This is a genomic window from Microcoleus sp. M2_D5 (assembly GCF_036701935.1).
Classification (GTDB): Bacteria; Cyanobacteriota; Cyanobacteriia; order Cyanobacteriales; family Microcoleaceae; genus Microcoleus.
In genome coordinates this window covers 83942-141612 of record NZ_JAUBRP010000007.1, presented here as the reverse complement: position 1 = coordinate 141612, position 57671 = coordinate 83942, and the positions used below count along the sequence as shown (strand labels likewise).

45 protein-coding genes and 1 tRNA gene are annotated in these 57671 nt (G+C 45.0%); 20 read left to right on the top strand and 26 right to left on the bottom strand.

Going from position 1 to position 57671, the window contains the following annotated elements; all coding sequences use genetic code 11:
• Positions 1 to 93: 93 nt before the first annotated feature.
• The 7 genes from QUA50_RS05405 to QUA50_RS05375 all read left to right on the top strand — a co-directional run bounded on the left by QUA50_RS05405 (position 94) and on the right by QUA50_RS05375 (position 9080).
• Positions 94 to 1125, top strand: coding sequence for a sulfate/molybdate ABC transporter ATP-binding protein (locus QUA50_RS05405; RefSeq protein ID WP_333259747.1), 1032 nt, complete (start codon positions 94 to 96; stop codon positions 1123 to 1125).
• A gap of 215 nt (positions 1126 to 1340) precedes the next feature.
• Positions 1341 to 3287, top strand: a complete 1947-nt coding sequence (locus tag QUA50_RS05400; protein ID WP_333259744.1) for an ATP-binding protein — start codon at positions 1341 to 1343, stop codon at positions 3285 to 3287.
• 157 nt (positions 3288 to 3444) lie between these two features.
• On the top strand, positions 3445 to 4176 hold the full coding sequence (cysE, locus tag QUA50_RS05395) for a serine O-acetyltransferase (RefSeq protein ID WP_333259742.1): 732 nt from the start codon (positions 3445 to 3447) through the stop codon (positions 4174 to 4176).
• A gap of 84 nt (positions 4177 to 4260) precedes the next feature.
• Positions 4261 to 4845, top strand: a complete 585-nt coding sequence (locus QUA50_RS05390; RefSeq protein ID WP_333259739.1) for a Crp/Fnr family transcriptional regulator — start codon at positions 4261 to 4263, stop codon at positions 4843 to 4845.
• Positions 4846 to 5132: 287 nt separating this feature from the next.
• Positions 5133 to 6089, top strand: a complete 957-nt coding sequence (locus QUA50_RS05385; RefSeq protein ID WP_333259736.1) for a sulfurtransferase — start codon at positions 5133 to 5135, stop codon at positions 6087 to 6089.
• 182 nt (positions 6090 to 6271) lie between these two features.
• The gene (locus QUA50_RS05380) at positions 6272 to 7576 is read left to right on the top strand and encodes a YeeE/YedE family protein (protein ID WP_333298527.1); all 1305 of its coding nucleotides are present in this window, start codon (positions 6272 to 6274) and stop codon (positions 7574 to 7576) included.
• Positions 7577 to 7958: 382 nt separating this feature from the next.
• On the top strand, positions 7959 to 9080 hold the full coding sequence (locus tag QUA50_RS05375; protein WP_333259728.1) for a sulfate ABC transporter substrate-binding protein: 1122 nt from the start codon (positions 7959 to 7961) through the stop codon (positions 9078 to 9080).
• A gap of 320 nt (positions 9081 to 9400) precedes the next feature.
• On the opposite strand, the gene QUA50_RS05370 is transcribed toward QUA50_RS05375, so the two are convergent.
• Positions 9401 to 9634, bottom strand: coding sequence for a hypothetical protein (locus QUA50_RS05370; protein ID WP_333259725.1), 234 nt, complete (start codon positions 9632 to 9634; stop codon positions 9401 to 9403).
• A gap of 110 nt (positions 9635 to 9744) precedes the next feature.
• On the opposite strand from QUA50_RS05370, the gene QUA50_RS05365 reads away from it, so the two are divergent.
• A complete protein-coding gene (locus tag QUA50_RS05365) occupies positions 9745 to 10182 on the top strand; it encodes an Rrf2 family transcriptional regulator (RefSeq protein ID WP_333259722.1) in 438 nt (145 codons plus the stop codon).
• 18 nt (positions 10183 to 10200) lie between these two features.
• Positions 10201 to 11181: a cysteine synthase A gene (gene cysK / locus QUA50_RS05360; RefSeq protein WP_333259719.1), complete on the top strand. Its 981-nt coding sequence runs from the start codon at positions 10201 to 10203 to the stop codon at positions 11179 to 11181.
• 74 nt (positions 11182 to 11255) lie between these two features.
• Here the strand turns inward: cysK and QUA50_RS05355 are convergent, their stop codons facing one another.
• Together QUA50_RS05355 and QUA50_RS05350 are read right to left on the bottom strand one after the other, a co-directional pair.
• Positions 11256 to 12050 (bottom strand): sulfite exporter TauE/SafE family protein, encoded by a 795-nt coding sequence (locus tag QUA50_RS05355; protein WP_333259717.1) that lies wholly within the window; start codon positions 12048 to 12050, stop codon positions 11256 to 11258.
• A 302-nt stretch (positions 12051 to 12352) separates the two neighbouring features.
• A complete protein-coding gene (locus tag QUA50_RS05350; protein WP_333259715.1) occupies positions 12353 to 12856 on the bottom strand; it encodes a hypothetical protein in 504 nt (167 codons plus the stop codon).
• 54 nt (positions 12857 to 12910) lie between these two features.
• On the opposite strand from QUA50_RS05350, the gene QUA50_RS05345 reads away from it, so the two are divergent.
• A complete protein-coding gene (locus QUA50_RS05345) occupies positions 12911 to 13084 on the top strand; it encodes a hypothetical protein (protein ID WP_333298525.1) in 174 nt (57 codons plus the stop codon).
• Between the two features lie 135 nt (positions 13085 to 13219).
• Here the strand turns inward: QUA50_RS05345 and QUA50_RS05340 are convergent, their stop codons facing one another.
• The 6 genes from QUA50_RS05340 to QUA50_RS05315 all read right to left on the bottom strand — a co-directional run bounded on the left by QUA50_RS05340 (position 13220) and on the right by QUA50_RS05315 (position 18581).
• Positions 13220 to 13666, bottom strand: coding sequence for a DUF202 domain-containing protein (locus QUA50_RS05340; protein ID WP_333259712.1), 447 nt, complete (start codon positions 13664 to 13666; stop codon positions 13220 to 13222).
• A 15-nt stretch (positions 13667 to 13681) separates the two neighbouring features.
• The gene (locus QUA50_RS05335) at positions 13682 to 14104 is read right to left on the bottom strand and encodes a DUF202 domain-containing protein (protein ID WP_333259710.1); all 423 of its coding nucleotides are present in this window, start codon (positions 14102 to 14104) and stop codon (positions 13682 to 13684) included.
• A gap of 147 nt (positions 14105 to 14251) precedes the next feature.
• Complete coding sequence (locus tag QUA50_RS05330; protein WP_333259707.1) at positions 14252 to 14917, bottom strand: hypothetical protein; 666 nt, start codon at positions 14915 to 14917, stop codon at positions 14252 to 14254.
• A 496-nt stretch (positions 14918 to 15413) separates the two neighbouring features.
• Positions 15414 to 16115: a cadmium resistance transporter gene (locus QUA50_RS05325; RefSeq protein WP_333259704.1), complete on the bottom strand. Its 702-nt coding sequence runs from the start codon at positions 16113 to 16115 to the stop codon at positions 15414 to 15416.
• A gap of 20 nt (positions 16116 to 16135) precedes the next feature.
• The gene (locus tag QUA50_RS05320; RefSeq protein WP_333259701.1) at positions 16136 to 16840 is read right to left on the bottom strand and encodes a cadmium resistance transporter; all 705 of its coding nucleotides are present in this window, start codon (positions 16838 to 16840) and stop codon (positions 16136 to 16138) included.
• Between the two features lie 235 nt (positions 16841 to 17075).
• A complete protein-coding gene (locus QUA50_RS05315; RefSeq protein WP_333298524.1) occupies positions 17076 to 18581 on the bottom strand; it encodes an APC family permease in 1506 nt (501 codons plus the stop codon).
• A gap of 379 nt (positions 18582 to 18960) precedes the next feature.
• Between QUA50_RS05315 and QUA50_RS05310 the strand changes: the two genes are divergently transcribed.
• Complete coding sequence (locus tag QUA50_RS05310; RefSeq protein WP_333298522.1) at positions 18961 to 19884, top strand: LysR family transcriptional regulator; 924 nt, start codon at positions 18961 to 18963, stop codon at positions 19882 to 19884.
• Positions 19885 to 20242: 358 nt separating this feature from the next.
• Here QUA50_RS05310 and QUA50_RS05305 read toward each other — a convergent pair whose 3' ends face one another.
• Together QUA50_RS05305 and QUA50_RS05300 are read right to left on the bottom strand one after the other, a co-directional pair.
• Positions 20243 to 21088: a prohibitin family protein gene (locus QUA50_RS05305; RefSeq protein WP_445243142.1), complete on the bottom strand. Its 846-nt coding sequence runs from the start codon at positions 21086 to 21088 to the stop codon at positions 20243 to 20245.
• 53 nt (positions 21089 to 21141) lie between these two features.
• A complete protein-coding gene (locus QUA50_RS05300; protein ID WP_333259690.1) occupies positions 21142 to 22344 on the bottom strand; it encodes an EAL domain-containing response regulator in 1203 nt (400 codons plus the stop codon).
• A 414-nt stretch (positions 22345 to 22758) separates the two neighbouring features.
• Between QUA50_RS05300 and QUA50_RS05295 the strand changes: the two genes are divergently transcribed.
• A complete protein-coding gene (locus QUA50_RS05295) occupies positions 22759 to 23274 on the top strand; it encodes a heme-binding protein (protein ID WP_333259687.1) in 516 nt (171 codons plus the stop codon).
• On the opposite strand, the gene QUA50_RS05290 is transcribed toward QUA50_RS05295, so the two are convergent.
• From QUA50_RS05290 to QUA50_RS05280, 3 genes are all read right to left on the bottom strand, one after another.
• Positions 23240 to 23677, bottom strand: a complete 438-nt coding sequence (locus tag QUA50_RS05290; protein ID WP_333259685.1) for a secondary thiamine-phosphate synthase enzyme YjbQ — start codon at positions 23675 to 23677, stop codon at positions 23240 to 23242. The genes QUA50_RS05295 and QUA50_RS05290 overlap by 35 nt on opposite strands.
• 364 nt (positions 23678 to 24041) lie before the next feature.
• The gene (locus QUA50_RS05285) at positions 24042 to 25142 is read right to left on the bottom strand and encodes a glycosyl transferase (RefSeq protein ID WP_333259682.1); all 1101 of its coding nucleotides are present in this window, start codon (positions 25140 to 25142) and stop codon (positions 24042 to 24044) included.
• Between the two features lie 319 nt (positions 25143 to 25461).
• Entirely contained in the window at positions 25462 to 26475 is a 1014-nt protein-coding gene (locus tag QUA50_RS05280; RefSeq protein WP_333259680.1) for a hypothetical protein, read from the bottom strand.
• Positions 26476 to 26597: 122 nt separating this feature from the next.
• On the opposite strand from QUA50_RS05280, the gene QUA50_RS05275 reads away from it, so the two are divergent.
• Positions 26598 to 27164, top strand: coding sequence for a hypothetical protein (locus QUA50_RS05275; protein ID WP_333259677.1), 567 nt, complete (start codon positions 26598 to 26600; stop codon positions 27162 to 27164).
• Between the two features lie 4 nt (positions 27165 to 27168).
• Here QUA50_RS05275 and QUA50_RS05270 read toward each other — a convergent pair whose 3' ends face one another.
• Positions 27169 to 32505: an AAA family ATPase gene (locus QUA50_RS05270; protein ID WP_333259674.1), complete on the bottom strand. Its 5337-nt coding sequence runs from the start codon at positions 32503 to 32505 to the stop codon at positions 27169 to 27171.
• Between the two features lie 672 nt (positions 32506 to 33177).
• Here QUA50_RS05270 and QUA50_RS05265 point away from each other — a divergent pair.
• Entirely contained in the window at positions 33178 to 35646 is a 2469-nt protein-coding gene (locus QUA50_RS05265; protein WP_333259671.1) for an ATP-dependent Clp protease ATP-binding subunit, read from the top strand.
• A 537-nt stretch (positions 35647 to 36183) separates the two neighbouring features.
• On the opposite strand, the gene QUA50_RS05260 is transcribed toward QUA50_RS05265, so the two are convergent.
• The 8 genes from QUA50_RS05260 to gshA all read right to left on the bottom strand — a co-directional run bounded on the left by QUA50_RS05260 (position 36184) and on the right by gshA (position 47830).
• The gene (locus QUA50_RS05260; protein ID WP_333259852.1) at positions 36184 to 36744 is read right to left on the bottom strand and encodes a Uma2 family endonuclease; all 561 of its coding nucleotides are present in this window, start codon (positions 36742 to 36744) and stop codon (positions 36184 to 36186) included.
• A gap of 122 nt (positions 36745 to 36866) precedes the next feature.
• Positions 36867 to 40916, bottom strand: coding sequence for a hypothetical protein (locus QUA50_RS05255; protein ID WP_333259668.1), 4050 nt, complete (start codon positions 40914 to 40916; stop codon positions 36867 to 36869).
• Positions 40917 to 41108: 192 nt separating this feature from the next.
• Positions 41109 to 41666 carry a redoxin domain-containing protein gene (locus QUA50_RS05250; RefSeq protein ID WP_333259665.1) on the bottom strand — a complete coding sequence of 186 codons (558 nt, stop codon included), beginning with the start codon at positions 41664 to 41666 and terminating at the stop codon, positions 41109 to 41111.
• Positions 41667 to 41978: 312 nt separating this feature from the next.
• On the bottom strand, positions 41979 to 42578 hold the full coding sequence (locus QUA50_RS05245) for a peroxiredoxin (protein ID WP_015178160.1): 600 nt from the start codon (positions 42576 to 42578) through the stop codon (positions 41979 to 41981).
• 126 nt (positions 42579 to 42704) lie between these two features.
• Positions 42705 to 42777, bottom strand: a tRNA-Met gene (locus tag QUA50_RS05240).
• Between the two features lie 138 nt (positions 42778 to 42915).
• Complete coding sequence (locus tag QUA50_RS05235; RefSeq protein ID WP_333259661.1) at positions 42916 to 45390, bottom strand: peptidoglycan DD-metalloendopeptidase family protein; 2475 nt, start codon at positions 45388 to 45390, stop codon at positions 42916 to 42918.
• A gap of 586 nt (positions 45391 to 45976) precedes the next feature.
• Positions 45977 to 46438 carry a tRNA (cytidine(34)-2'-O)-methyltransferase gene (locus QUA50_RS05230; protein ID WP_333259658.1) on the bottom strand — a complete coding sequence of 154 codons (462 nt, stop codon included), beginning with the start codon at positions 46436 to 46438 and terminating at the stop codon, positions 45977 to 45979.
• 240 nt (positions 46439 to 46678) lie between these two features.
• Positions 46679 to 47830: a glutamate--cysteine ligase gene (gene gshA / locus QUA50_RS05225; RefSeq protein ID WP_333259656.1), complete on the bottom strand. Its 1152-nt coding sequence runs from the start codon at positions 47828 to 47830 to the stop codon at positions 46679 to 46681.
• 444 nt (positions 47831 to 48274) lie between these two features.
• Between gshA and QUA50_RS05220 the strand changes: the two genes are divergently transcribed.
• Positions 48275 to 49318 (top strand): AI-2E family transporter, encoded by a 1044-nt coding sequence (locus QUA50_RS05220; RefSeq protein ID WP_333259653.1) that lies wholly within the window; start codon positions 48275 to 48277, stop codon positions 49316 to 49318.
• Positions 49319 to 49472: 154 nt separating this feature from the next.
• Here the strand turns inward: QUA50_RS05220 and QUA50_RS05215 are convergent, their stop codons facing one another.
• Entirely contained in the window at positions 49473 to 50288 is an 816-nt protein-coding gene (locus QUA50_RS05215) for a cobyrinic acid a,c-diamide synthase (RefSeq protein WP_333259651.1), read from the bottom strand.
• Positions 50289 to 50607: 319 nt separating this feature from the next.
• Between QUA50_RS05215 and QUA50_RS05210 the strand changes: the two genes are divergently transcribed.
• Together QUA50_RS05210 and QUA50_RS05205 are read left to right on the top strand one after the other, a co-directional pair.
• Positions 50608 to 50922, top strand: a complete 315-nt coding sequence (locus QUA50_RS05210; RefSeq protein WP_333259648.1) for a Mo-dependent nitrogenase C-terminal domain-containing protein — start codon at positions 50608 to 50610, stop codon at positions 50920 to 50922.
• A 234-nt stretch (positions 50923 to 51156) separates the two neighbouring features.
• A complete protein-coding gene (locus QUA50_RS05205) occupies positions 51157 to 52020 on the top strand; it encodes an Npun_R2479 family HD domain-containing metalloprotein (RefSeq protein WP_333259646.1) in 864 nt (287 codons plus the stop codon).
• Positions 52021 to 52229: 209 nt separating this feature from the next.
• Here the strand turns inward: QUA50_RS05205 and QUA50_RS05200 are convergent, their stop codons facing one another.
• Entirely contained in the window at positions 52230 to 53234 is a 1005-nt protein-coding gene (locus QUA50_RS05200) for an MvdC/MvdD family ATP grasp protein (protein WP_333259643.1), read from the bottom strand.
• 104 nt (positions 53235 to 53338) lie between these two features.
• Positions 53339 to 53527: a hypothetical protein gene (locus QUA50_RS05195; protein ID WP_333259640.1), complete on the bottom strand. Its 189-nt coding sequence runs from the start codon at positions 53525 to 53527 to the stop codon at positions 53339 to 53341.
• Between the two features lie 197 nt (positions 53528 to 53724).
• Between QUA50_RS05195 and QUA50_RS05190 the strand changes: the two genes are divergently transcribed.
• The 3 genes from QUA50_RS05190 to QUA50_RS05180 all read left to right on the top strand — a co-directional run bounded on the left by QUA50_RS05190 (position 53725) and on the right by QUA50_RS05180 (position 57598).
• On the top strand, positions 53725 to 53964 hold the full coding sequence (locus QUA50_RS05190) for a hypothetical protein (protein ID WP_333259637.1): 240 nt from the start codon (positions 53725 to 53727) through the stop codon (positions 53962 to 53964).
• Positions 53965 to 54526: 562 nt separating this feature from the next.
• On the top strand, positions 54527 to 55384 hold the full coding sequence (locus tag QUA50_RS05185) for an Rpn family recombination-promoting nuclease/putative transposase (protein ID WP_333209444.1): 858 nt from the start codon (positions 54527 to 54529) through the stop codon (positions 55382 to 55384).
• A 288-nt stretch (positions 55385 to 55672) separates the two neighbouring features.
• On the top strand, positions 55673 to 57598 hold the full coding sequence (locus QUA50_RS05180) for an alpha-amylase family glycosyl hydrolase (RefSeq protein WP_333259634.1): 1926 nt from the start codon (positions 55673 to 55675) through the stop codon (positions 57596 to 57598).
• Positions 57599 to 57671 lie beyond the last annotated feature (73 nt).

Here is a 57671-nt window from a genome sequence, read left to right as displayed (position 1 = left end):
TCTTGCAAAATATTAATTTCAAGATATACTACTGTAAATCGGTCAAATATGTGGAGTTAATACCATCAACTCCTAAAATAGGTACAAAAAGTCATGAGCATTACAATTGAGAACGTATCGAAACACTTCGGCTCCTTCCACGCCATTGACAACGTGAGTTTGAAAATAAAAAACGGCTCTCTAGTCGCGCTTTTAGGGCCTTCCGGTTCGGGGAAATCGACTCTGCTGAGGATGATTGCCGGACTCGAACCGCCGGACACGGGTCATATTTACTTGATCGGCGAGGATGCTACTCAGCAGTCGGTGCAGGAGAGGCATATCGGTTTTGTGTTTCAGCACTACGCTTTATTCAAACACATGAGTATTCGGAAAAATATTGCTTTTGCGATGGAAATTCGCAAAGTTCCTCAAGACTCTATTCGCAGGCGGGTTGAGGAACTTTTGGATTTAGTGCAGTTGACAGGTTTGGGCGATCGCTATCCTTCGCAACTTTCCGGCGGCCAGCGGCAGCGGGTTGCTTTGGCGAGAGCTCTTGCAGTTCAACCAAAAGTGCTGCTGCTAGACGAACCTTTTGGAGCATTAGATGCTAAAGTCCGCAAAGAATTGCGATCGTGGCTGCACAACCTTCACAAAGAAGTTAACATCACCACAGTTTTTGTGACTCACGACCAAGAAGAAGCTATGGAAGTAGCCGATGAAATTGTGGTGATGAACAAAGGTAGAGTCGAACAAGTTGGCACTCCTGCTGAAATTTACGACAAACCCGCAACAGCTTTTGTGATGAGTTTTATTGGGCCTGTCAATGTGCTGCCGAATGCTGCGGGTTTGTTCGCCAGCAACGCCACAACAGCTCACAAGAACGGAGCCGCTCATTCTGAAGTAGTGTTTTTGCGCCCCCACGACGTGGAAATAAAAACTAAGCCGGAGTCTGGTTTTGCATTAGCAAAAGTCAGTCGCATCATTCATTTAGGGCGGGAAATTCAAACCGAGTTACTGTTAGAATCAGAGCAGGTAGTAACAGCTTACGTGAGTCGCGAGCGCTTCGATTCTCTACAGTTAACGCGAGATCAGCAGGTTTACGTCAAGCCCAAACACGCGATGACTTTCCCTGCTTATTCAATTTAAATCAGCGGCTGCATCTTACTCAAAATACTATCGGGGAGCTTGTACAAAACACTGCTCCCACATCGTTACCAGGCTCGTGCCTGGTAATGCTGTCTCGTGGCTCTAAATCGGAGGCCGATCCTCCAGAAATTCATTCCCAGGCTCTGCCTGGGAAGGGGAAAAAGCTTCCTCCTGAAATTTTGAGTGGGAACGATAAAAAAAGGTCAGCGAAGAATATGAATGCTAACAAATTGTTCAATTTAGCAACTAGCAGTTTACTTGCTTATCGCCGTTACATCCAGGCAGGATTAACACTTTGTGCAGGATTGGGACTGTCTGCGATCGCCTCTTCAGTCGCGTACAATTGGGAATACAAATCCATGCAAGCCGAACTGCAAGAGCGACTGGACAAAATAGCTACAGAGATTCAGAGAGATGTAAGCGGCAATTTAGAAATAATTCGGGCTGCCGGAGCATTTTACAGCGTATTTGACGGGGTAAAAAAACCAGAAATTAATACATTTGTTGGTACTGCCCTGTACCGCCATCCGAGCCTGAAGGCGATCGCTTGGCTGCCCGGTGTTTCTGAGCCGCCGCAATTCCTGACTGATGAAATAGATTTAGGTTTAGATTTGACTGCCAATCGGCTTGCGTTAGAAAAAGCCGTAAAAAGACAAGAAATTATCGCGACTGACCGCCAAAAATGGTCTTCACAAAATCAACCAAGCGTCTTTGTATTTATGCCAATTTTTAGTCAAATTTCTGCTGGTGATACCGCAGCATTGCCCGAAAATCTTTCTGCTAAGAAACCAGAAAACTTGAAAGGTTTTACTCTCGGAGTTTTGCTGGTAGATGCTATTGTTAAATCTGCTTTACAGGAAACTAAACTCAACTTTGTTAACGTGTATCTTCAAGATGCTATGGCTCCTGAAGCAGAAAAATTTCTCGCTTTTTACGAAGCGAAGACTAAAAGGATAATTACCGACGAAAACATAAAAAATAAACTAGAAATTGGGGAAAGAGCTTACTGCCCGGACGGCAGCAGTTGCACCCGCATTCTCAATATTGAAAATCGCAGGTGGTTGCTGCAGTTGAGGTTAACACCAGAGTACATTAATCCTCTAAGATTTTGGCGTTCTTTGACAGTTTTAATTTTTGGTACAATCTTAACTTTAGCGGCGACACTTTATCTAATGAGCTTGTGGAATTATACCGCTCGAATTGAAAAAATAGCAGCAGAACGCAGGGCTAAATCAAAACAGCTAGAGCAAACTTTGCAAGAGTTGCAGCAAACTCAATCTCAACTGATTCAGCAGGAAAAAATGTCTAGTTTGGGTTTATTAGTTGCTGGTGTAGCCCACGAAGTTAACAATCCTATTAGTTTTATTTACGGCAATATTCAACACGCCAGCGCATATAGTAGCGATTTGTTGGAATTGGTAAAACTCTACCAAAAACACTATTTACACCCTCCATCGGAAATTTTCGAGTATTTAGAAAATATTGACTTTGACTTTCTCAGCAAAGATTTGCCGCAACTGCTGTCTTCGATGAAAATAGGAGCCGAGCGCATTGTTCAAATTGTCAAATCTTTGCGAAATTTCTCTCGTTTAGACGAAAGCGAAATGAAACCTGTCAACATCCATGAAGGCATTGACAGCACTCTGCTAATTCTGCAAAGCCGCCTGAAAGCTACAGCCGATCGCCCAGCGATCGAAATTGTTAAAAACTACAGCCATTTACCTTTAGTAGAGTGCTATGCCGGACAATTAAATCAGGTGTTTATGAATATTCTGGCTAATGCGATCGACGCGCTTGAGAGTTACAACCTCGATCGCGGGCCCCAAGCAGCGAAAGCCAATCCGATCGCGATCGCCATAACCACAGAATATTCGACGATCCCCGATAAAATAATTGTGCGGATATCCGACAACGGCCCCGGCATGGCAGAAAATGTCAAAAAACGGCTGTTTGACCCCTTCTTTACGACGAAACCAGTAGGAAAAGGGACAGGATTGGGACTGTCAATCAGCTATAAAATTGTCGTAGAAAAGCACAAGGGTACGCTGCGCTGCGATTCGACACCGGGATTGGGGACGGAATTCTCGATCGAGATTCCGCTGCGGCAAGAAGTCAGACAAGCTGTACCGTTTGTTTCGCGGAAAATATCGGAGGCAGCTTAGAAGGGGCTGGGAAAGGAAAAATTTTTTTCTCATTAACTACTGTAATTAGGTCGGATTACAGTATTATATGTAATAATGCCACAATCAAGACTGCTTTAGGCAGCTTAAACCGTCGGCACGGCCGATACTGTATAACCAAAACACGGCGAGACTAAATATGTTCACTGACTTGCAAATTATTTACGAACGCGACCAGGCGGCGCGCAACTGGCTGGAAGTATTATTTTGCTATCCCGGACTGCAAGCACTTTTTTTGCACCGGACAGCAAACTGGCTTTATTCGGCTGGCCTGCCGTTTGTACCGCGCTTGATTTCTCAACTGAGTCGCTTTTTAACAGGTATTGAGATTCACCCAGGTGCGAAAATTGGTAGGGGCGTGTTTATCGACCACGGCATGGGGGTGGTAATTGGCGAAACTGCGATCGTTGGAGATTACGCTGTAATTTATCAAGGAGCGACCCTTGGCGGCACCGGTAAAGAAATAGGAAAACGGCATCCGACGCTGGGAGAAAATGTAGTGGTGGGAGCTGGTGCTAAGGTTTTAGGCAATATTCAAATTGGCAATAATGTTCGGATTGGTGCGGGTTCGGTGGTGCTGCGGGATGTCCCTAGCGATTGCACAGTTGTGGGAATTCCCGGCCGCATCATCTCTCGAAAAAAGCAGTTAGAAGATGCTCAAAATTCTCAAGGCATACCGGATTTGGAAGCTCAAGCAATTCGAGCTTTGTTCGATAGAATTAAGCATTTAGAAGACCAGGTTAATATTTTAAAATCTCAAATATCTCCGCTAAATTCAACTGAGTCAGAGCAAAAACAGGCAGAAGAAAATGAATTGTTCATGTATTCTAATTTATTCATTACAGACTTTTTAGACGGTGCAGGTATCTAGTAAAGTTTTAATTTATATAGAGTTTTGCCCGCACTATCCTGCTGCCCTGCTACAAACTAACTTTAATTTATTCAGTAACTGGCTATGACTATTGCTTCTATTTCCACTAAAACTTTTGATGAAACGAGCCGACATATATTTCCTCGCCGCTCGCACTTGCCCAACAGAAGCAACGCTCTGTGGCGAATTGAAAGTGGAGTAGTGCGAACTGTAACGTGGCTTGAAGATGGCACAATTATCACCTTGGGATTGTGGGGGCCTGGTGATACGATCGGCAAACCGATATCAAAATGCGATCCTTTTCAAATTGAATGCCTCACTAAAGTCGAGGCAATTTTACTATTGGGCGAGCGCTGGCTAAATAGAGATATTTTGCTCACTCACATTCAGCAGGCTGAAGATTTTATGGTAATGCGAGGTTACAAAAGAGTTGATTTTATGCTCTATCAACTCTTAACTTGGCTGGCTAAGAGGTTTGGTTCTGAGGTAGAGCAAGGACATCTAATCGATATGATTTTAACGCATCAGGATATTGCCGAAATCATCGGTACAAGCCGCGTAACTGTCACTCGCACCCTCGGTCATTTTGAGCAGCAAGGCTTGATCGATCGTCTGCCATTCCACCGGATTATTCTGCAACCTTCTGAGGTGTGGCACTACGAAATATAAGGGTAGAATCAATGTCTTGTGGAACGGGCTTCTTGCCCGTTACTGACACGGGCAAATTCGCACGCGCGAATTTGCCCGGAGGGAATCGCCCGATCAATTATTGTAGCCTTAGCTACTAAAAAAAACTATTGACTTTCTGAGGCTATCTGTGCAACAATCAAAAACTATACATACAATCTACTATAAATCGATCAAGATTAAGTATTTTATGTAAAGAGAGCGATCGGTTCTCTAGCAGTGGGGAGTTTTTCGTGCTGTTCGACAGAGACAATGCAAGAGGAAAGAAAATGAGAACTAAATCCCTGAAAGCTCGATTCAAAAAAAACAAAATAGGGGCATTAATTGCGGTACTAGCGGTGCTGGCGATCGCAATTCCTCTGTTCCCGTTTTTCCCAAGCCAAGCAGCGGAATCAAAAAGTAAAATTCAATTCGTTACCCCCGCGTGGGTTGCCCAAAACGCCAGCGACAAAAACCTGCGAATTCTCGATGTCCGCACCAACCCAATGGACTACTTTATCGGGCATCTTCCCAACGCAGTCAACATCGCCGACAACACCTTGCGCGGCCCGGACAGCGGTTTGCCAGTACAGTATTTAACGCCGGATAAATTGGGGCAATTACTATCGCGAGCCGGAGTAACAGATAACAGTCGCGTCGCAGTTTATTCCGACGGCAGAGATGTTCTGGGTGCGACAATGGTTGCTTACGTATTGGAGCGATTGGGACACGCGGATATAGCAGTTATCGACGGAGGATATAGCGGTTACAAAGCTTCCCAAACTGTAAGAAAAGAATTTCCCAAATACGCGGCCGGTACACTAACTGTTCGAGACAACAAATCAATTCGAGTAACGCTTGATGAAGTCAAAAATTTAATTGGCAAAGCAGGCGTCACGTTCATCGATCCCAGACCGGAAAAATTATTTCAAGGCGAAGAAAAAATCTGGACGCGCAACGGGCACATTCCCGGAGCTCGCAACATTCCCTGGCCGACTTTTACAGATGCTGAAAATCCGCACAAGTTGAAGTCGTTAGAAGAAATCAAACAGATTTTGGCAGCTAAAAAGATCGATCGCAATAGCGACATCATCGTTACTTGCAGTACGGGACGGGAAGCGACCCTGCAATATGTCGTTTTGAAACACTTGCTAAACTATCCGAAAGTGAGGATATACGAAGGCTCTTGGACTGAATACAGCCAGACAAATTTGCCTGTAGAAACTGGCCCGGAACAAGCAGTGTAGAAAACAAATCTGTAGTTAACAGCTATTTTGGCTAAAAATTGACCGAAGAGGTAGAATGAAAACAGCAATAATCTCGATATCAATGTTCGTAATTTTGAGCGCGACCGCCTTTGGTTTTTCAACCGTGAGTGAGAATCGGAAAGCAGGGTATTCTATTGCTTGTAGTCCAACGGAACAACCCGATGAAAAATCGGAGCCGCGAAAAACTTAGCGCTAAAATGGATAGTCTGCCTCGCTTGACGGTTGTTTCTGGAGTCAGGTATTTTATTGTGAATAACACCGCAGAAATTGCTTTTTCACCGCAGACAAAAACTTCGCCGCCCCGATCCCAGCGTCCGATTATAGCGATTGTCTTGACATTATTTGGTGCTGGTGCCCTCGGTTTGGGCGCCTACGGCTGGCGGCAGAGCGTTTTATTTCTGATTGGAGGTTTGCTGGGTGCGAGCTTGTATCGCGCTAGTTTTGGCTTTGCTTCTGCCTATCGCAAATTATTTGCCGATCGCGATATTACAGGTGTTTTAGCGCACTTGTTGATGTTAGGAATTGCTACTGTACTTTTTGCTCCCGTACTTGCATCAGGAGAGGCCTTCGGACACAAAATAGCCGGGGCTGTTGCGCCTGTGGGCTGGCAAAATGCGATCGGCGCATTTCTATTCGGAATTGGAATGCAATTGGGCAGCGGCTGCGCTTGCGGCACACTTTGGACAATTGGTGCCGGCAGCACGTCAATGCTATTAACCCTGCTGACTTTTTGCATCGGTTCTTTTGCAGGAAGTTTGACCAGACACCTTTGGAATTTGCCCTCACTGCCGCCAATATCTTTAGGAAAAACCTTGGGATGGACGCCCGCAGTTATCTTGCAACTGAGCGTATTTTTGTTAATTGCGATCGCCCTCTGGCAGTGGAATCGCGCCAACGGCAAGCAACCCGTAACAGCAAATTCTCTCCTCAAAAATCCCCAATCCCACATCAAAAATCGATGGCTTTACGGCCCTTGGCCTCTGGCTGCCGGAGCTTTTGCTCTTGCCTTTCTCAACTGGGTAAAACTGTTAATTGACGGTCGCCCTTGGGGAGTGACTTGGGGGTTTACTTTGTGGGCGGCAGAACTTGCTACCGCTTTCGGTTGGAATCCAACAACTAACCCGTTTTGGAATACTCCCGACAAGTTGGAATCCCTGCAAAAAGGCATCTTTGCTGATGTTACTTCCGTGATGAATTTTGGTATTGTTTTGGGTGCAATTTTAGCAGCGGCTTTGGCTGGCAAATTCACTGTCAAAACTAACCTGTCCTTATCCAAAGTTGCAGCCGTTTTGAGCGGCGGTTTCATGATGGGTTACGGAGCGTTGCTGGCTTTCGGCTGCAATGTAGGCGCTTTTTTTAGCGGTATTGCTTCTACCAGTTTGCACGGTTGGCTGTGGATTGCTGCTGCTTTGTTGGGTAGCGTTGCGGGAATTAAACTGCGATCGCTTTTGCGACTTGAGAATTAATCTCCAGCATTAATGGGCGATCGAGCTGCGCGTAGGGACAAAGGCAAAGTCTTTGTCCCTACAGATGTCGCGTTTTCCCGTCAAGCGCGCCCTTTCACATAAAATACTGTTTGTCTATAGACATTAAGTATTTAATAGTGTAAGGTATTAGATTAAGTAGAGAGAGGTGGCGATCGCTCCTTGAGTGCGATCGCCCGATTGCTAGCAAAACACTCTCTCAATCTTGCCATTAGAGCCATTAACAAGAATTGCCACATCAGCGAAATCTTATAGATTATCCGGGCAAATCTCATTAGGCTGAATTTGCTCTATATCAAGCGCATTACACTTAATTGTGCGCTCAACCCACATGATAAAAAGTCAGAGGAACTAAGCACAATCAATGCCGTACCATCATCTCAAAGATAATGTCTTGCAGCCCTTAAATAAAAAAAGTGGCTGGCCAGTTATTTCTTGGCAGCCTCTCAAATTTCAGAAATCGTTCCTACTGAGAGTTTTTGCTTTCTTTTTTGCAGTAGGTTTGAGCTTGAGCTGGTTAATCCCTCATGCTGCGATCGGCCAGCAACCAAAAGATGTCGAACTCACCTTAGTTTCCTTTGCTGTTACCAAATCCGCCTACGACAAGATTGTTCCCGGCTTTGTAGCGAAGTGGAAACGAGAAAACAAGCAGAATGTCAAGATCAGCCAAAGCTACGGGGGTTCCGGTTCCCAAACCCGTGCTGTGATTAGCGGTTTGGAAGCCGATGTCGTACACTTAGCCTTAGCTTATGATACCGATCGCATCCAAGAAGCCGGTCTAATTAAATCAGGTTGGGAACGAGAAGTACCCAATAACGGAATTGTTAGCAAATCAGTTGCGGCATTAGTAATGCGGGCCGGAAATCCCAAAAAAATCCAAGGCTGGGCCGATTTAGCCAAACCCGGCATCAAAGTAATTACTGCTAATCCCAAAACCTCTGGTGTCGCGCGCTGGAACTTTTTAGCTTTGTGGGGTTCCGTAACTCGAAACGGAGGAAACGAACAAGCAGCCCGCACCTTTGTCAGCCAGGTTTACAAAAACGTGCCAGTGCTTCCGAAAGATGCCCGCGAAGCATCTGATACCTTCTACAAACAAAACCAAGGCGATGTACTGATCAACTACGAAAACGAAATTCTATTGGCTAAAGCGCAGGGCGAAGCTGAACCTTTCATCATCCCCCAAGTGAATATTTCCATTGACAACCCCGTGGCTGTAGTTGATAAATACGCAGCTAAACACGGCACTACTAAAGTGGCGGAGGCTTTTGTGAAATATCTTTACACGCCGGAAGCTCAGCGAGAATTTGCGAAAGCGGGTTTTCGACCTGTTAACTCGACGGTAGCTGCAGAATTTAGCAGTAAGTTTCCCAGAATTGGCAAACTGTTTACTGTCGGCGATGTAGGCGGTTGGAATGCGGTGCAACAGAAATTCTTCGCTGACAATGCGATGTTCGATCAAATTGAGAATGCTCTGGGCCGGAGATAATCTGGATCGGAATTGCGTTAATTAAATTTAATCTTTGCATCCTAAATAAGTTTCAAGGCAAGTGCGATCGCCCTTGCTTTTTTCTTTCTCTTGATTCCTTTCTTCTGGCTGCCAACAGATGCGATATCTCGCACCTGTTGACTGCAGCCAAGTAGGTGAGTATGAACTGAGGGAGGGCGGGTTTATGTAACCTATCTGCAAGCTTTAAAACTGTTGGCGAACCCGCCCCTACAGGCTACTGAGAATGGTGCAATATCTCAGTATGAATCAACTTAACGATGACACAGCATAGATCCGCCTACGCCTACTTAGCAATTACTTCAAGGCGGGGGTATTGCTTGTAAAATACTTGCTCCCTGCAACATTTGAGACTTTCGGGATCTACCCGCTTCTGGGTATTCCCAAGACGGTGCAAAGGGCGGAACCAAGAAGGGGCAAGCTTTCCAGCCACCCTGTACCGCCACGCCGAGCATCAGGCAGTTTCCGCCCCTGTGCCCGTGCTGCTCGTAATACCGACAGTGCCGACAGCTTAAACCTACATTTACGTTGCTCACGGGATTTCTCCAACCGTTTTTGTAATAAAAATATATTAACACCTGCACATCTACCGGAATTGTGTACTATGATATAATGTACAATTTAAACTCGATCGCCAGTGGGGAATGTGGAACTATCTTCTAGAGTAGAATATGCCCTGTTAGCGCTCTTGGAACTGGCGAGCCATTACCCGAAGGATTCGCCCCTAACAGTGAACGAAATTACTGCTTCTGGTGAGATACCAGAACGCTATCTAGACCAAATTCTTGCCGTGCTGCGGCGTGCGAGTATCGTCCAGAGTTTGCGGGGCGCTAAAGGCGGTTATTTGCTGGCAAAAGAGCCTTGGCAGATTACTTTGCTAGAAGTGTTTTCGATACTCGAAGGCGAGGGCAGCAGCCACATTCAAAAAGTTTCGGAATCTGCAACAATAGAAAAAACTGCGGTGCTAGAAATATGGCAGGAAGCTCGACAGGCATCCTGGGCTGTTTTGGGGAAATACACATTACAAGATTTGTGCGAACAGCGGGATGTTCGCAAACAAGCACATCCCATGTACTACATTTAATTGGAGAGAAATTAAGCCATGAGAATTGCTAAGGATGTTACAGGAATAATCGGCAGAACTCCTTTAGTTCAGCTAAATAAAATTCCCCAAGCCGAAGGAGTAGTTGCTCAAATTGTGGCCAAATTGGAAGGGATGAATCCGGCTGCTTCGGTGAAAGATCGGATTGCGGCCAGCATGATTCAGGCTGCAGAAGATGCGGGGTTAATTCAACCTGGGAAAACTATTTTAGTTGAACCGACTTCAGGCAATACTGGAATTGCTTTGGCAATGATCGCGGCGGCGAAAGGGTACAGTCTGATTTTAACGATGCCGGATACGATGAGTACGGAACGCCGATCGATGCTGAAAGCTTACGGAGCTCAGTTGGAATTGACGCCCGGACATGAAGGGATGTTAAGCGCGATCGCCCGTGCGGAAGAAATTGTAGAAGAAACCCCCGACGCTTTCATGCTGCAACAATTTCGCAACCCCGCTAATCCGAAAATTCACCGGGAAACGACGGCCGAGGAAATTTGGGAAGATACAGAGGGTAAAGTAGATTTTTTAGTGGCTGGAGTCGGCACCGGCGGTACGATTACTGGAGTTGCTGAGGTAATTAAACAGCGGAAACCGAGTTTTAAGGCGATCGCAGTTGAACCAGCCACCAGCCCCGTGCTTTCTGGAGGAAAATCTGGTGCTCACAAAATTCAAGGGATTGGCGCAGGATTCATCCCGGAAGTGTTGAAAACAGAGTTAATTGATGAAACAATCGCAGTTAGCGACGCAGATGCGATCGCCTACAGTCGCCGACTAGCCAGAGAAGAAGGATTGTTGTCAGGAATTTCTGCAGGCGCCGCTTTGTGTGCCGCAGTTCAAGTCGGCAAGCGTCCAGAAAATGCAGGAAAATTGATAGTTTTTGTGCAGCCTTCTTATGGCGAACGCTACCTCAGTACAGTCTTGTTCAAAGACTTAGAATTGCCGACAGTCAGCGAACTCGAAGCATTAGTCAGCAATTATTAATACGTAGTAGGGGCGATCCCCGTGGTTTCCCTTGCGAAGTAGGGGTAGTGCGCCGCCGTGCCTACCCCTACTTTTCAGACTTGATACAACTTCCAACTAGCCATCGCCAACATTCCGTAAATCACAAACTTTAGCGGGCGTTGAGGCATAATTTTGCAGAATTTAGCCCCTACCAAAACTCCCGGCACCGAACCCAACCAAATTGGCAAAACCAAACTCCAGTCTACTGTTCCGAGGCTGAGATGTCCCAGAGATGTAAACATCAACAAAATGGCTGCCTGCGAAATATCTGTACCCACCAATTTAGAAGTATCCAGGCGGAAAAAAGCAATCAGCAACAGTGCAAACATCGAACCGGAAGACACGCTAGTGATTCCCACTAAGCCTCCTAAAATTGCTGCCGCACTCACAGTACAAATACGGCCGTAATTAGTATTTAAGTCCCATTTAGGGGGCGCAGGAAATTTTAAATTAGGGAAAAATGTTTTGACCGCTAATTGGGCCAGCGATAAAGCAACAATTAGGGCGATCGCTACTCCCAGAACGCGCAGCAATATGCTGTCTAAATTCTGATTTGGGCTGCACTTGATGCAGTGTAAAAGCCACACCCCAGCCAGCGAACCGGGTACGCTACCCAATGCCAGCCACTTAACTACTTGCAAGTCGAGGGTTTTTTGCTGCCAGTGTTTGAATCCGCCAACAACTTTCATCAGTGTAGCAGCTACGACATCCGAACTAATAGCAATTGATGCTGGAATTTGGAAAACAAAAATTAACATTGGGGTGATAAGCGATGCTCCGCCCACTCCGGTCAAACCAACGATAATGCCCACAAAAAAGCTGAGAAAGGATAGTAATAAGTAGTTCACGATTATGCCCAAAAACTGTGTAATTAAGCGCTACCAACCAACAAATAGATAACTGGCGCGACTTTTGCAACACAGCTACACAGGCAAAGTAGTAGTCGCATTTCACTATTTATAACCGGGACTTGTGCTATTCAACGCTTGAGACTTACCGCGCGTTCAGCTACAAAATTTTTGGTGAAAGTGAGTAAATGCAAATAAACAAAGCTACAAAGATTGTAGTGTAAAAGCTCCCTGATTTGATTAAACTTACCTGTGTAACTGATTAAGAATTTTCGATTTTTTGATAGTTGAGATTTTGCTTTTTACCTTGAATTGACTATCGTCACAGGTAAAAATGAGCTGAGGTTAATCGAGTCCTTGCCGGAAAAGAAATCGGGACTATCGAGAACATTAAAATGAATCAATGCCACAACGAGAATTGTGAAGGCGGTTGAGGAAACTAAACCTGTCAATAACTCTTTTTTGAGGTTTTTTTCCTTGGATTTGTCTGCAAAAACATCTACAGCCCCGAATTGCATCAACAGAATTCCAACAATATTGGAAAGCCAGTAGCCGACAATTGTGCAAGGAAACAGTAAATCTGGGGAAAGCCCACTACAGATATACCCAAAGGCGTAGGCAATTGGCAGATTGAAAAATATGTCGTTCCACCAACACAGCGGTGACAGCAAATATCCAATTCCCAGAAGCAACCCGCCTCTGATTTTTTTAAACCAGACTTCCTGAAAGCTTTTAGCTTCTGGCAACTGTTGGGTCTGTTGTCCTGCAAGCTGGTACTCTTGACTGACTTTTTTAGCGTTTTCCACGTTAACAACTCATAACTCGATCGGCTTACCGTAGTTTACCATCCCAACAGAGTTATGTCTAGTAAGTCAATCGAGTTACCGTATTTTAGCGGCACAGGGGTAAGTCTACTTTCTTTGTGGCAGCAAAATATCGATCGGGGACAGGTTGTTGAGAACAGACAAGATTGCAAAAGTCCTTTTAAGGATCGTGGATTAAATAACTTCCTACAAAAAATGCAAGTTATTTAATTCTCATTCCTAATCAAATTTTCGGACGGGCTAGAAGCCCATCCCACAAGAAAAAAAATTTTGTGGGATGGGCTTCTAGCCCGTCCTAATTATTTTTGCAATCTTGTCTAATGCTGCCTGATGTCCTTTTTGCAATCAATCGGGTATTACAAAACTACTCGGGCTCAGGGCGGTTGCCAAAATCGAATAAATTACTCCAATTCCCAATAAGCCCACAGCGAAACTGAAAAATAAAACCATGCCGTCTGGGGGATTGTAGGTATCGCTGTCAATTTGGTGGCGAACGGTGAAGTAGTGCTTAGTAGAGATTAAGACTGTCGCCCAACCGATTAGAGAGAAGATTAAACCCAACTTCCACCCCATCGCCTCGCGGTAATGTACGGGCATTTGCACGACGCGAAGTCGGATGATGACGACGCCAAAACCCATGAGGGCGATGGCCGCCCGCATCCAGGCTAAGAAGGTGCGCTCATTTGCCGATCGATCGATCGCCCGCGACAGATTGTGCTGCTTTGGTTTCTCATCATCTACTTGCATCGGTTGGAACGATAATTGCACGCGATCGAACTCTTTAATATTCATATTAAACCGCCACCATTATTCAGGTGCCATCAAACCAAATGAGCTAGAAGGAACGGTAAACATATAATAAATTACCCCAGCCCCTAGGATGGCGATCGCGAGGCTGAAAAGAATTACCCAGCGATCGGTAGGTTCATAAGTATCGTAATCGATATCGTGACGGACGCCAAAGTAGTGCTTAGTTGAGAATAACACCGTCAGCAAACCCACTGCTGAAAAAAGCAAACCCAACTTCCAGCCATTGCCGGGAGTTGGGAGTAGAGGGGGATGAAAAGTCCGAAGGCGCACGATAACTACGCCAAAACCCATCAGCGATATTGCTGTCCGCATCCATGCTAAATAAGTGCGCTCGTTTGCCAAGTGATCCCGCACCCGCGACGGATTTGGTCGCTTAATCTTTTCTGTATTTAATTTCGTGGATTTCCAATTTAATAGCATAGATGCAACCTTTTAATTTTAACTGCAAATAAGAAGGTAAACCGATACATTTTCGCTTGGATGATTATCCGCCAGGGATTGCTCCCCGGCGGGATTTTGCGTTGCAACGGGCTTTAAACAGCCGATCGCATTACAACTTCACCAAAACTAATCATTTTCCTCAGTAGGTGCGTTGGGAACTTGCGTATCTATGTAAGCCTGAGTCACATCAGGAACAAACCAATTCGCCTCTCCAGGCTGAAAAACCTTAGCAGTAGGAACGTTGAATTCTACAGCCCCCGTATCGGGATTAGCTCTCGCTACAACTTGAGTTCCGTCAACTATCTTAACAGCTAGACCGCCAGTCAATTCTTCTGAAGGTCGATCTGTCGTTCTTAAATCGGTTGCTTTGATATCGCTGGGTAGATAAATTCCATCGCAATCCCATTTATGTTCAGTTGTTTGACCGTCAGCTAGAAAATAAAGAGCATTCTCGTAAGAAGAAGAAGCTGCTTTTTTGCGTTTTGGCCCGTAGACAGCCAGGGTTTTTCCTGTCTCGTTGCGGCACTGACCCCAAGGTTTTCCAGTTTCTAAAGTGTATTTTTGAAACTCCAATTGAGAGATTTTTTGCTGAAGTTGCTCAGGGGTATAAGTCTCGGCGAGATTGGGTGCGTCTTTCGCTGTTTTGAGAGTGTTCAGAGCTTCAGTCACCTCTATGTAGTCGGGATTGCTTGCATATTTCGGCGTTTTTGGAGCATCAGCCCAGGATGGGGGAACGAATACTAAATTGGCGGTCATTACCAACAGCACTAAAACAAATTTGAAGATTTTCACAATGTTTCTCCTTTTCTAGATTGTCAGGTTTTTTTCAACTTTCTGTTTGCTTGCTATTTTAGGACTTAGGCAAAAACGAACTATCTTTAACTGGTTTGCCGGAAAAACCAAATTTGCCAGAATCGAAAAATCGGTTTTTTTAGGATTAGACCTATTGTCAAATTCGAGCGGCGTGGGGTAGTGGCGAAGTGTTCGGGGATATTTTATGGATTCCTCCTCAAGCTTGTAGCTGAGTTTGATTCACCACTACAGAATTTATTAAAAAGACAGGTATATTCTTGCCTAAGTCTGGCAATTTGCTAGCTCAAAAGATGGTGTCAACTTTCGTGAATACTTGAGGCTAAATTAGTTTGAAGCTGCTTTTAGCTTTGTCACTCACTTGTTTATAAGCTTAGCATATTAGTTGATAAAAATCAAGCTATTTAACGCAAGATAGAAGCAAACAATTGTTAAGGGAAAAGTGATGAGTTAGGACTTATGAGTTATGGCAAATTATCTACCTATAGAGGGATGAAAGTAGCGGATAATTGACCAATGATTGGTTAAATTGAAATGGCGGGAGCAGCCGATAACTACCGCTTTCAATCAGGATGAATATTCCCAAACCAATCAAGACAAAAGGGACAACAGCCTTGGTATAGCGAGTCAAAATAGGGGCGATCGCCCTTTGGCGAGTTAACCGGTAAGCGGCATAAGACCAAACACCTACCATCACCGAGAAAACCGCCAGAATCACCACCAAGCTCGGCAAATCGCTGCTAGCAAACAGCGGCAAATAAATGCCGATATTGTCACCCCCGTTGGCCACTGTTACCGCAGCCACATTCAAAGTTTGGGGATTGAAAAGATTGGCGAGTTTTGACACAGGTGAATTAGATTTCCGGTTAAATTCGCCCGATACTGCTTGTATGTCATTTTCCTCATTTTCTCTCTTGACTAAGTGACTGATGCCGATCGCGATCGGAACCAAACCCAGCAAGCCAATCCAAGCTTTCGGAACAATTAAACCGCCAAAAAAACCGGGCAAACTAGCAGCGATGAGTGCTGCAAATCCGAGGTACTTACCGACAAAGATATGCCGGGGGCGGAAAGAATCATTTACCTGGGCGAAGAACAGCATCGAAAGCACCATATCGTCAATATTGGTTGCGGCAAAAGATGTAATTCCGGCAATAATCGCTGCTGCAATCCAATTCATGTGCTGTCCCTGCAATTTTTCTAAACTTCAGTTTCGCTGGCGTTACTTCTGCTCATAGTTATCAAACAGAAACCACAACAAACTAAAGTTATTATACTTAAAGTTGGACTTGCCAGAGTGCCACTTTTCACCAGAATCGCAAATCCCAATCCCATCAAAACAAAAGGAACGAGATGATTGCCGTAGCGAGTCAGAGTATCCGCGATCGCCCGCATCTGAATTAACCGATAAGCAGCGTAGCACCAAACCCCCACCATCGCGAAGAATACGCCGAGAATCACCGCCAAACTTTCTAAAGTATTGCTAGCAAACAGCGGCACATATATCCCGATATTGTCGCCCCCATTTGCCACCGTCACTGCTGCTACGCTGTAAGTTTGAGGAGACAGAAAACTGTTAAAAAAAGATTTCTCCGATTGCTCTAATTCTGCCTCAGCTTCCGAATCGTCCGTTTCTTGATTCAGCAAGCGGCTGAGCCCGATCGCAATTGGCAGCAAACCCAGCATTCCGATCCAATCAGGCGGAAAGATTAAGCGGCCAAAAAACCCCGGAAGGCTAGCAAAAACCAGTGCAGTAAAGCCCAGGTACTGACCGAAGACAATATGCCGGCGCCGAAATACTGCATTCACCTGCGAGAAAAACAGCAGCAGAATCAGAATATCGTCTAGGTTGGTAGCGGTAAAAGCTGTGATTCCCGTGGAAATTGTTGTTAGTAATTCATTCATTTCTGTTTCTCCTTAATTTCAGCGGTCTTTGCGGTTGCTCCCGCGATCCGGCAGGGGTTGAAACCCCCGCCTCAAAGCTCAAGTCCTCTTGCATAGGACTGAATAAATTGTTAGCCATCTGTTGAATAAATTGTTAGCCATCTGCCGAATAAATTATCAATCATCTTTAGTCCTCATAGCGAGGACTTTTGCTATGAGGCAGGGGTTGAAACCCCTGCCGGACTACTACGAATTACTAATCAAAACCGTTGTTGTCGATCGATACTGCATTCAATCGAACACCGCCGTAAATTGCATTTTCTGCCTCGAACTTGGCATGAATTGCGTCAATACCCTGCTGCATGGAGCCCGCCAGTTCAGGAGAACGCCGCCGCTGCAAGAAAAACCACCCGCAAGTAGCCACCAAGTACATCAAGAACAAGTAAGGAAACGCATCGTAAGGAGCTTCTGGAGGTGGGAACATAGTGCTGCCGGGAATGCCCACACTGCCCGCAACCGGAATCATCATAAATGCGATCGCCACAGCCGAAAACGCTACATCCCGCACGCGCAATTTACCAATTTTGTGCAGGTAAACCGGGGCTGCGATCGAAATTAATACGTAAACTGTTAAAAATCCGTAGCTGCAAATTGCCCCCAAATAACCCATACAATCGAACAGTTTGATGTGAAACAAAGCCATCGCAGCAGGAACCAAAAATGTCATAAATGTACACATCGTTACTGCAACGTGGGGAGTTCTATTAGATGAATGCGCTACACCCAATGAAGAGTGAAACAAACCGTGCCTCGCCATCATAAAAAACACTCTCGCCGCTGGATTGATGCTGCCGAGGACGCAAGCAAAAAAGCTAAATAAAGCACCCAAAGCCACTAACTCTCCCAGCCAACCCATCCCGACTTGCTGCGCCAGAAAACTCAGAGGTTCTTCACTATTAGTAATAGAAACTCCCGTACCGCTAAAACCCAAAACCTCAATATAGGTCATCAGAATGAAGAATAAGCCTGCCATAACAGCACTGCCCATGACAGCCCTGGGAATATTTTTTAAGGGTTTTTTCGCTTCGTCGCCCAGAGATGTAGCACTTTCAAAACCAGAGAAACCAAACATGACTAAGACAAGTCCCGTCGCTATGTTCCCCGGAGTTACGCCTTCCAAAGTTAATTGGGATATATCTAAGGCAAAACCTTTGTGCGCCCAGATGATAATTCCTAAAAGCGCGATCGCCGCCACTGATGCCCCCTCCAGCCACAGCATCGCCATAGCTGAAAGTTGGATATCTTTATAAGCTGCATACCAAGCAACGCCCGCCCCGATCGCCAATAGCGTAATCGGCGACGGATGGATGCCTAAATGACCGATGAAAGTACCCGTAAAGTTGGCAAAACCGCACAAAACGGACATCGCAGTAAATAGATAAGCGAGTACCAAACTCCAGCCGCAAATTACGCCGGCAGTCGGGCCAAGTCCTTTGACAATATAAGAATAAAGAGAACCGGCAGAAGCCGATCGACTTGCAAATTGGTTGATATTGATGCTGACAAATACTAGCCCTATCAAGCCGATGAGAAAGCTCAGCCAAGTCCCGTTACCCGAAAGAGCGACAATTAACCCTATATTGGATGCTGGTATAGTTGTAGGTGCAATAACGGCAAAGGATTGAGCTAAAACCTCCCCGAAGGAGAGGCAGTCCGGCTTTAAGCCGTGTGCGCTCTGATTTTTTGGCATTTTTTTGGTCATTTATCTTCTCTATTTTGGTCGATCGATTTTTGGCGATCGGCTTCAACTTGTCGATCGTGCTTCAGCATCGGGCCCTGCGTTAGAAGCTTAAGTATCACCTTAAGGCCCTTGAGCGGTAGAATCAAATGTTGTTTTTTATCGAATTAATAAATGCAAGTGATGCAGTACCGCCCAGAAAAGAACTGTTGGAATACGAGATATATCTGTTCCCCAAAGCTCAAACCCTTGACCTTAAAAGAAAACATTAAATCCCGGCTGACAACCGTCCTTTTTTGGGAATTCCAACCTGTACAATAGAGTCAAAAACTTCAGGTCAAAGCTTAGCCGCAAAAGATTTTTATTTCAAAAAATAACTGTATTTAGTAAAAGGGTACTCAGCATGGCCGGAATGACACTTGACCAACTGCGAGTTTTTCTAGCTGTCGCGGAACACCTGCACTTCAGCCGTGCCGCAGAAGAACTTTACATTACCCAACCCGCTGTCAGCGCGACAATCCAAAGCTTAGAGGCGCAATACGGAGTAAAACTATTTCACCGCATCGGCCGCCGCATCGAAATCACAGATGCTGGGAAGTTGCTGCAAGTTGAAACGCAGAAAATTCTCGACCAAGTTGCTTTGACTGAGAGAGGTTTGCGGGAGTTGAACGACTTGCAGCGAGGCGATTTAAAATTGGGTTGCAGTCTGACCATTGGCAATTATTGGTTGCCTGACAAACTTAGCAAGTTTAAACAGCAATATCCCGGTATTTCCGTGAATTGTACTCTGGCAAATGCCGAAGAAATTTGTGCGGGGACAGCGACGGGAATATTTGATTTAGGTTTAGTGACGGGAGACATCAAAGCTTCGCTTAAGAACACTCTGGAGGAAGAAGTTGTAGGCAGCGAACGCTTGCTGATTGTAGTTGGCCAATCTCACCCTTGGTTTGAACGGGCAGAGGTGAGTTTAACGGAAATTGTGCAAACGGATTGGGTGATGCGAGAAGCTGGTTCTGGAGTGCAGCAAATGTTGGAACAAGCTTTGCAAAGTTGGGGCATTAATCCCCATGAATTAAATGTAACTTTAGTTTTGAACAGCAGCGAAATGGTAAAAGCAGTGGTGGAAAGCGGCACAGGTGCCGCGGCTATTCCTGAATTGATGGTAAAAAAAGAAGTGCAGCTATCTACACTGCGATCGATTAAAATTATAGATAGCCAAGCAAGTTCAAATGTATGTCTTGAAATAATTAAACCCGTTTTGAAACTGAAGCACCGACAGCGTTTTCAAACTGGAATTACTAAAGCTTTTGAAGAGATATTAACTTAAGGTGCTGGTAATATCATCTCCGATCGATCGCTCATAATACATAAGCCGGGCGGGTTTGTGAGATTGTCCGTTAGGGGCAAATATTATTGGTGAACCCGCCCCTACAGGAATTAGGGTAATCGACCGGACATGATATAATTGGTAATTCAGGACTTACGCATCAATACTCAAGAAACCAGTTTTTTTACCGACATAAATGCACCGATGGTCAGAAACCGGGTTTTTTTCCGAAAATCCTTCGTTGTAGGTCACAGATTAGGTAAAAAACCCGGTTTCTTTGGGCTTCCGAAAATCCTTCGTTGTAGGTCACAGATTAGGTAAAAAACCCGGTTTCTTTGGGCTGATGCGTCCAGGGCTGTTATCTCTCAATCAATTTCCTCAAGTCCAATAAATTTTTACCCCCATCACCAACAATCAGCGGCAATTTCCCATCCCATTTTTCTATAGCTTGCCTTTCCAAAAGTTCCGCAGTCAAATTGTCCCGCAGCAATCTTTGCACTTCGGCTTCTCCCTTGGCTAAATTCACCTTAGCCTCAGCCTGTTTTACTGCCTTCAGCGCTAAAAACTCCCCTTTTTTTGCTTCCTGTTCGGCAATTTGTTTCGCCTCCACCGCCTCGCTAAACCGCTGAGAAAAGTGAACGTGTACTAAAGAAATATCGTCAACTGCAATGTGATATGTAACCAGCCTCAAAGTCAAAAAATCATCAACTTCCGCTTTAACTTCTCCTCGTTTAGTAATAATTTCTTCAGCCGTGTATTTTGCCATAACTGCTTTTAATACTTCTTCAACTGCCGGATCGATAATTCGCTCGACTACTTGTTTTTCGTCACCTATTTGTTGAAAAATAGCATTAGCTTCTTCTGGGATAATGTGCCAGTTCAGCGCTACATCTGTGAAAACATCTTGCAAATCTTTTGAGGAAGCTTCAGCAGAACTTTCCTGTTTCTGCACTCGCACGCTCAACTTTTGTACAGTATCAACTATGGGAACTATTACGTGAATTCCTTCTCCAAGTACCTGTTCTTGCACTTTACCAAACTGCATCATCACGCCCCGTTCTCCAGCGTTGACAATGACAAAAAATTTGGACATAATAGCTAAAAAAACTATCACTATAGATAATTGAACAGCTATATAAACATCCTTAGATTTTTTATTGCTTGATTTGAGTGAGTCAACGTTACTGCTGGATTCTCCAATCATATTCCACCCCGATCGCACTTAATTCTCTGCTCAATATTGACTTAACCGCTATTCTATTTGCCTTCCACCAGCAACCGTTCAAAATCCGCAGCCACCAAAGGAGGACTGAACAAATATCCTTGCATTGTATCGCACTCGTAGCGCCAGAGAAAATCTTTTTCTGCTTCGGTTTCAACTCCTTCGGCAATTACCTCAAGACAGAGACTGTGCGCCATTTCAATAATAGCTTTCACGATCGCTGCATTTGTGCAACCATCGGTGATATTGCTGATAAAACAGCGGTCGATTTTTAAAGTATCGAAAGGGTATTGCGTCAAATAGCTTAAAGAAGAATACCCGGTTCCGAAATCGTCAATAGATATAGAAAGTCCCAAATTTTTCAATTGTTGCAAAGTCGCGATCGCACTTTCGGCATCTTCTACCATCAAACTTTCTGTCAGCTCTAATTCCAAACTGCTCGGTTCCAAACCAGTTTCTGCTAAAATTTGGGCAACTCTGCTGCACAGATTTGGTTGGTGAAATTGGCGCGGCGACAGATTCACCGCTACCCGCAGCGCAAAACCAGCATTGTGCCAAACTTGCATTTGCCTGCAAGCTGTCTGCAACACCCACTCGCCTAACTGTACAATGAAGCCAGTTTCTTCGGCATGGGGAATAAATTCTGCGGGGGAAATCAGCCCTTTTTCTGGATGCAGCCAGCGCACTAAAGCTTCTGCACTCATAATTTTACCAGTCTGGACATTGACCTGCGGCTGATAATAAACTTGGAATTCTTCTCGTTCCAAGGCGACGCACAAACTTGTTTTTATCTGCTCTAATTTGTCGGCGGCATCTTGGCTCAATTCGCTGCTTGGCGATCGCAAAGTATTGTACTGTTCGGCGACAGCTTCTTGTTTTTTCAAGCGGCTCGATATTGCCCCCACAAGTTCAGCTTTACTAAAAGGTTTAGTCAGGTAATCATCGGCTCCCAATTCCATACCTTGCCGCATTTCAGAGCGCTCGGCTTTACCGGTGAGAAAAACAAAAGGTACTGTAGCAGTAACAGGATTAGATCGCAAGGCCCCCAGCACCCCATACCCGTCAAGTTCGGGCATCATCACGTCGCAAATAATCACGTCGGGAAGATTTGACACCGCCGCATATAAACCTTGTGCTCCATTTTCTGCACCCGTCACGTCGAAACCTTCAGCTTTGAGGAGTTTGAGAATATTCTCCCGAATTACTTGCTCGTCCTCAATCACTAGAATCTTTTTCATACGTCATTCCCAGAAAGCGGTATAATTGATAGCCGTTACTGAACGCGATCGGCGTCTCAATAACTGAGAACGCACAGATCGATCTGTCCGACAGCGGAATATGTTCCGACACAAATAGCAAACCCCTGAAAAACGCTAATTTTTCAAGCACAACTACATTAATGTTTCTCTGCTTACTCAGTGCCGTCCGTATTATTACGAGGTTAATTAATAATCTCTAAACTAATTCTAGGCGATCGATAGTTAGCAGCGCCTGAAATAACTGCTAAACTAATTGTGCCACCTGAACGATTGTCTGCAAACAATCTCAGCCTATTTATATCACTTGCCAAAAATAATGCAACTGCAAGCAAGTTCCAAACCCTTGCCGAGTCAGTCTTCCCTGAATCTAAAATCTAAAATCTAAAATCTAAAATGGTACTACCTACTGGATTCCCTGAACCCGCACAGATTGGGGTCATAGAAGTTAAGCAATATCCTCAGTACCGCGCTGTCACCTACACCCACGCGGGCGATTTGCGACAAGCAACTGGCATCGCCTTCAATCCCTTATTTCAACACATCAGCAACAACCAAATTGCGATGACAACGCCAGTAGAAGCGCGCTACACCCAAACTTCCGGGCAAATCGATGCAGTTCCCCAAGCAGAAGTTTCGTTCCTCTATCCCGCACCAAATATCGCCCCCAGCAGCGTTAACTCCGCTGTAGAAATTACGGATACTTCGCCGATGACGGTTGTCAGCATCGGCGTGGGCGGGGCCTACACTTGGGAAAGCTACGAAAACAACCTCCAGAAACTCAAAGATTGGCTTCAAGAACATCCTGAATACGAAATAGTCGGGCCGCCGCGCCGCTTTTTTTACAATTCCCCGATGACGCCGGAAGCAACTAAAATCAGCGAGGTACAAATTCCGATCCAGTGCCGCTGACGTGAACAACTAATTCGCGAATGTGACCCCGCTGGCGGTGTTCCCACAGGTAAATTCCCTGCCAAGTTCCTAACAGCAACCTGCCGCGATCGATCGGGATTTGTTCGGAAGTGTGAGTCAGCGCAGTGCGGATGTGCGCCGGCATATCGTCTGGACCTTCCGCATCGTGAATGTAGCGATCGCCCTCCGGTACCAGTTTAGCTAAAAAGTTAGCCAAATCCTTAAGTACATCCGGGTCGGCATTTTCTTGAATCACCAAACTAGCAGAAGTGTGGCGCAAAAATAAGCTGCAAAGTCCCGTTTCAACACCTGAATTCGCCACCGCATCTTCTATCTTAGGAGTGATGTTGCACAGAGACTTCCCTGTAGTTTTAATTTTGAGGATCTGTTGATAGTGAGACATTCGATTTTAGGTTTTAGATTTTGGATTTTAGATTTTCAAAGAAACTATTGCAAAAATATTCTCCTATTGTTACATCTTACTTCTTCCTTTTTTATTCTGTAGGTTGGGGTTGAGGCACGAAACCCAACACTCATTAGACAAGATTGCAAAAATCCTTTTCATCAATTGATGGGACGGGATCTGAGACCCATCCCGCAAGAGTTATTTTTTCTTGTGTGATGGGCCCCTGATCCCGTCCTAATTATTTTTGCCAGAGGTCTATTAATTGGATGTTGGGTTTCGTTCCTCAACCCAACCTACCACTTAAGCGATTTCAATCGCAGTCCTCCAGCTTTGTTGGTGCAGTCATGATTTCTAATCGCACTTATGAAAAATAGTCTACAACAGCTTGGGCGATCGCCTCCGTACCATTTTTATCCAATTTATCCGGCAAACACGGCCGATGCAGCGGTTGTCGCAAAAACTCCCAATCCCCCTCAAAAAACTCCGCCGCCGTCACAATTTGATGTTCCGCATAATTTTGAATCCCTTCCAGCAACACCGCCGCTTCTGCAAAACCTTCTCTCATGATAGAAACAACAGGTATTTCCAAGCGCAAAGCTTCTGCAAAAGTGCTGTATCCCGGTTTAGAAACTAAGCGCCCGCAGACAGGCATAATATCGACCGGACGCGGTAAAATCGGGAAAGATTGTGCAAACTCCTGATTTTTGACATTAATCAAATTCGGCAAATCGGGAGATCCCGCATCAAAAGTAATAAATTGCCAGTCGCTAAATTGCTGTAAATTTTGATAAGGAATTTCTTCTAAACCCAATCCGCCGAAAGTCAACAATACAGTTTTTTCCAGCGGTGTTTCGATGCCGAATACTTCCCGAACTTTATCGTTACTGTAGCGAGGATTGCCGCCAGTCAAGCCCACATCTTGAATATTGGGGAAAGCTGGCATCGGTTCGTGCAAAGGAAGACGAAAAAGTCGATCGCACATCCCGAAACATTCACCAATCCAATCTGCCATTTCTACAAATTCCCCGCCCCAATCTCGATAGATAAAATCCCACCCAAAATTGCTCATCATCCAGCAAGGAACCCCCGCCGCTGCCGCCATTCGCGTTGCCAAAGGAGGAATATCTGCCAGCACCAAACCCACCCGATTTTGCTTGATAAAATTAACTTCGCTGGCAATTAGGGAATTTTGCTTTTTCCGAATTTCCCGCAATTTTTCCAGCGTCGCGTCTTTATCCATATTCAAACTGTCAGCTTGCACCACACCCACATCAAAAGCGCGGGGACGGTGGATAAAGTCACCGCCAATGTAACATTCTAGGAGCCAGCGAGGGGCAGTTGTTGTGATAATTAGTAAAATATCTGGATTTAATTCTTGAATTTTTGCAGCTACGGAGGAGACTCGGACAGCGTGGCCGAATCCGTGATTTGTGATGGCAATATATAATGTTGGTCGAGACATTGATAATAGGGAATAGGGAATTGGGCATCGGGCATCGGGCGTCGGGCATCGGGCATCGGGAATTGGGAATTGGGAATTGGGAATTGGGAATTGGAGGTAGAGACAAAGGATCGCGAATTAAATAACTTACAATTTTAATTGTTATTGTGGGATGGGCGTCCCGCCCGTTCAGAAAGGACGGGCGGGACGCCCATCCCACAAACTTGTGGAAGTTATTTAATTCTCATTCCAAAGAAGCCAACAAGGCCCAGCTTCAAGCGACGCACAACCAACAATGACACAATTAATAACTAATGACTGTCGAATATGCAAGAACTCATCAATCAGACGCGCCCTCAGACCAAACAGGCAATTGATTAATTTTGTCGAGGGTTATATCTACATACTTTTTACCGTCCGCCGCCAGATTTTCCCCAAAATATCCCTCATCGCCGTCGTGCTTGTGAGGGCCGCTGAAAGCTTCTGCATAGCGGCCTTGCAAACGAGCTTGATTGAAAGGAGAAGTCGCGTACCAGTACCAGCGACTGGGAAAAACTATGCCGCCAATGTCCTCAATTGAATCCCGAGTGCCGCGAAAATGGAAAACGCGATCTGCCTCTGCAAAACCATTTTCTCCCGAAAACACGCCCCCAACCGAAACAACCGTAATTTCTGCCTTCAGCCATTCTTTAAGATAGCGAGTAGCACCCAAAGCAACTTGTGCGCCGCCGCTAGTGCCAATTAAAATAACTTTCAAAGGTTGTTGAGAATTAACTGAAATGGGAGATTGAGCATTCATGCGATCGATAATTGCCTTAGCCAATCCCTGATTGTATGCAAAGCCGTAGCGATAATCTAAAGAAATTGCAAATCTCCAGAGATTGCGAATTTTAATAAATATATCCCCTGCAATCGGCCCGCTTTTTGCCTGTTCTGCAAACCGCCAAAAAGGACCTAGCCACCGCACTCCTCCTAAACTTTTGTTAGAAACCGAGTAAGGAAAAACATCGCCCACTGCTACGCATTGCGGGTGACTTTTAACTATACGCTTGAGAAACAACTCTTCACCTGGGGTTAATTCGTCCCCCGAAAAATCGCCAACTCCCGGTAAAAAAATGATATAACAATTGAGCTGCGAAGACTTGCGGGCTTCTAAATTGCCCTTGTTTGAGGGCAATATCTCCGGCGAATTTTTCTTGATGCCAAAAGTTTCGGCACTTTGATTCAGCCACCATATCACAGTTCCCACCGGCGAAAGAATGCCCCAAATTATCAGGATTACACCTGCGACGATCAGCAAATTTAAACTTCCCCCGCGCAGCCATGCAAGTATCCTTAAAATCAATCTTAGCATTTAATAAAATCTGGTAGAATGCCCATAAATTAGCTAATTACCTAGAAATATTTCGGTAATTCTGCTGTATTAGAGCTTATTTTGTATAAAATGTCAACTATCTTGAAGAGCAGGAGTTTAACGTGAAGGGAGAAGATTCAATTGCAGGTTTGCGGGCAACGCTTTGGAACGCACTTTCTTTGAACGGCAATTTTTACGAAAAAACTCCCTACACTGGCAGAACTAAGCGGATAGCTTTAACAATTGTAATTTTAGCTGCGCTGTCCCGCGTGTTGGGCAGTGCTGCCATCTTGTTAATCAACCGAACTGAGCCATCAGTATTATTTCTAGGACTTTTGATAGAGGGTTTGGCAGTCGCGGGGGGTTATTATTTTTGGACTTTTACTATCTTTAAAATCGGCGAGTGGCTGAAACCGGGTCACGTAGCTTATAGGGAGTTGTTGGTTCCGATCGGCTTTGCCTACGCCCCCCAAGTGCTGAATTTTTTAACGTTAATTCCCTTGCTGGGAGAAGGAATTGAGCGGATATTGGCTGTGTGGAGTTTGCTAGCTGTAATTGTGGCGGTTCGCCAAGGTTTGGATATTCAAACTCGCTGGGCGGTGTTAATTTGTTTTGTGGGTTGGCCATTGATCCAAATTGCGATCGGCTTTGTGGAAGTATTTGAACAGTTGCTTGCACGATGGCTGTAATTCATCAATACGGCAGCAGTATAGTAAACTCGCTGCCCTCTCCAGGTTCGGACTTGCAAATTAACTTTCCTCCATGTTGTTCAACCACAATTTGATAACTGATAGACAACCCCAAACCCGTCCCCTTACCTATCTCTTTAGTAGTAAAAAACGGGTCAAATATTTTACCCACTACCTCCGAACTCATCCCCACACCATTATCAACAATGCGAATCGCTACTTGATTTCCTTCGGCTACTTCAGTCCGAATCTCAATTGTCGAGTCAACTTCCCTCCCTCTTTCGCGAGACAAAGCATCAATCGCATTGGTAAGTACATTCATAAATACCTGATTAATTTCTCCCGGATAGCAGTTCACCAAAGGCAAATTGCCGTACTCCTTGAGCACTTGAATGGCACTTAATTTTTGAGCTAAAATCATCAACGTGCTGTCGATACCTTCGTGGATATTAACCCATTTTCTATCGGATTCATCTAGCCGAGAAAAGTTTCGCAGCGACAGCACAATATCGCGAACTCTCGCAGCACCCACTCTCATTGAATCTATCATTTTAGTGAAATCCTTCATCAAAAAATCTAAATCTATTTGCTCGGTTACATTGACTATTTCTGGCACGGGATTTGGGTAATAATTTTGATATAAACGTAGTAGATTTAGTAAGCTTTCAGCGTATTCGTTGGTGTAATATAAATTTCCATAAATAAAGTTAATCGGGTTATTAATTTCGTGAGCAATTCCCCCGACAACTTGCCCTAAACTGGACATTTTTTCACTTTGAATTAGCTGCAACTGAGTGTGGCGAAGTTCTTCGAGTGCAGTATGCAAATTCTCAGTTCTTTGGGCTACTCGCGTTTCCAGAATAGTATAAAAACGAGCATTTTCTATAGAAATAGCTGCTTGTGCAGACAGGATTCCCAAAAGTTCAAGCCTGTCGCTAGTAAAAGCACCTTTGGTTAAATTATTTTCTAAATAAAACATTCCCGTAAGGTTGCCTTGATGGATAATTGGCAATACAAGGATAGACAGGGGTTGATTGCTCGCAATATACGGGTCATATTGAAATTTATCGGATCGTGTAGCATCATCTAAAACCAAATATTTTCTGGTTCTTTCTACATAGTTAATTAAGGAAATTGGGAGGAGATCGGATTCGGCTATAGGGAGAGATTGCAACAGAATTACATCATTAAACTGACCTGTAAGTCCAGCTTCTATAAAGAATTGATTACCTGTCTTGGCAAGAAATAATACTTTTTGAGCGCCTGCGTTTTCCTTTACAAGCTGTACGAGTTTCTCTAGCAAATGGCTGAGAATAATTTCGCTCGAAACAGCTTGAGATGCTTTTACAACTGTGGACAAATCCAGCATGAAACTATTGTTTATAGTAGTTTGGGCAGTCGTGATATCAACATTTTTAGATATTGCTCCTTGATTGCGATCGACTAAATAAGGATAACGGCATTCTAAGTCTTTAACTTTGGCTGTAGCTCCCCAGCGGATGTAAGCATAATAAGCTTTGGTCAGATAAGCTCGAGCACTTATCTCTTTATCCAAAGATTGATAAAACTCTCCAGCTAATTCATAACCTAATGCTTCTTCGTGGATGTAATCGTTAGCAACTGCTCCTTTAATAGCTAAGTCATAATAATCCATTGCTGCAAGTTTATCGTTTATAACTCGCGCTTTCTCAGCTTCAACTAACTCGTATTTATGCTGATAATTCATGGGTGCATGGTAGGCCCACTTTTTCATAAGTTGCTGATTAGAGTTAACAATAGCTAGGGATGCTTCTCGATCGTCACTGTGAGGATAGTGAGCGAGGAGGGCCAGCGAATAGTAGAAATTGTGTACCCCAACAGTGATTAAGCCGATCGCCCCATCTGCGTATTCTGCCGCTAATTTACCGCTGGTCACAGCCGCAGCATAATCTTTCAATAAATAAAGCACGATCAATTTACCAACATACGCTGCAAACAGCGACATTCGATTATTTTCTTTCTGCCAACGCGACATCACAGCAGGTTCATCCAGCCTGCAGCTAACTAACCGTACTTGCTCTGCTGTTTTGCTTCTTAAGCTTGAAGCAGTTACTTGCCAAATTTTAGCATAACCAATGGCAAATTCGTGTTTATTTTTTTCTATAAACTCCATACAAACGCTTTGTTTCTCTTCGACATATTCTAACGGTTCTCCCACTAAAAATAAATTAGTAATATAGTGCATAAAATTATAAACCGCCCATTCTAAATCACCATTTTCTACACCAAATTTCATTCCTTGTAGAAATGAATCAAGGGTATTCTTAGTAGACTCTTTCCAGATTCTGATATGAGCATTAAACATTACATAAACCTTAGCTTTGTGTTGGCTAGCATTAAATTGTTCTAGCAGCTTTAAAGCGATTAATCCAGCGTAGTAGCCAGCTTCGATGTCACCTTCGATGCCGCACAACATCATTCCATAAAGAGTATAGGGAAAAGTAGCTAATGCTGAATGACCGCGATCGATACAAAGATTGACCATAGTCAAGACGAGGGAGGAAACAATTTCTGGTTTGGCAATATAAGCAGGAGGATAGAGGGCTGTCAGGATTTCCATAGTTGCCAGTTGATAAGGATCTGTCATAACTGGTAGGTTTTCTACTTCCTCAATTCGCGGCAATTTTGGCACTGCAATGGTTTCGTTGTCTAATAGGTTTACTCCCAGCATCTCCAGCACTTCTATACCTGTTTCAACAGCTTTTAGCATCTGGCTTTGAGCCTGATAAAATAGGATTTTTAGCTGATACACTTTCACTCTGTCAAGCTGGTTTTTAGCCGATCGCAAAACCACTTCTGCCAAAACTTCTGCTTGCTGGAAGTTGGTGTTTAAATATTCCGCTTCCAGCGTCTCTACATACAACCGCAGCGTCATGCTATAGTTGCGAAGCCAGCTATCAGGTGCTAATAACGAAATTCCCACATTCAAATACTTAACAGCGGGTTCGTAAGCATTAGCTGCTTTTGCCTTATGCCCAGCAATTAAATTTAATTCGGCTAACTCATCTTTTCCTGATTGCAGGCTGAGACAATCAATTCCTACATTCAACTGGTTAATAATATCAAAAATTCTCTCTTCTACTTGATCGGCGGGCGTATTTTCCAATAGCAATTTACCGATGCTAAGATGAGTCGCTTTCTTTTCATCATCAGGAATCAGCGAATATGCAGCTTGCTGGACACGATCGTGCAAAAATTTATAGCTGACTCGCGAAGAATCGAAAGTTAAATTAACTCCGGCTTCTCCATCTACAAATAAAGGAATGAGGTAACTCTCATTCAATGGAAGTATTAACCCCGCTTGCAAAGCATCCCAGAGTTCAGTCGCAGTGACTGATGGAGATTTTGCGTTGACAGTTGAGAGAACATCAAGAGTAAAATTGTCCCCAACACAAGCGGCTAATTTCAAAATTCCTTGTGTAGTCTCTGGCAGTTTTTGAATGCGACTAGCTACCAGTTCAACTACACTCTTATCTGTGATGCCAATAGCCTGAATCTCCTCAATGTTCCACTGCCACTCCCCTTTTTTTCCGCGAGACAGCAGCCGGTTAAAGTCAAACCTCAAAAGTTTTTCTTGATAAAGAGTGTTGAGCAATTGTGTCAAGAAAAAAGGATTACCACCAGTCTTATTCCAAATTAACTCCGCTAAAGGTTGAATTCTTTCTGAGTCATGCAATGTCTCCGAAATCAACTCACTTACCTGGGCTAAAGAAAGAGGTTCCAGCACTAAATTGTTGAGAATAATCCCCGTTTCTTGAAGGTACTCTACTGTCTGCCTTAAAGGATGTGTAGAGCTAACTTCATGGTCTCGATAGGCTCCAATTAATAGTAAATATCTGCTGTCTGGGTCAGTTGCCAGCAATTCCATTAATTTCAATGTCGCTGAATCTGACCACTGCAAGTCATCGATAAATATGACTAATGGATGCTCTTTTTGCGCGACTACGTGGATAAATTCTTTGAATAGCCTGTTAAAGCGGTTTTGTGCTTCTGTGGGGGCCAGATCCGCAACGGCAGGCTGTTTGCCAATTAACAATTCTAGTTCGGGAATCACGTCAATAATTACTTGGCCGGAATCGCCTAGTGCGGCTAAAAGTTGATGTTGCCAATATTGTAATTTTTCGTTGTTTTCCGCAAGTAACTGCTGGATCAAAGATTGAAAAGCTTGAATTAAAGATGCGTAAGGTATATTCCGTTTGAATTGGTCAAATTTACCTGAAATAAAATAACCGCGCTGTCTGGTGATGGGTTTTTGAATTTCGTTGACTACTGCCGATTTGCCTATACCTGCATAACCCGACACTAGGATCAGTTCAATTTGGGAAGGGGAAGAATTTTCCTCGCAAGGATTAGCTACACGTTCAAATGCTGCCAATAGTTCGCTGACTTGTGTTTCCCTACCGTACAATTTTTGAGGAATCAGCAACTGACTCAATATATCTAAGTTTCCGGGCGTAAAATCGACTATTTTGCCTGTTCTTTCTAACTGATGTAAACAAATTTCTAAATCGGCTAACAATCCGCCTGCTGTTTGATATCTATTTTCGGCATTTTTAGCCATTAATTTTATCACAATTTGTGAAATAACTGGTGGAATGTCTGAATTAATTTGATGCGGTAAAATTGCTTGAGAAGCTATGTGACTGTAAACTATTTCTAAAGGGTCGTTGCTCATAAATGGCAATTGACCTGTCAGCATTTCATATAAGGTAATTCCGAGAGAATAAAAGTCGGTGCGGTAGTCGAGGGTGCGGTTCATTCTCCCGGTTTGTTCGGGAGACATATAAGCAAAAGTACCGACTAGCGAGGTAGTATGATTAATTTGGGGGTTTTCTTTAGACAATCGCGAAGCAATCCCGAAATCTGTGAGTTTAATAATTCCTGTTTGGCTGTTGATGATGATATTGCTAGGCTTAATATCTTTATGAATAATTTTTTGAATGTGCAGATATTCTAAGGCTTTTATGAGTTGAATACCAAACCTCAAACAGGTGATGACTTCGAGCTTTTGTCTGGACATGAGGCGATCGACTGATTCGCCCTCAAAGTCTTCTAAAAGCAAGCCGTGACGGTTATCAAAGGTTTCTAGGCTAATGACTTTAACTATGCCCGGATGGTCTAAATGTTGGCGAATGCGATACTCGTGCTTGATCCGGGTAATTGCATCGAGGGTGGGATATTCAGATTTCAGGATTTTGAGTACGGTTGTATCCTGGTGGGTGGGGATTTTCCCTCGATAAATAATCGTTTCGATACCTTCGTGGAGAGTAGAGTGGATTTGGTATTGCGAGAGAAATTGCATGGAGTTATGCTCAGAGTTGAAAATATATCTGATTCTAGTCCCAGTTCGCTGTTGACTGTTGGCTGTTGGCTGACGGCACGACCATCCTCAACCGTCAAAAGTCTTGACATGGCAACTGTTATATGCTTAATTCAACCATGTACTTAGGCCAACAAAAATCAAGCTTTATTTACCCGGACAAGAATCTATTTAAGCTGTGGAGCATTTAAAATGGTATTGTATGGTGCGTCAGTTTTAAGGCGTTTTCCATATATAGTCAGTGTTCGCTTCGCTTCGCACCCGGAGCGACCTCGTTAGTGGTTTAAATGCTCCACAGCTTATAGATAAAATGATAGTATTTATGGAATCAAGCCATTTTGCTAAGCTGTTCGACATCTAAATTGCATTTTTTGTGCGGGCGAGACGCCCACCCCACAAGAAGTTGACCAAATTTTTACTGTGCAGTTTAAATGCACAACAGCTTACTATTATTCTCAATTAATATCCGATCGACAGCGGACGGCAACCACACCCCTACTATTCGGGTCTCCCCACTGTCCCTACCCCCTTAGCAAGATACATTGTTAGAGAAGGAAATACACAAAAATTTACATCTATAATTTGTGTAGTGTTCCAAATCGCTCCTCACCAGCAGCGATACAGCCCTCGCCAAGACAGTAGGATAGAAAAAATATGTTTGAACGCTTTACAGAACAAGCCATTAAAGCAATCATGCTAGCCCAAGAGGAAGCGCGGCGCCTCGGCCACAATTTTGTAGGCACCGAGCAAATCCTCCTGGGACTCGTCGGCGAAGGCACTGGCATCGCTGCAAAAGTATTACTGGATATGGGCCTCAACTTGAAAGAGGCGCGCAATGAAATTGAAAATATCATCGGTAGAGGTTCCGGGTTCCTCCCGCCAGAAATTCCTTTTACGCCCCGCGTCAAGCGCATTTTTGAGACGGCGCTAAACGAAGCGCGGCAGTTAGGCCACAATTACATCGGCACCGAGCACATCCTGCTGGGGCTGATTCAGGACGATGAAGGGGTGGCGGCGAAGGTGCTGCAAAACTTGGGAATCGATCGCCAGAGAGTCCGCACGCAGGTAATTCGTGCCGTGGGAGAAGTGGCGGCGGTACCCGGAGGCAGGGGGGATAGCGGCGATCGCAAAATCCCGACCTTAGAAGAATTTGGCACAAACCTGACCAAGTTAGCCGCAGCAGGCAAACTCGATCCCGTGGTGGGCCGCGAAAATGAAATCGAACGGGTGATCCAAGTGCTCGGCCGCCGCACGAAGAACAATCCAGTGTTAGTAGGCGAACCGGGAGTCGGCAAAACAGCCCTCGCCGAAGGCCTAGCCCAGCGGATTGTTAATAGAAACGTCCCGGAAATTTTAGAAGACAAACAAGTAATCAGCCTCGATATGGGTTCGCTGATTGCTGGTACAAAGTTCCGAGGCGAATTTGAAGAACGGCTGACGAAAATCATGGCCGAAATTCGCGCTGCCGGCAACATCATTCTGGTAATTGATGAAATTCACACATTAGTTGGTGCAGGCGCAATTCAAGGCAGCATGGACGCTTCCAATATGCTCAAACCCGCCCTTGCTAGAGGTGAATTGCAGTGTGTAGGCGCAACTACCTTGGACGAATACCGCAAACACATCGAGCGCGACGCTGCCTTAGAACGGCGCTTCCAACCGATCAAAGTTGGCGAACCGAGCGTGGCTGAAACAATAGAAATATTGTACGGGTTGCGATCGGCTTACGAACAGCACCACCGACTGACAATTTCCGACGCAGCTTTAGAAGCAGCGGCCACACTGTCAGACAGATACATTAACGATCGGTTTTTGCCAGACAAGGCGATCGACTTAATTGACGAAGCAGGTTCCCGCGTCCGCGTGATGAATTCGCAAACCCCGCCCGAAGTTAAAGAGCTCAAAAAGCAACTGCCTGCAGTAACAAAAGAAAAAGATGCAGCAGTGCGCGAGCAAGACTTCGACAAAGCTGGAAAATTGCGCGATCGCGAATTAGAAATTGAAGCCGAAATCGCCGAAGCTACTATCAACAAAAGCCAACTCAAAACCTCTCCCACCGTCACCGAAGAAGACATCGCCCACATCGTGGCTAATTGGACGGGAGTACCAGTCAGCAAGCTGACAGAATCCGAATCGGAATTGCTGCTGCACATGGAAGACACGCTGCACCAGCGCTTGATCGGTCAAGAAGAAGCTGTCACCGCAGTTTCTAGGGCCATCCGCCGCGCGCGGGTAGGCTTGAAAAATCCGAATCGCCCGATCGCCAGTTTCATCTTTTCCGGGCCCACAGGCGTCGGCAAAACGGAACTTACAAAAGCCCTAGCAACATATTTCTTCGGTTCCGAAGAAGCCATGATTCGGTTAGATATGTCCGAATTCATGGAACGCCACACGGTTTCCAAACTCATCGGTTCGCCTCCGGGTTACGTCGGCTACGACGAAGGCGGCCAACTAACAGAAGCAGTCCGGCGCCGTCCTTACACCGTCGTCCTGTTCGACGAAATCGAAAAAGCTCACCCGGATGTCTTCAACATGATGCTGCAAATCTTGGAAGACGGCCGCTTAACTGATGCTAAAGGTCGGACAGTTGACTTTAAGAATACCCTGCTGATCATGACCTCAAACATCGGTTCGCGAGTGATTGAAAAAGGCGGCGGCGGTCTCGGTTTCGAGTTTGCTGAAAGTGCCGCAGACGGGCAGTACAACCGCGTTCGCAGCTTGGTAAACGAAGAACTGAAACAGTTTTTCCGTCCTGAATTTATCAACCGCTTGGATGAGATTATCGTCTTCCGCCAGTTGAACAGGGAAGAAGTGAAGCAGATTGCGGACATTATGTTGCAGCAAGTCTTCAGCCGCTTAACCGAACAGGGTATTACTTTGTCGGTGACAGACCGGTTCAAAGACTTGTTAGTTACAGAAGGCTACAATCCCAGCTACGGTGCTCGACCTTTGCGCCGCGCCATCATGCGGTTGTTGGAAGATGTACTGGCTGAGGAAATGCTGTCTGGGAAGCTGAAAGACGGCCAAAAGGCGATCGTTGACGTGGATGAAAACGGTCAGGTTAAGATAGTGCCCGATGGCCCATCTGAGCCGAAATTGCCCGAATTCGCATTAAGCCATTAATGCACTCTACCAACGGATAAATACTGTTAATTAAAAACCCGGTTTTTCCCAGAAGCCGGGTTTTTAATTAAATGAAACCAGTTAAAAAAAGCAACTTTAGGCAAGATCCAAATCCTTATATAATAGACCTCTTTCAAAAATAGCTGGGACGGGCTCTCCGGCCCATCCCACAAAAAGTTTTTTCTCTTGTGGGATGGGCCGGAGAGCCCGTCCGAAAATTTGATCGAAAGGACTTTTGCAAGAAGTCTAATCAGTCATATCAAATTCGGTAGCATCGGAATTATTCCTCTCTGTATTCTCTCCCTCTGCGTTCTGGAGCGCCCTCTGCGGTTAAATCATTCCGATACAACCGATATCTTGCACCCTTCTCAAGTAGCCATTTATGAACAGGCTTTCCGGCCTGTTCCACAAGAACATTGAATTTTTGTGGAACAGGCCGGAAAGCCTGTTCTTGAGAATGGTGCAAGATATGAGATACAACCGGAAACGATATCATTCCCAAATCTAAAATCTAAAATGGTATGACTTTTAGCTCTTTTATCCCAACACATTATCTACAGCAATTTCTACATCTGGAAAAGCTAGAATAGATAAAACCTGACCCCGCTGGAATCTTTGAATATTTTGGTATCCCGATGGAGAAGGTTCGCGATAAACTACTACACATTGTTCGTTAATATCTACCAGCCAAACTTCTACAATATTGTCTTCGGCATAAAGAGGAATTTTGATATTTCTGTCAGTTTCAGCGGTTGCATCCGCTACTTCCACAATTAGTAAAATATCCTCAGAGTGAGGATGTCCAGATTCGTAAAAATCATCGCGCCGCCGCAGTAAAGAAATATCCGGTTCAGGTTCCGAGCGATCGTCCAATTCTACCGGATCTTGAACTCCAATGGTTACTCTCGATAATAAGCGGATATAGAATAACTCTGTCAGACGCTTGACATGAGATGTATGCCTTCTACCAACGGCGGCCATTTGAACAATTTCTCCTCGAATTAATTCAACTTTATCATCTTTGGTCAAGATGCCAGCTTCTATCATATGATGATATTCTTTTACTGTAAATAACCGCTTAATTAACTGAGTTGTCATCATTGTTTAGTACAGGAATATTAGAGTTGTTGTCTGCGACTCAGGTTTAATAATGTGATTATACTACATCCACCAGTAGTCGTTCCGTAGGGCAGGCATTGCCCGCGTTACAATCGCTGACTCTAATCCCACGATTGCAATTGCACAACCCAATGCTGCACAAAAGCAGAAATGCGATCGCGCCGCGTTTCAAAAGTAGCAGCAATCCAGATAAACGCAATGCCAAAAGCCAAACCAATCGCCCATTTAATCAGCGGATAATCGAAAATCAAAACTACCAACTGATAGAAAACATTGATTAAAAATACAGCCGTTCCCACAAACAAAAATGCCCGAACTCGCAGCGCCAAACCTGCTGCAATCGCCACTAAACTAAAAGCTGCGGCAACTAAACCGTGGCTTTGCTGAGTCAACAGAGGCATCCCGCAAATCAGCGCAGTTGCGAGCATTCGCAGAGTGTGGCGCAGCGGTTTTTGTGCTGGTAATTTGAAACTGCGATCGAAGTGAGTAATGTAGAGTAAAGAAAGTCCTAAAGGAGTAACATAAAACTCTGGCTGAGTCAATCCTATTTGCCAGAACCACCGCAGCATTATCCAGTCAATTATCGCCACACTCACATAGGTAAAACGGACTTCCTCCCTTTCCCAAGCCAGGAAAAAATAGAAGGTAGCAGCTATCAGCAAGCTAATCGGATAAAACTTAGCCGGACTTTCCAAAATAGCAACTATTGGAATCAGCGAAGCAATTACCTGCCAAGGTTTTTTTGACCAACCCCAGTTGTCCCAAGGCAAAATGTAAATGAAATAGGCAAATAGAGAAGCGAGGGCAACTTTCCAAGGCCCCAGCGGCCCGGAAATATACTCAACTAAAGGTGTATTGATCCAGTAAAGCCGGATGCCAAAGGCTTCTAGCCAACCCAAGTAAATCCAAATTTCTCCCCATTGGCGATCGAGATTATTTCGCCCTTGCAGGAAAGCGTATTGAACTAATAAAGCACCAGTGACTAATCCTAAACTTAGGGCGGATTTAATCTCATCGGCAGAAGCCCAAATCAGCAGCAAACTGCTCAAAACCCAGTGCAGGTGAGCAAATATTTTTAACTCTGCATTAGTTAAATGTAAATAATTGCTGAGCCAAGGAGATAAAATGCGATAGATATATGTTAAAGCTGTGCCGAGAGTGGCCAGGACAATTAAGCCGTCTCCAAAAGCTCCTCCCGGTGTTTGAAAAAGTTGATATAGTAGCGATTCGCAAGCAGCAACGGAGACGCCAATTAATCCTAAATAAACCAAAGGTTTGAATTCTGGTTCCCGCCTACCAATGCCGATCGCAATTAAAGACGCACCCAACACCGTTAAACCAGTCCAATTCGCAAAAGTGTGCGATCGGAAAGTTAAACCCAATACCCCGTAAACCAAAGGTATAACATGAATGCTAGGTAAGATTGTTGGATCGGGCTGACGGCGCCGCCACCAATCCCCCAGCAATTGAGTAAACAATCCGAGAGCGATATTAGCAACTGCCAAATTAATCGTAGTGCGATCGACAAAACTCAAACCGACTGCTGTCAACAACTCCACACTCCAAGCCAAAGCATAAATTGCCAGAGGGGAAAGTTGGCCTAAACTTCGGAAAATTATCGCAGCCATTATCACCAAAATAGCCGCCAAAACTTCAGTAGATGGCGAAAAACTCAAGCTACTGCCTGCGTATAGTTCATAGGAATAAAAAGTAATAGTTGTTAACAGCAAGCCTGCCAGTAAGATTGCCCACCCATCTAAAGCTCGATCGTAAATTTCAGCTAATTGAGAAGGCTCAGGCAAACTGCTGGAAAAACGAACAATTCTGCTGCGAAGTAACCACAGAGACAAAAGAGCGATCGCCCCAGCAATTGCCCAATCCCAACCCGACACAAAACCTAATCGATCGATCGCCGCAGCTACGAAACTCAAGCCAAACCCCACTCCAATCGCCGCCGCTGGTAGCTCTACTAAATAGTAAGTATTGACCGACATTAATCCGGCTGCCAAGCCAAAACCAATTAACCGATATCCCGGAAAAGTAAAAATTAGAAATTGTGCGAATATTAAGGCGATCGTACTAAAGGTACTGGCAATTTCTTTGTGAGGGCTCTCAGTATATTTAGCAACCGCAGTCAATGCCAAAGGAGTCGCCAGCCAGAGCAAACTCCACTGAGGGCTATGAGTCGCAGTACCCGCAATCAAATAATTTTGCAACAACACAAAGCTAAATCCTGCTAATACTAAGCCCAGATACCAGGAACTTTGGAACCATGCAGGATGCCAGCGAAAAAATGCCGAGTTTTCTCGGAAACTTGCCGCTTTCATCCAGACAAAAAATCCCCATTCACTCGCCATGAATATTAATAATATTGCTGACCAAATATTGGGTGTCAGGTTTGGGAAAAATAAGTCAATTGCCGAAGAGATCGCGCCTAAACCCATAATGTGAGTTATGAAAACCAAAATTGTCGGATTTCCCTGTTGTTCAGCCGCAGAAGCCGGCCTCGAAACTCGCCGGGAATTATCGGGAATTACGTATTTCCAAGCGATCCAACCTAAAATTAAAGTAGAGACGAATAAATTGAGCGATCGCCAAAACGGATTGACAAAACTAATAGCAGTTAAAACACTCCCCAAAGCGAGAGCAAGGTTTTCGCCAAAACTGGCAAGTTGAAACTTCCGCTTGCGGTAGAGCAACTCAGCCGCACTTACCATTAAAATTAGATAAGGCAACAGCAGAACACTCCAAAAAGCCCAAGGAGTTTCCTGAGAGTTTGTAAGCTGAGTGAAAAATGCCACAACTTGTGTTTTAATCCCTAAAGGAAGCAGTCGCCAAAACAGCCAAATACTCTGAAGTCCCACCGCCTCCAGCATTAGCAAATCAAACTCTTGCCAAAACCGCACTAAACGGTTATAAAAAAACCAAACAGCCAATCCGCTAACGGCGATCGCCTGTAGCGGAATGTCGCGAAAACAAACCAGGTATCCCAAACCCAACAAACCCCCTCCCGCTAATTGCCAGTAAAAAAAGTTGCTGGGATTTGGCTGGTCGGATATATTATTTTTAATAGTTCCAGATTGTCGGGGTTGCTGCCAATCTAGCCATCCTAAAAGCACGCCACAAATCGCCAAAGCTAAACCCATTTCAGCGATATTTACATCCTTGACAAATATCGCTCGACCCAGTAAAATTCCTAACGAATAAGCTACTAAAGCTGCTTTTTTGTAAGTCAGAAAATCTCTGCTCAAACTGAAAGCAGCGGGGAATGTTTCAGTATTTCCCCCACCTTGGATAGATTGCAATCGTTGTTGCTGAATTTGATAAACTGTAGCAGCAGCAGTCCCCACTGTACCCAAATAAACCGCAGCGAGGGCAAAGCCGGCCAATGCCCACCAAGAGTGCAAATAACTCAATCCCAAGTGATTTAGGGCGATCGAGCGACTAATGTTTTTTCCTGAAAAGCTTTGATATTGATCTTTTATAATCCGGGCAGTTATCCAAGTCAAAAGGAGTGCCGCTGCGATTGCTACCGCCCAATCCCAAGGATACCGCCACAATCCAAAAGTATCCATTGCCCAAAAATTGATCGGCACTAGCAACAGCGTCACTTCTTGCAAAGTTTGAGCAGTCAAGTGCAAATTCTGCTGTCTGTTTGCCCAACTGCTAATCGCCCAAAAGGTTAAAGTATAAGCTAATAAAACTCCATATTGTCCGGCTGCAGGAAATTTTTCCCACTGACTGGCAGCTAAGACTCCAGAGGAGACAACTACCATGAACACTCCTAAAAACAACAGCCACACCACGCTAATTTCTGCCATTAGCGAGTGCAAAATTTGAGCGATAAAATTAGGGGTTTGAGTAGTTTCTGTGGGCCTAGCAACGCTTTCTAGGCTGCTAGGTACTGCTTTTTGCGTTGATAAGGCAAGTACTTTTGGCTCGGCAATAGGAGCTCGCGGGTTCTCAATTTCAGAAAAATCTACAGCGGGATCTGTGATTGGGCAGACTAAATACTGCCGGCACAATTGCTCAACTTCAGCGGGCGAAAGTAAACCTAGCCGCAGCCACGCATCTAAACCTGTCAACAAGTCAGGATGCGACGCTAAGATGCTCAATTCAATTTTGCTCGATCGATCTTTGGGAGACGACATTGGCTTAAACTTGTACTAAGTACCTTCAAGCTATAGCCTAGATTCATCTCGATCGAACATGGCAACATTCCGCCATCGAAATTGGCACAATAAGTATTTATTACTAAATAACTGTCGCAGCCAGTGTCAACTGGTGAAAAAATCCCGCTGATGGGCCTAAACCCCCGTGCATCAGCGGTGAAAAACTCCAAATTAGGACACAGCAGCGGTTTCTTTACCGACATATTTCAACAAAGTGTCCGCACTAGCATTGTGGTCTATGAAAGAAAACAAATGTTTGAAGAGGAGTTTTCCATCTGCATCCAAAACAAACTGAGCGGGCAAAGGAGCACCTAAAGCCTGACCGACTTGATAAGCCCGAAAAACTTGACAGCCCGGATCGGAAAGCAGAGGCATTTTCAAGCCTAAATCTCTAACCACAATTTGGCTTTGGCGATCGTCGGTACTGGCAACCATCAATAATTCTATATTGCGATCGGCAAATTTTTCCCAGTTTTCATTCAAAGCTTTAATGTGAGGAAAACAGAAAGGGCAATATTGCTTTTCAGTAAAAATCCGCGTAAAAGCCAGAACCACCGGCTTATCGCCCCGATAATTCGACAGCCGCACCAATTTGCCATTATTAATATCCGGCAATTCAAAATCTGGTGTCATCTGTCCCAGCTTCAGAACATTACTCGCCGGAACAGGCAATAAATTTTGGAAAAACCGCTCATTTAACAAGCCGCTAAAATTAGTAGAAGTCAGCATATTTCCTAATTGGGTAATTGCTAATTGCTAATTGGTAATTAAAAATCCGCTTAAATAAATGCCTCTGCGGGTACGGACACGGCATTGCCTTTCGTCGTGTCAACAAACACGTTAAACCCATAGTCCGGCAGGGGTTGAAACCCCTGCCTCAAAGCTCAAGTCCTCGCTATGAGGACTAAAGAAATGGGTAACACCTCATCAGTCCTCTTGAGAGGACTTTAGCTATTAGACAGGGACTTCAGTCCCTGGCGGGCTTTCGGCTTAAGTTGACACGACGAAAGGCAGCGCCGTGTCCGTACAAATATAATCGGCTTAAACCGCAGCAAAGAATACCTTAGACTTGACAGGATCGGGAGTCATGGTCTTGTCACCGGGCTGCCAGCCGGCGGGACAAACTTCATCGGGATGAGACTGGACGTGTTGGATAGCTTGCAGAGTACGGAGAGTTTCGTCCACGTTGCGGCCGAAGGCAAGATTGTTGATAGTAGAGTGTTGGATGATGCCTTCTTTGTCGATGATGAACAGACCTCTGAGGGCAATGCCTGCTTCTGGGTCGAGGACGTTGTAGGCCGAACTAATTGTTTTTTTGAGGTCAGCCACTAAGGGATAGTTGAGGTCGCCGACACCGCCAGATTTGCGGTCAGTTTGTATCCAAGCGAGGTGAGAGAATTCACTGTCCACGGATACGCCGAGGATTTCGGTATCGATTTTCTTGAAGTCCTCGAAGCGATCGCTAAATGCTGTAATCTCAGTCGGGCACACAAAGGTGAAGTCCAAGGGGTAGAAGAACAGGACTACATACTTTTTGCCTTTATAGTCGGACAGTTTAACTGTCTTGAATTCCTGATCCACTACGGCTGTTGCTGCGAAGTCGGGTGCAGCTTGACCAACCCGGAGGCATTCACTGGTCATAGATTTTGTTTCCTTTTTTACGAACTGTTACAAATATATCATACTCATAACGACTACAAGTATCTTCTCGATCGATCAAAAAAATACGCTCTCAAATTTGAGAGCGCAGTTTTTTTGATTAAATAATGGCTCAGGCGGGATTTGAACCTGCGACCTTGGGCTTATGAGTCCCCTGCGCTAACCACTGCGCCACTGAGCCAAATCTACTTCACGATTTACTATCGTAGCACGGTAGGGCTAGCTATGTCTGCTTTTTAAACAACACTATTTCTAATGACTCCTAGTAAAAGCTATGAGTTTTGATAATCATTCAAAACCCATAACTTTCGACCAGTCGTTACCGAGAAGCGCTGGACGCATCGTCGGGCAGTAAAGCCATTGGGTTGATAGCACCCTGTCCGGCGGGATGAATTTCAAAGTGCAAGTGCGGCCCGGTACTGAAGCCGGTGCTGCCCATTTCTGAAATCTGTTCCCCTTGAGCGACTCTCTGACCCTTTTGCACCAAAATCCGGCTGTTGTGGGCATAGACAGTCTCAGTGCCGTCAGGATGGGTAATTTCCACCAGATACCCGTAGCCGCCGTCGTTCCACTGAGCATACGTAACCACCCCGTCTGATGCTGCCACAATTGGCGTGCCGATCGGCCCTGCAATATCAATTCCCCTGTGCATCCGTCCCCACCGCCAGCCGTAGCCAGAAGTCAGAACGCCCTTAGACGGCCAAATAAATCGGTTGGCAGACTGTTGTTTGCCGTTAGGCAGATAAGTATCAGGGCTCGAAAGCGGAGGCAGTTCTGGAGAAACCATGCGTCCCAAAGACGGGTTGCTTAGGGGATCGTAACCCTCGGATCCCAAAGGAGCAGTTGCTACCACAGGCCGCTGCCCAGCAGAGGTCGGCGTCAGGTTGATCGGTTGCAGTTCCGCTGCGCGAGCGGGGTCTAAACGCTCTTGCTGCTGCTTCTGAACCTGCTCGGACCAGGCTCTTGATGGCGGTCTGCTGATTTCATTCTGCACCGCCTCAGTATAGTCCGGGGTGTAGAGATATGGGTTGGCACTTGGCATATCCTCAGACGGGTTGACCGAGGGCCCGTCATTTGGAGCCAGGGACACCGCATTGGCGCCGATCGAATTGCGCGAGGCACGATATTCCTCTCGCAGTCTGACAACTTCTGCCCTCAAGCGTTCGGAATAAGGGTTGAGAGCTTCTGCGGTAGGGAGAGCATCCGAATTCGATTCTGGTAAAGCGCTAGTTGGGCCGGCATTTGAACCCTGGGCGCTAGTATTTGGCACGAAGCCGATCGGCTGCGGGTATTCTCCCGTAGCGATCGCGCTAGCAGTTGCACTGGCTGGTCCGGGCAGGGCGCTGGTGTCAACTGCACCTGTAAATGTTGGTTCGCCTTGAAGATCCAGCTTCCGAGGATCGCTAATGGTTTGGGAAACTTGAGTCAGCGGAATGCTGTTAATTTGGGGAACCATCGGCGCTGAAATATTGTTCAGACCTTCCAGGTTCTCTAGGGGAGAGACAACAGGCACTACGGGCGCAGCATCTGCAACGCCAGCACCGACTATTTCCGAAGTAGACGAACTGGGGTTCAAAGATGCGGGAACCGAATTCGCCGCCCACACAGATGTAGAGTTGGAGGCAGAATAAGAGGCTGCCGCCTGCACCCCTGGATTTTTAAACCCAACTTGGGGTATTTTGAGCCGTTGATTGACATTCAGCAAGTTGGGGTTGCCGAGCTTGTTGACGGAGATCAGCTCTTTGGGCGATACGCCGTGACCTTTGGCGATCGCCTCTACTGTATCTCCCGGACGCACGCTGTAGAGAACCTCAGCCGGCCGGGCGGTACTTCCTGCTGGGGGGACTAGCACAGCCGCGGGCAAACTGGGTGTTGCTAAAGACTGTTCAATTGACTCGAATGCTCGATCGGGAGATGCTGCTTGACCGACCCCGGAATTGGGAATTACAGGTGTGGCATCGAGGTCAGGAATAGTTGTCCCAGTTGTATATCCGGGGGAGGTCAGCGTCGGTGCTGACTCCGGCACAAATGCCGCAGGTGTAGATAAATTTGCTCCCCCCTCCGACCCGAACATCGTTCGACCCGATTCTGTGGTGCGGTTTTCCTGTTTCTTCAAACTGTCGATCGCCCCGTCTGCATTCGGGATCTCGATCGAACTTTGTTCCGGTACCGTCGTGACCAGCGGGGTCGCTGCGGTTGATGGCAGCCCTGTCATGGCTGCACTATCCAATGGCTCGGAGCCAGTCAGATTTAACTCTTGTTCTGGATTGACCGTCGCTGCGATATCTAGCGAAGCCGATGTGCTATAGCCGGCGTTCTGTTGTGGTGTGGCTTCCGTCGCAGTCGGAATTCTGAGCTGTTGGCCAACTTGGAGTATGGTATCGGGTTGGATCTCGTTGGCCGTTGCCAGTACCAACGGTTCAACTTGATAATCCAGACCAAGCTCCCAAAGGCTTTGCCCCTCCTGCACCTTAACCGTCGCCGGATCGGAAGGTACTCCGGGCTGTTGTGCCCTGGAACCGTCTACTTGTGCGGACGACGTAGCGGGCCCGTTGGCCGATACTGGCTGTACAGCGGTGGATTCTGATGTCGGTGCGAGTTCAGACGCGCGAGCGCTGTCTCCATTTCTCGGTAGCAGGATGCCAGAAGCACCTACCGATATTGCCAGCCCGATCGTGGCGAGAGAGCGAACTCTGCCTGTGCTGAGCGTTGTCTGTTTGGATGGTTCCGCAGAACCGTCTGTGTCGATTTCACTAGCCTGAACCGGCTTAATTTGGGGATATGTTCGTTTCAAAAAAACGACCTCCTACTGAGAAGCGCTAACTGTCCTTGGAAACACTCAAGGGGATCGCATGACGCTGAGTTTAAATCAACAAGCAAAAATATTCTGATTGTTGACAGCTATCATGCTTAGGCCAGATTACCTTGCTTTTTTAATTTAGACAAGCTCAAACCGTCATAAATTTTAAAATTCTCGGTCAAACCGGCTGCAATTAACCCCACAAGCCTTACACCGCAATAGCTGGAACGAATAGATAAAATCTTCGTTCCCGCACGGGCTCTTAACTCTTACCTATTATCTGACTTTAGGCTAATTTCCGGACAGCCTACAACCGTATATTTACTAGATGATATAGTGTTCAGACCCAAGCTGGTACTCGCTCGCGCCCTAAATCGCTAAAATCCTCTGTTTTTGTTGCTGAATCATCTTGGAAGTAATTTGGTGTTGCTGATAACAATCTGTTTTTGAATGAATAAAATATATTAATGTCTGCTATCTAGATTTTTACCCCTTTGATACAAATTTCTTATATTAAAATGGAGACTTGGCAGCCTCCGACAGCTATTAAATATCTATATATTTATGTGTCGATCCTGATTTATCCCAGCTCCCCCAACTGTCGTTTAGCCTCAAATAAACCTACAGCGGCACTGACGGAGAGGTTCAAACTCCTGACTCCAGGCTGGCTCATCGGTATAAAAACTGTGGCGTCGCAGGCATCCAAGACGTATTGCGGAATGCCTACAGTTTCCGAGCCAAACATCAGCCAGTCGCTGGGCTGAAATTGGAATTGCGCGTAATTGCATCGCCCGCCAGTGCTGAATCCGATCGTTCGTCCCCCGCGCTGCTCCCGATAGGCCAAAAAAGCCGCTAAGTCTTCGTGGCAGTGGAGGTTGACGTAGGGCCAGTAATCTAAGCCTGCCCGTTTCAGGTAGCGATCGCTAATTTCAAACCCCAGCGGGCCCACTAAATGCAGTTCTGTGCCTGTGGCAGCGCAAGTGCGGGCGATATTGCCAGTATTCGGGGGGATTTGCGGGTGAATCAAGACAAGTTGGGGCATGAAGCTAATTAAAAGCGAAAAATACAGCTATTGGGAAATTTATAAAACTACCCACAGGTAGATATACCTTATAGCTTTTATTTATAACCTTTGTCGAGCTCCATTGATTAAATATTCTGATTTGTTTTTGGCCGCCCCTCTGCAAATTTTTGCATGGAGGTTCGGGCTATTTGTATTATTGGCTGAGTACGCATAGCCAGGGGGCTACTGAAAGCCCCCGTTATCATAACCGCGGGTACTTCAGGCAGCTAACTGGGCGCACAAGTTGTCTTCGAGCTCCCATTCTTGGTGAGCCATGCCCTTAATCCCTTGCAAAATAATACTGCGGGTGTCCGAACCGCCCTCGTGCAGCTTCAACCACTGCTGGGCGGTGTTGCCTTCCCGGAGAATCTTTTTGAGCGGCGAGAGAAAGCAGCTAAAGCCTCGTTTTTTGGCTATAGGCCACACTTCGCGGTAAATTTCCTCAATCCAATCTCGTGCCAGAATAGTTCTGCCGTCTTGCCAGTGAATCAGTTCGGCATCCAAACTTTGCTCGGATGCAGCAATTTCGTTGGCGTCTGTGAGGGCAACTAAGTCTTGGTTGCGCGTGGCCGCCGGTAAGGTGGACAGTTCTAAGGGGTCTAAGCTGGGGTCTTCCATCATCTGCCAAATGCGAGCTTCTAGTAAGGCAGTGATGGCCAACAAAGCCAGAGGATTGACTTCGAGGTCGCAAATTCTCAGTTCGAGGCGGTTGAGACAGTAGGGGCGACGATCGCCATTTGGTCGCACTGCAGACCACAAATGGCGGACGTTTTGCATAGTACCGAGTTCTAGCTGTTCTTCAGTCCACTGGATGTAATGTCTGTGACTTTCAAACAGGGGGACGATGGCGGGAGTTTTGGGAAACAAACCCCACCGAGTGGAATGATAGCCCGTGACTTCCCCGTCGAGGAAGGGCGAAGAGGCGCTCAAGGCAAGGTACAGCGGTGCTTCGACGCGGGCGAGGCGGATGGCGCGCATCAACAGTTCTGGTTGGGAGATGCCGATGTTGATGTGAATGCTGGCGGTGACGACTTTGGTGCCGTAGGTTTGCTCGATGTAGGTGTGGTACGGGTTGTTGGGATCGGATCTGTAAAATCGATCGCTCCCTCCGAGAGACAAGGTACTTCCCGGCAGCAAGGTATAGTCACCCAATTGTTTGAGATACTCGCGCAGCCGGACTCGCGGCTTGACTAAGGCGCACAGCAGGCGATCGTAGCTGCACAGCGGGGCCGTCGTGTACTCCACATTGCGGCTATCAGGCTCCCGCACAAATCCCTCTAGATCGGCGACTATGCGATCGGAGAGACCGACAACCTCACCTTCGGGAGTGCCGGTATACATTTCTACTTCAAAGCCTTTTGATAGCAGCACGTTTATTCCTCAGCTAAGTTGAGTGCTAGTTTCTAGTATCCCAAAAATTGACCTGTTCATACTATCTCCCACGAGGCAGAGTTGAATTTTTTCGCGACTGGCACTGAAACGGGGTTTTTCGGCGCCAGCTTGTTTGAGCGTTTGTTTCCTAGTTGGGGGTCTGCCACGACAAATACTCCCCTAGCAAAGAGTTTCCGAGGCGGTTTCAGACTCACAAAGGCGGTTTTAGACTCACAAAGGCTGTTTGTTCGATCGCGGGCGTGTTTCATAGGGCATTCGTGACGATCGAACTTATGGTGATATGGTGAATAGAAACCACTCCTGCCTCAGTTCGACATCTGTTTTCTGCCTTGAGGGGGATAGCCGCAGATATATCTTGGGTGCGATTCTAAAAGAGAGCTCTGCAATATTTTTGAGCTGTAATATTAAACCCTAAAAATCCCTGTGAAAGAGCAAGACAGAACTCCTCCCAATTTTTGGAATATGCTAAGCAATTTAGCCTTAGTCCGGTTTTTGCTTTTATTTGCTTCTGGTTGGGCTGGACTGCAACTTTTAGCTTACTTTGAAACAGCAGTCGCGGTTTTCACCATTGCTGCACTCGTGGCTTTTTTGCTCAACTATCCGGTGCGAACTCTCCAGCGATTGTTACCGCGAAGTTTAGCTGTCGCCTTCGTTGTCTTGCTCACCATTTTAGTTTTTGGCGGTCTCACCGTCACCGTAGGCGTCACTCTTTTATCTCAAGGACAGCAATTAATTGACAGCATGACTGAATTTCTGAATGCTCTGGCGCCTCTGTCGGAGCGCATCGAAGCATTCCTCCGGGCGAGAAACCTGCAAGTCAACCTGCGAGTTATTGAGGAACAACTGCGGAATCAAGCTTTGGCTGGAGTTGTTTCTAGTATTGCTTTTTTACAAGTATTTTTAACCAACTTATTGAATTTAATATTAATTCTGGTGGTGGCTTCTTTCATGTTACTTGATGGAGAGAGGCTGTGGCAGTTGGTTCTCAAATTTATCCCCCGACACCTGCACAGGCGTTTAAGTATAACAATAGAGAAAAACTTTTTAGGATTTTTTCAGGCACAAATCCTATTAATGTTATTTTTGACAACAGCAAGTTTTTTCATTTTTCTGCTGTTAGATGTGAAATTTCCCTTGATTTTAGCCTTTATTATGGGATTGTTTGATTTAGTTCCAGGGATTGGAGCGACGCTGGGAATTAGCTTAGTTTGTTTTATTGTATTGTCTCAAAATGTGTGGCTAGCTTTAAAAGTATTGGCAGCTTGCATTGTTTTGCAGCAAATTCAAGACAACTTTATTCATCCCAGACTGATGCAAAATTCCCTTAACCTCAATCCGGTAGTGGTATTTTTTGCACTGTTAGTGGGGGCAAGATCGGCAGGACTTTTAGGCATATTTCTAGCAATTCCGCTAGCGGGAGTGATAGTTAGCTGGTTTGACATTGAAGAAATGCAAGCGGAAGGTTAATAGATACAGCCATCCTATTTTATAAAATCAGGCTGCAACATCCGATTTTAACCGGCAGACTAGAAGTCCCGTGGTTCAAAAACTATCCTGTGTCCAAAGGGCAACTAAAAGTAAAGAGAAAAAAGCAACTTAGAATACACCTTACTGCGTACACTTAATGAATAAATTGCAAGTCAGTAGGAAATCTTTCTTCTTCTGGTTCTGGATCGTAAATGTAATCGCAGTCAAAGCGCAAAGCTTGAGAGTGGCGACTTATAGAAAATCCGCAATTACTCACCATTTCTGTAGTAAAAGTTGCCATGACTAACTCAATGAGTTTTCTGTAAGAAATGTTAGGCAGTTGAACGTAATAGGCGCGTCTGGCAAAAAATATTCTCTCATCTTTCGGGAGAATTATGCCATTAATTCTGTGTGCGTGTTGAATCGGCTTGATATAAGTTTCAATAAAATGCGACTGATTTTTTTGCAGTCTCGCTAATCTTTCGTGTTGCAACCAGCTCATTTGAAACACAATTTTAATAAATTCAAAACCCAAAATGTAGTTAAAAACATTATTGCGTTCTTCTGTACTCAAGACGAAGCGGAGTGCTGATTCTAAATATTGGTCTGTTTCTCGACGCGCTTGTTGAGCTGAGTGGATGTAAAATTGTTTGATGTAGCTTCTTAAATCTGATTCGTTTAATTGTTTTTTGACTCGGAATCTGATTAAATACTCTTTGACTCGGTGTAGAGTATCTACATCTTCAAACATTTTTGAGACTAAACCGTCGGCTGTATAGTCATCTAAAAATTCTGCTTGCAAGTCGGGAGTAGAGGCGCACAATATGTAGCAGAGGGACAAGACATAGCGCCGCTGATTCCAAGGCAAGCTTTGGGCCCAATTTTTAACTTCTACAGGGAGTTTTTCCAGCACGGTATCTGTGTGGGGGCGTTGAGCAAGGTCGGCATATTTATGTTTTTGTTGAATCATTGCCTGGAACCTTAATATTAGTAAATTGACCGGGTAATATATCGCAGCTAAGTAGGATTTTAAAGTAGAGGTGGGGAGTATAAACTTATATTTATTTTTTATATATCTTAAGATACATGACGTAGCGGGTACAGGGCGTGATCTGTCTCACACTTTTTGGGACTTGTCATCACAACTGTTAGTTTTCTGTATCACATTTTGAGGCCGCGAGTGTCACGAGAGAAACTTATCCACGTCACTGGGGTAACGGAGGGTTTGGTTGATGATTAAGAAAGGGTGATTCATAACTCTTTGTTAGTAATGATTGCTGAGGTTAATTATGAACTCGACTACAAGTATTTTTCCTAAAAATGGGTGCCAACACTTAAGTTTTGGCGATCGCCTCGTCCAACCAGTGCGACAGTGGCTCGATCGCATTGCAGTCGCAGATCCGCAAGTAGCTCGGTGGTTGTGCCAACTTATACCAGCACAGTGTCCTTTTGAGAGAGATATCCAGCTATGGGGACACCATCTTTTCCACATACCGCCTATGTGCAAGCTGAATCCTGTGTATGAAGAATTAGTGGGGTTGCGTTTTCGATCGCTCTCCTTTTTGGCTGACGTGTGCGGGGAAGATGTAACGCCGTACTGCTGATTGAGGGGTCTCATACCTCGATCGCCATTGATGTGAATCTTGTACGGGGTGCGTGAAACTGCTAGTTGTTCGATCGGTAATTTAACTCTTAATCGTTGATAATATCACTGGATGCCACTACATAGGAGCGGGCATCCATCGTCGCGGTTAAGCCAAAAATAACATCAAACGGTAACAGAAAAAAATTTTTTATAAAAAAAAATTAACAAGCTACTTTGGTGAATGGAAGTGAATATGTTTAACGCAACTGAACTGCTGATTAATGCTTTTGTAAATCGGCTGATTGAAGGCTACCGCTACACCTACGGCGGCTTCAAATCTGACTACGGTGAAATTATTGCTTGGGTAGCGAGTATGGCTTTGGAAAATATTGCCAATAGCGATGCTCTTTACCACAATGTGGAACACACTATTTTAGTGACCTTGGTGGGACAGGAGATTCTGCGCGGCAAGCACATCCGCGAGGGTGGTGTTTTATGTGAACATTGGCTGCATTTCCACATTGCTTTGCTGTGTCACGATATCGGGTATGTGAAGGGGGTTTGCCGGCAAGATCGAACTGATTTGAGACTGTATGCAACGGGGATAGACGATTTGCAAGTGAAGCTACCTCCGGGGGCGACGGATGCGAGTTTGACTCCTTATCATATCGATCGGGCAAAAATGTTTATTGACGAGCGTTTTAGCGGTCACAAATTGATTGATGCTGAGCTAGTTAAGCGTAATATTGAGCTGACTCGTTTCCCGGTTCCTGCGGATGAAGATTATCAAGATACTGCGAATTATCCGGGTTTAGTTCGCGCGGCCGATTTAATTGGTCAGTTGAGCGATCCGCGATATTTGCAAAAGGTTGCTGCGCTGTTTTACGAGTTTGAGGAGACTGGTCAAAATCAGGTTTTGGGGTATCGGACTCCTGGGGATTTGCGGGATGGTTATCCGAAGTTTTATTGGAATGTGGTTTATCGGTATGTCAAGGATGCGATCGGCTATTTGGAACTGACGCAACAGGGGAAACAAGTTGTTGCTAATTTGAGCGCAAATGTGTTCCGGGTGGAGCATTCTGAGGTAGGATTGGAGGCGGTGGCTGTAGTTCGTTGATTCCTTGTCCGCCACGAGGAACGAAGCAATGCCATATCATGTCCGGTCAATTGACCACAATTCCTGTAGGGGCGGGTTCACCAACCATAATTGCCTATAATCTACAATATAATAAACCCGCCCCAGTCACGATATTATGGTCGATCTGATTCCTTGTCCGCCACGAGAAACGCAGCAATGCCAATAAAATGTGTAATTCCCGATCGAATTCAGCAATCCTGTTGATATTGCAGCGCTAAATCTTCGATGAGTTCCACCATTGCGCGAACCATAGGCATTTTCGTGAGAATTTCGATCCAATACCACTGTCCGTTGGGATTGAGTTCGATAAAATAAATCGTGTCATCCTCGTCGCGAATGATGTCGAATGCACCAAAATTCAAACCAAACTCGTCAAGCATTTGATGAAGTTTGTTCAGATAGTCTATTGGTAGCTTGTCGGGAACGTGAACGAGTTTATCTGGTTCGATAACGCGCCAATCCAAAGTCACGTCTGCATCGTTGGTATGCTGGGCATCAATGCGGCAAACAAAACTATGCTTGCCGATTAAGGTAACGCGATATTCGGCCTTCTTTTGAATGCGTTTTTGAATAAAAACAGGTGCCAATCGAATGCTCTCTCGAAACGCTAAGAGTGTTTCTACATCAATGGGGCGAGTATGGCAAGCGTACTGCTTTTCATCATGTACAAATCCAGCGTAGCGCATCGCTTTAACAATGCACTTTCCCTGTTGTGCCACAAAATCGCAAGCAGCTTCGTATGAATTGGTGACGAGTGTTGGAGGGATAGTAATTCCCAGCTTTTTAGCAATGGGGATTTGGTTAATTCGATGAGATAACAATCTCATATTCCAGTAGTTATTGATCCATCTAGCTTTCGGATAGAGTCCAGAAAGAGAATAAATCAAATATTCTGTTTCTTCTCGACAATACTTGATTGCCCAATCATCGTTAATTTCTGGAAAAACTTGATAATTTTCTGGTTTTCGCCACCAAATTACGCCAACATCTTGAACTTCTCTCAAGGAGTCTTCAAAAGACAAAAAACTTTGAGTGGGATTGCCAGAAGCTTGCCATTCATAAAAATACTGACTTTTTTGAATAAAAGTTTCTGAATTCAATCGAATTGCTCGAACATCCGATTGCTGCAATTCCTTGATAACGACATTTACATGATTATCAGTCTCGGAAGTTACGATCAAAACGTCTGTCATATCTAAATCAATTAAAATAAAGTTGATCGTGAAAGACCTGGAACACAAAAAAGACACAGGTCTTTCAAGAAAAAAGACTGCGATCGCAATACTCCGAGAAAATGCTAGTCGTCACTTCGCCAGGAACCCTGTCGATGACAGGTGGAGGCATCCATAGATTTGATATTAGAAGTCTGCGTGGTGGGATCGTAGCTAAACGTTTCCTTGGCGGTGATGTCGTACTTCGGCAAGATGCTCAGGTGCATCATCAAAGGATGTGCTTTTTTGTTGAGAGCGATCTGGGTAGTCGTCATAAGTTAATTTTTCTTGAGCGATGATTTTACATACAATAATACAACTTGCAAATTGATCTGCCTAGTCGAATAAAGTCGGATAAAGTCGGATAGTACAGAAATTTTTAATAACTATTCAGCCGTTTTTGTATTCAAGGCGAAAATAGTCGGATCTAGACGGTTATAATTTTGTTGTCGCGAGGTCGTGAGGAAAGCTGATGAACGTTAAAGAAGCACTGGCTTTTGCAGATGAAGTGGTATTTGCGAAAACTGGCAAGCATTTAGACGATATGCAAGTTGGCGTGATTGAGGGCGTTTTGAAGCGGCAAAAGTACGGCGATATTGCCCAAGGGCTGAACTGTACTGAGGGTTATGCTAAAGATGTGGGCTACGAGCTATGGGAGTTGTTCTCTGATGCTTTTGGAGAAGATGTTAATAAATTAAATTTGCGGCACTGATTCGCAAGTCCAGGATTAGCAATGTTACTGGTAGCGTAATTAGTGGCAATCATGTTGCTCGCGGTCATGTAATCGGATCGCTGAATGTCTGCACATCACAGGAAGAGTCGCCTGAGTTTTTGCGGGGAAAGCAGCAGGCGAAAATGGATGCTATCCAACGCTTGCAAGCTGTTGGTTTGAGCGACGAGCAAATCGCGCAATGCTTGGATCTGACGCTAGAAGAGATTCGACAAGTCGATTTGACAGAATAGAATATAGAGCAAGCGCTAATGGCTGATTGACTTCACTATCGATCGGCTCAAGCTTGGATAGAGCATCCGATATCCAGTTTTGGCAACTCGCCCAATCCATTTTCCCAATGGGTTAAAATAATAGGTAATACCAATTCTCGCCTCGGATTGCAACAATGATGAGTGTCGGTTTGTTTGCTGAACTATTGTGTAGGTGCACTCGCTCAAAGATTGTGGATATTATTTAAGATTTAAGGGTGGCGACGCACCCGGAGCGATACTGTTGCATGAGTTTTGAGAATTAGTATAAGTCATTTTAAAAGAGATTGACCATGAGATTCATTAACCCCAAAACCGATTTTGCCTTCAAAAAAATATTCGGTTCCAATCAAAGCAAACCAATCTTAATCAGCTTTCTCAATGCCATGATTTATGATGGCAACCCCACCATCGCCGACCTAGAAATCATCGACCCGTATTTAGCATCAAGAGTACAGTATCTCAAAGACTCTTACCTGGATGTCAAAGCCAGACTTGCAGGAGGCGAAACTGTAATTATCGAGATGCAAGTTTTAAATGTAGAATCTTTTGCGAAACGGGTGGTTTACAATGCTGCGAAAACTTACTCAACTCAACTAATTCGCGGTGAAGGTTACTTTAAGTTAAAACCTGTAATTGCTTTGACAATTACCGATTTTGAAATGTTAGACAATGACCGAGAAGTAATTTCTCACTTTGTGTTCAAGGAGAAAAAGCGTTTATTTGATTATGTCGATCCTGAGATAGAACTGATATTTATCGAGTTACCCAAATTTAACAAACAATTGGATGAATTAGAAACTTTGACTGATAAGTGGGTTTATTTTATGAAAAATGCTCCCAGTTTGGAAGTGATACCGCAAACAATGCAAACAGTGTCGGAAATACAGCAAGCTTTTGCTATTGCTAATGAAACTAACTTGAATCCAGAAGAGTTGGCAGATTTAGAAGCACGCGAAAGGTATATTCTGGATCAGCAGGGAATCTTGCGAAAGGGAATTGAAGAAGGAATTCAGCAAGGAATTCAGCAAGGAATGAGAGAAAAAGCTCTGGAAATTGCTAGGCAACTTCTCAATGTACTTGACAATCAAACAATCAGTCAAACTACTGGTTTGAGCGTTGAAGATATCCAAAACTTGCGGGAGGAATAGAAAGGAAGGGAAAAAGTACGATAGCACAATTACTCTACCTTTTATCCCTACTAGGATCGGCCTGGTAGCACAGGTTTTTGAGTCTCTGCCTCTTTGACTGAGAATGAAGCCAAATATTAACTCTCATCCACTTAATGTTCAAGGATGAGTCTGCCCTCTCTCTAAAGGAAGATTTCATTAAACCAGTAAATTCCGTATGATGCGGTAAAAGTCAGTCAAAGGGGAAAGCTATCTCCGACTCTAGCTCCGAATAACTGACCAATCTTACAATAAAAAAAAATACATCTCATGACATCAGTCACTCCCAATCAAACTTCCTCTCAATATGAAGTTAGCGAACCAGAAGAAAAAATTGAGTCTCTGGTAGAAGAAGTTAAGCCAGAAAGCGAAATCGATTTAGAGTTCCTCTACACCAGAGACATTGAATTCCGACAAGAAACAATTTATTTTATTGTAGTCGATCGCTTTTACGACGGCGATCCCGCAAATAACGAAGGCCCTAACCCAGAACTTTACGATCCAGAAGGCAAAGATTGGGGCAGATATTGGGGCGGCGATTTGCAGGGAGTTATCGACAAACTCGATTACTTAAAAGATATGGGAGTTAGCGCAGTTTGGCTGACTCCACTGTTCGAGCAAGTTGAAGCATTATTTGTCGAACAAGCTGCAATTCACGGCTACTGGACTAAAGATTTCAAGCGACTAAATCCCCGCTTTATTGCCACAGGCGACAATCCTTCTATCAACCAAACACAAGAAACTAAAGATACCGTATTTGACAAATTAGTATACGAGTTGCACCAGCGAAACATGAAACTCGTGCTCGATATTGTCTGCAATCACAGCAACCCAGATTTTAGCGGTAAAAAAGGGGAACTCTACGACGACGGCGTAAAAATAGCTGACTTTAACGACGATGAAGATGACTGGTATCACCACTACGGCGAAGTCACAAACTGGGAAGACGAATGGCAAGTCCAAAACTGCGAACTGTCGGGTTTAGCAACTTTCAACGAAAACAATATTGCCTACCGCAATTACATTAAATCAGCAATTAAACAATGGCTAGACAGAGGTGTTGATGCTTTGCGGGTGGATACAGTCAAGCATATGCCTATTTGGTTTTGGCAGGAATTTAATGCTGACATTTTAACGCACAGACCTGATGTTTTCATTTTTGGCGAATGGATTTACAGCGACCCTAGAAACGATCGTTCTGTGGAATTTGCCAACGAGTCGGGGATGACTATTTTAGATTTTGGTCTGTGCGTGGCAATTCGAGAAGTATTGGGGAGGGGTGCGGGCGCGGGATTTAAGTTAGTCCAAGATGTCCTGAATTTGGATCACCGCTACTACGGGGCGACGGAGTTGATTACTTTTATTGACAACCACGATATGCCGAGGTTTCAGTCGTTGAATCCAGATCCAGAAATGCTGCATTTGGCGATATGTTTAATTATGACGACTCGCGGTATTCCCTGCATTTATTACGGCACTGAACAGTATCTGCACGATGATACAGATGGGGGGAATGACCCTTACAACCGCCCGATGATGGAAAAATGGGATAATGATGCGCCGATTTACCGAGATGTGCGTTTGCTGTCGGGATTGCGACGGCTGAATCCAGCTATTTCGATGGGGAGTCAGTGGCAAAAGTATCTAACTCCTGATGTTTATTGTTACGTGCGCCGCTATCGCGATTCGGTGGTGTTTGTAGCGATGAATCGCGGCAATTCTGTGACACTTAAAGAGGTGGATACTGAGCTGCCTGATGGAGAGCATACGGAGGTTTTATCGCGGCGCAAGTTTGAAGTTAAAGACGGGATGCTGTACGATTTAGAGTTGGGTTCGCGGGAAGTAATGATTTTTAGCCGCGTCGGAGAACGAGTTAAGGCGAAAACTATTGTGCGGGCGCAGCTTAACAGCGTTAGAACTCAGCCTGGGGAAAGAATTGTGGTGATTGGAGATTGTCCTGAGTTGGGGAATTGGGATATTAGTAAGGGTTATCCATTGGAGTATATCAATACTAATACTTGGTTTGGGGAAATTCCTTTTAATGAAAGTGCGGGGAAGTTGATTTCTTATAAGTATGCGCTGCTACGGGAAGGACTGTCGCCGCTGCGAGAAAATCTGGTTTGTCGCCGCTGGGTTTTAGTTTCGGAAGGGACTGTGAAATGGCGGGATAAGTGGGCGAGTGGACGCGAGTCGTGATTTTTAATCAACAGGCTTTCCGACCTGTTTTACCAGTTTTTAATGAACAGGCAAGATGCCTGTTCCACAACCA

Coding starts and splice junctions, on each gene's coding strand:
- QUA50_RS05255 (WP_333259668.1), bottom strand. CDS start 40,916: ATGTCGTCTCCCAAAGATCGATCGAGCAAAATTGAATTGAGCATCTTA.
- QUA50_RS05250 (WP_333259665.1), bottom strand. CDS start 41,666: ATGCTGACTTCTACTAATTTTAGCGGCTTGTTAAATGAGCGGTTTTTC.
- QUA50_RS05180 (WP_333259634.1), top strand. CDS start 55,673: ATGACATCAGTCACTCCCAATCAAACTTCCTCTCAATATGAAGTTAGC.
- QUA50_RS05270 (WP_333259674.1), bottom strand. CDS start 32,505: ATGCAATTTCTCTCGCAATACCAAATCCACTCTACTCTCCACGAAGGT.
- QUA50_RS05405 (WP_333259747.1), top strand. CDS start 94: ATGAGCATTACAATTGAGAACGTATCGAAACACTTCGGCTCCTTCCAC.
- QUA50_RS05295 (WP_333259687.1), top strand. CDS start 22,759: ATGGTACTACCTACTGGATTCCCTGAACCCGCACAGATTGGGGTCATA.
- QUA50_RS05385 (WP_333259736.1), top strand. CDS start 5,133: ATGAGAACTAAATCCCTGAAAGCTCGATTCAAAAAAAACAAAATAGGG.
- QUA50_RS05290 (WP_333259685.1), bottom strand. CDS start 23,677: ATGTCTCACTATCAACAGATCCTCAAAATTAAAACTACAGGGAAGTCT.
- QUA50_RS05205 (WP_333259646.1), top strand. CDS start 51,157: ATGTTTAACGCAACTGAACTGCTGATTAATGCTTTTGTAAATCGGCTG.
- QUA50_RS05245 (WP_015178160.1), bottom strand. CDS start 42,578: ATGACCAGTGAATGCCTCCGGGTTGGTCAAGCTGCACCCGACTTCGCA.
- QUA50_RS05335 (WP_333259710.1), bottom strand. CDS start 14,104: ATGCTATTAAATTGGAAATCCACGAAATTAAATACAGAAAAGATTAAG.
- QUA50_RS05215 (WP_333259651.1), bottom strand. CDS start 50,288: ATGATTCAACAAAAACATAAATATGCCGACCTTGCTCAACGCCCCCAC.
- QUA50_RS05195 (WP_333259640.1), bottom strand. CDS start 53,527: ATGACGACTACCCAGATCGCTCTCAACAAAAAAGCACATCCTTTGATG.
- QUA50_RS05260 (WP_333259852.1), bottom strand. CDS start 36,744: ATGACAACTCAGTTAATTAAGCGGTTATTTACAGTAAAAGAATATCAT.
- QUA50_RS05185 (WP_333209444.1), top strand. CDS start 54,527: ATGAGATTCATTAACCCCAAAACCGATTTTGCCTTCAAAAAAATATTC.
- QUA50_RS05300 (WP_333259690.1), bottom strand. CDS start 22,344: ATGAAAAAGATTCTAGTGATTGAGGACGAGCAAGTAATTCGGGAGAAT.
- QUA50_RS05200 (WP_333259643.1), bottom strand. CDS start 53,234: ATGACAGACGTTTTGATCGTAACTTCCGAGACTGATAATCATGTAAAT.
- QUA50_RS05320 (WP_333259701.1), bottom strand. CDS start 16,840: ATGAATGAATTACTAACAACAATTTCCACGGGAATCACAGCTTTTACC.
- QUA50_RS05280 (WP_333259680.1), bottom strand. CDS start 26,475: ATGCTAAGATTGATTTTAAGGATACTTGCATGGCTGCGCGGGGGAAGT.
- QUA50_RS05380 (WP_333298527.1), top strand. CDS start 6,272: ATGAAAAATCGGAGCCGCGAAAAACTTAGCGCTAAAATGGATAGTCTG.
- QUA50_RS05400 (WP_333259744.1), top strand. CDS start 1,341: ATGAATGCTAACAAATTGTTCAATTTAGCAACTAGCAGTTTACTTGCT.
- QUA50_RS05340 (WP_333259712.1), bottom strand. CDS start 13,666: ATGAATATTAAAGAGTTCGATCGCGTGCAATTATCGTTCCAACCGATG.
- QUA50_RS05390 (WP_333259739.1), top strand. CDS start 4,261: ATGACTATTGCTTCTATTTCCACTAAAACTTTTGATGAAACGAGCCGA.
- QUA50_RS05345 (WP_333298525.1), top strand. CDS start 12,911: ATGTCTAGTAAGTCAATCGAGTTACCGTATTTTAGCGGCACAGGGGTA.
- QUA50_RS05285 (WP_333259682.1), bottom strand. CDS start 25,142: ATGTCTCGACCAACATTATATATTGCCATCACAAATCACGGATTCGGC.
- QUA50_RS05190 (WP_333259637.1), top strand. CDS start 53,725: ATGAACGTTAAAGAAGCACTGGCTTTTGCAGATGAAGTGGTATTTGCG.
- QUA50_RS05375 (WP_333259728.1), top strand. CDS start 7,959: ATGCCGTACCATCATCTCAAAGATAATGTCTTGCAGCCCTTAAATAAA.
- QUA50_RS05325 (WP_333259704.1), bottom strand. CDS start 16,115: ATGAATTGGATTGCAGCAGCGATTATTGCCGGAATTACATCTTTTGCC.
- QUA50_RS05310 (WP_333298522.1), top strand. CDS start 18,961: ATGGCCGGAATGACACTTGACCAACTGCGAGTTTTTCTAGCTGTCGCG.
- QUA50_RS05305 (WP_445243142.1), bottom strand. CDS start 21,088: ATGATTGGAGAATCCAGCAGTAACGTTGACTCACTCAAATCAAGCAAT.
- QUA50_RS05230 (WP_333259658.1), bottom strand. CDS start 46,438: ATGCCCCAACTTGTCTTGATTCACCCGCAAATCCCCCCGAATACTGGC.
- QUA50_RS05265 (WP_333259671.1), top strand. CDS start 33,178: ATGTTTGAACGCTTTACAGAACAAGCCATTAAAGCAATCATGCTAGCC.
- cysK (WP_333259719.1), top strand. CDS start 10,201: ATGAGAATTGCTAAGGATGTTACAGGAATAATCGGCAGAACTCCTTTA.
- QUA50_RS05210 (WP_333259648.1), top strand. CDS start 50,608: ATGAACTCGACTACAAGTATTTTTCCTAAAAATGGGTGCCAACACTTA.
- QUA50_RS05315 (WP_333298524.1), bottom strand. CDS start 18,581: ATGACCAAAAAAATGCCAAAAAATCAGAGCGCACACGGCTTAAAGCCG.
- cysE (WP_333259742.1), top strand. CDS start 3,445: ATGTTCACTGACTTGCAAATTATTTACGAACGCGACCAGGCGGCGCGC.